We start from the raw sequence: 57,671 nt of genomic DNA, 5'->3' as shown, positions 1-57,671 counted from the left end.
CTTTTCTGCAATTTCCGCAGCACATTCCAGACATAAAATCTCTTCCGGATGTTTAATTTTTCTCGCCTCACTAAAAATGAATGCAGCGGGTATGAATTCATACTGTGGGAATTCCTGCCGCAGATAATTCCACAGCTGAATGGTGGCAATACTTTCATCCAGACCGATTCGTCCTCCTGACAGGCCGCAGTCCCGGATGGCCTGAACCAGCGCCGCCCCCGCATCTTCAAAGCACGCCTGTTCCAAATCCCGCACAGCCTCTGCCAATCCCTCCGGATTATTAACACAATCATAGCGAAATGGCCCATAGCAGTAGTAACGATAATCCCCCAGCCTCTCATAAGCTGCCACTGCCTCCCCATAACCAATTATAAGAGACGCGTTTTCATTTCTCATATCCATCACAGAATAAGTCTGCGTACGATGAAGCATGGTTCCGCCCACGCATGTAAAATCCGTCATATATGTAATGTTCTCATGCAGACTCGCAATTAAAATATCCACACCATACTGTTCAGCATAACGCTTAAGACGCGCCAATTTATAACCTTTTAATGTAACCGTCGACATTATATGCTCCTCCTATCCGGCATTTAAAATGTATGCTTTAAGAAAATAAAACTATCAGACTGTCCACAAAAGTTGATATGTTTCGCACTGCAATTGCCAATGTGATACATATAATTATTGCACCAAATACATTAAACGCTTTCTTGTTTGTAAACCCACCCATAAACGTTTTATTATTACAGATACTAACAAGCAAAATTGCATTTAATGGAATTACAAATGCATTAGCCACCTGTGCAAAAAGTATGATTTCTGTAGGTGACGCCCCCATAAAGCATCCTGCAAAAACACCAAAACCAAGAACAATTGCCATGATGATGCGGAACTTCGTTCCTTTAACATTTTCCCCCCAACCAAGAATTCCGCAAATTGGAAATGCTGCAGATAGCGGTGCAGTTAGGGCGGAACTGAACCCGGCTGCCCATAATCCAAGTCCAAATACAACAGTAGCCCAATTCCCCAAAATGGGAGTCAATGATTCTGCCATGACTTTACCATTTGTAATTTCTATTCCCGTACCATAAAAAGCCGCGGCTGCACAAATCACAATGGACGATGATATGATGAAAACCATCCCCAGCGATATAATAGAGTCCACCCAGGAAGTGGCAATCGCATCCTGTTTGTCTTCTCTGTCCCCCCACTTTTTCGCTGCCGAAGATGACTGCAGAAATACCGTAAAAGGGCTGATTGTCGTTCCGATAAGTCCTGTCAATACATACCATGCCCTATCCACTTTAGGAATTCTCGGTATAAACAGGCTCTTTATCACTTCCCCCCAGTCCGGGCGGATTGCAACAGCTGTTATAAAGAATAATACTCCCATCAATCCAACCAAGGCAGTTAAAAACTTTTCAACATAGGAAAAATTGCCAATAAACAGAAGAATTGCCCCACCAATGCCTAATATGAGAATCCAAACATTTCTGCCCACGTTGGGAAAGATTGCCTCCATCCCTAATGTAGCGCCCGTCAGATTACTTGTTTCAAAGGCTGTATTGCCTACAATTGCGGCTGTCACAAAGATAAATGCCAAAAAAATATGTACTTTCTTATCCTTATAAATACTGCGTTCTGCTTCCCCCAGACCTTTCTTGCTTACTATCCCCACACGCGTCGCCATATTCTGCAAAACCAAAACAGAAAGGGTTGAAAACAGCATAGTCCAAAGTAATGTATAGCCGTAACTTGCTCCTGTGATTGTACATGTTGTTACAGTACCCGGACCAACAATTGAGGCTGCAACCATGGCACCAGGTCCCACTTCCTTAACGCGCCTAAAAAAATCCTTCATTGTCTTCCTCCTTTGTGTTAATCTCTGTCACGAAACAGCCTTTCTTCAATCTCATTATTCAAAATATCTGAGACAAACATATGACAAGCCTTATGTGAAATAGCGATAGGAAGTTTTGCCTCCTGTACAATAATTTGAGGGGTTATTCCACATCCCCAGAATACAGGCACTTCATCGGCTGCTACTGGATTGGGGTCGCCATATTCCGGATGGTTAAAATCCTTGATTCCAATTGCCTTCGGATTGCCATGATGTACCGGCCCTCCATGGACATGCGGAAACTTTCTTGTTACCTCATACGCCTTCTCAACCATTTCATTTTTCACTGCCCTCATACTCACTACCATAGGACCGGAAAAAACTCCTGCTGGTTCACACATAATATTGGTTACATAACAGCTATTTCTATTTCCTGTCTCCCAGTATGTGATTGGAATTCCATTCTCCACCAGAGCCTGTTCAAAGGAGTAACTGCACCCAATAAGGAAACCTACCATGTCCTCGCTCCAATAGGGTGTAGCGTCTGTACATTCTTCAACCATAACTCCATTCTTAAAAATATTATATTTAGGTATATCTGTGTAAATATTAGCATGGTCAGCAAGCCGGTTTACAAATTTATCTCCTGGCTTGGTGTAATCGAGAATTGGGCAGGGCGCCGGATTTTTTCGTGCAAACTCCTTGAAATCCGCCGCATACTCCTGAGGCATTATAATCAAATTTGCCTGAACATAACCCGGACATAATCCGACTGTACTGCCGGTCACCTTACCTTCTCTTATAAGCTGACGAAGCTGTGCTGGTGTAACACCATTTAATTCCCCCATAAGACTCCCTTCTGCTACTTGCTTAAAATATTGTTCCTTATTTACTTTAAATCATGTTGAATTCAACTTAACTACATTATATCCCCGGATTTTAAATTTGTACAACGGATATTTCTGTTCATTTTAATTCGTTTTTCGAATAGTAAGACAAAAAAACATTTCACCAGTATTCTCATGGACTGGTGAAATGCTGCTTAATTATTTTATATTTATATAATTAAATCGGTTTGAAATCCGGGAAAATGTGAAACCAACATTTTAATGCCGCTGAGTCCAGCCTATATTTATTATATACCATATAAACTTGAAAATGTTTTATCTGCAAATCCTCTATCGGTATTTGTATCAGCAAACCTGATTCTATCTCCTTCCTGACAGCTATCTCCGGAAAAAAGCAGCAGCCTATCCCTTCTATACAAAATTCCTTTGCCACATCCAGCATATTGCAGTGTACCTTGAAAATTTTTTTATCGGATAATATATTTTCGGATATCTCAGATAAATAATTTTCCCAAATATCGGAATAAATAAGAGGTAAATCCACCAATCCTCTTTTTTTAATTCCCTTATGTAAATGTCCGTAGTATTCAGCTGCACCAACGAATATAATATCTGAAACCAAAAAAGGGCAATTCACCAGATTTGCAGCTTTCACCTTATAGCCCATAACGGCAACATCATAGATTTGGTCCTGCAGCAGCAGAATAATCTCCTCACTATGAGCAATCGTAATATTGATTGCAATTTTATCATATGTCTTACTGAAAATCTTTATATAATCTCCCGCACAATAGTCAAATATCCATTGTGCACATCCTACATTTAGCCGGTCATTATAATTTTTCAGCATATGTATCTCATGGAGGGCTGAATTATCCAGTTCTTTTATCCTTTTGGCATATTCCAGAAACACACTTCCCTCTGTCGTCAAAACAATACCAGCCTTATCTCGAATCACTAATTGTGCACCTGTATATTCTTCCAGTGAATGGATTCGGTTTGACACGGTAGACTGGACAATATGCTGTATCTCGGCTGTCTTTGTAAAACTTTTGCATTCGGCCAGCACTATAAATGTCCGAAGTTCTTCTAAATCCATAAAAGGTCCTCCATTCAATTTCCATATAATATAAGAATACAATCTAGCATAAAGAAAATCAAATCTTTTCTACTATTCATTTTTTACCTGCACTCCGTTTATATACAGCTGCCCTCCTATTACTTCTCCAGCAATACCGCAATCGTATCCCCCGTCCCATCATAAATCCTTCCCGCAGCATCCCCGTAAATTCCGCTCACACGAAATCCGCACAGAGCCGCCTCTCTCACCAATGACTCAACTGTAAAGTATTGATTCCAGATATAATAGACCGCCGCGTCATGTTCTGAAATCACTGCAGACTGTTCTAAGGTAACGTTCTCCGTAAATTTGCAAAATCTGTTTAACACCATATACCCCTGTTCCCGCCAGAAGCCTCCGCCAGGATTCATCTCCCAGGTATCACCTTCCTGAAATGCCCTGTACTTTTCCATGGAGAAAACATCCAGCAGCACCTTGCCTCCCGGCTTCAGATGCCGATACATGGTCTGCATGACAGTATGCCGGTTGCGTTCCGATAAAGCTCCATAATCACAATAAATCATGGTAATAAAATCAAAACAGCAATTCAACTCCAAACTCAGGTAATCATGATATAAATAACAGATATCAAGCCCCTTTCTCTTTGCCGAATCCCTTGCATAAACAATGGAACGTTCTGAAAAATCCACTCCAGTCACCTGAAATCCGGCCCGGGCAAACCGTTCCCCGTACAATCCCGGACCGCATCCAAGGTCTAACAGTGCAGGATAGTCCGCAGGCGGTACTGCCTCTGTTATCCAGGCCGCAGATGATTCAATAAAATGAAGTTTTCTGCTGGCCCCGTTAAAATCAGGGTCCAAATGAGCCTCAAGCATTTGTTTTGAAATGTATTCGTCATTCCAAAAGGGAACCTTTGTCTCATAGAAAAGCGAAGGACATTCTAACATTTTTCTGATACGTTTATACATTCTCATTTCCTCCTTTAATTCTGAAAAAGCCAAAAACAAGAGCCGCAGATTTTACTCCGCGGCTCAGCCTTGTGGGATGAAAAGCCTCAGGAGTAAAATAAAATCAAAAATCAGGTACACAAACCAAGCCGATGTCTCGGCCATTTGCCACTTGATACAATTGATTTTATCTACTCCTTTCCAGTCATATCCATGCCACTGATTATGTGGCATCTGATATGCCGGACTATCATCACCTTTTTCGTTTTATATTTTATGGTATCATCTTATAATAAGTCATAATGTTTGTCAATATTGCATTTACATTCCAAAAGCAGCTGCGGTGAAATGAATTCCGTCCTTTTCCCGCTGTACGTAAGGGTCAGCCTGTGCATGGCCCGCGTACAGGCAATATAGAGCAGACTGCGGTCAAAATCAGAGGCATACGTGCTGCAATCCGCTTGTGGAATCAGGACCTCATCAAACTCCAGCCCCTTGGACATGCGGATTGATGTGATAGAAATTCCATTTTGAAAGCTGGCGCTCTCCTGCGTAATCAGGTTCATATCATATTGGGACCCTCTGCCTTCTCCTGCTTCATCTCCCCCTGCTTCGTCTCCTCCCCACTGACTCCCACCGCAGCATCCTGCCAGCGCTTCATACATCCCTTTAGCCGCCTCATCTGTTTTTAAGATAATTCCCAGCGAAACATTTTCCCCTTCCCTGAAACCTTGGATTACTTCCATTATTCTCCTTATTTCATCTGCTGTGTCCAGGCATGGAATCAGCACCGGAGGATTCCCATGGCGTTTTACGGGCTCCAGGGCGGATACATAACGGATATTTTTTGCAAATGACATGATTTCATAAGTGGAACGGTAGCTCTTATTCAGTTCCACAAACCAGGCATTCGCATAGATGGAACGCAAATCCTCCAGGCTGTGCATGTGGTTGGGGTTGACGAGCTGTCCGTAATCCCCCAGAATCGTTTTCTGGCATGGAAACATTCGGTTTAAGGCAGTAAACTGGATGGGCGTATAATCCTGCATCTCGTCAATCACCAGATGCCTGGTGATATGGCTTTCCTTTAAGCCCTGGAATGCAGCATGAAGATATAAAAAGGGATACACATCCGCCCACTCCAACGTCTTCTTAGCAGCCATGACAAAAAGCTCCGGAATTCCCATCCGTTTATAGAAATCCTTGTAGACAGCCAGCGTGTCCTTCATGACAAGCATGGAGTTCAGCTGTTTCAGAATCATCCCCGGGCGAGGCACCTCCTGTTCCATGATATTATCTGTCTCAAAGCGGTCATGGATATCATCTGCAACCATAATCAGCCGTTTCTTGACCGGATAAGTTCCGTAGGCCCGAAACCGCGCCCTAATCCACTCTCCCTTTGCCGTAAAACTGCCGTATGTATAATCCGCAGGCACAAAAACAAACTCCGGCATCTGTTCTATGTACCGGTCCATTAAGGCAACAAAATCCAGGGTTGACTTAAACCGCACCCTCTCATTCCAGGCCTTATCCCGGGGCTGAAGCGGGTCCCTGTCCGGCTCAAAACCAATGACTCCCTGCAGCTGGATTTCAGCAAGGTCCCCAAAGCTCATCTCATAGATAGGTTCCTCTCCCAGTTCAGGAATTACGCCTGAGATATAGTCCCCGAATACCTTATTGGGCGAGAGAATCGTAACATTCCTGGCTTTCAGCCTGTCTTTAAACCGGTACAGCAAAAATGCAATCCGGTGAAGGGCAATGGAAGTCTTACCGGACCCGGCCACTCCCTGGATAATCAATGTCCCTTCCTTCTCATTTCTGATAATCCGGTTCTGCTCCTTCTGGATTGTGGAAATAATGGATTTCATCCTTTCATCGGAAGTATGGCTCAGTTCCCTTTGCAGGACATCGTCCTGCACATTGGATGAGCTTTCAAGTGCATATTCCATGACCCCGTTCCTGATTTTAAACTGGCGTTTTCTGGTAAGCTCTCCCGCTGTCCAGCCTGACGGCGCCAAAAATCCGGCCTCTCCAACCTCGCAGTCATAAAACATACTGGATATGGGGGCGCGCCAGTCAAAAATCATCGGTTCATTTTCGTATTGGAATGCAAACCTGCCGATATAATAGGACTCCCCTTCCTCCTCCTGCTCCTCCCGAAAATCAATTCTGGCAAAATACGGGGATTCCTTTAATTTTGCAATCCTGTCCCGCATCTCCACGGCAAATGCGCCTGTCCTGTCTGTCTGTTTTAACAGAAGTTCATTCTGAAACATCTCATGGGGGTCGATTTCTCCCCTGTGGTCCGCCATGTATTTCTTGGTATCCGTGTATTCCCTGTCCGCCTTTCTGACAGATTCCTCTGCCTGCTGCAGGGCTTTCAAAAGCTTTGCATTCACCTGTTCCAGATGTACTATTTCATCAGGGAATGGGATGGCCGGATAATCACTCATGTTCCCTCTCCTCCTGCTGTAAAATAAAACGCTGGGTGGGATAGCCGTATTCCACCAGCAGTTCTGCCTCTGCAAATCCCAGCCCTTTTATTTCATTCCGGTGCCCGGTGTCCGCCTTATCGCCCTCCCTGTAGGTTGTAATGCTGATTTCCTTACCCTTAAGCAGTTCCTTCATTACCTTATCCAGCATGGCCTTGGGAACTCCCTTTTTCCTGTAAAGCGGATGGCTTCCCATAAAATCAATGCTGCCGTTTTCATAAGAAAACAGCATGATGCCGATGGCTGTTCCCCTGTCCTTCAGGATAAGGGCCTGTGCTGTGCTGATTTTCTGTCTTAATACCTGGACATATTCCTCCTCATGCAGATGAGGAAAGCCGTCAATCACAAGCCTCACCAGTTCCATCCATCCAGGAATATCCTCTTCCGATGCAAAAGAAATCTCCCATGACGCCTTTTCATTTCTGTCAAGCATTTCATAACTCCCTTCAAAATTAAATCTGAGCTGTAAGGGATAAAACCTTTCATTCTCCCTGTACATGTTGGGAGGTATTTTATACATGGCTGTAAAAGCATTGGTAAATGCCTGCTGGCTCTGATAACCGGATAAAAATGCAATCTGGACAATGGGTTTACCGGAAAAAACCAGCAGCTTTGCGGCCTCGGTCAGCTGCCTGCGCTGGATGTAATCATGAATGGTAAGGCCCACTGTATCGGAAAACACACGGTGAAGATGATATTTGGAATAATGGACTGCTCCGGAAATCATGGCCAAATCCAATTTTTTCGTCAGATTGGCTTCAATAAAATCAATTGCCAGGATTACCTCTTCCATACTGCTCATCATAAAAATTGCCTCCTTGCTGCCGGCCGCTATGGGAACCTTGTTACGTTTTCCCAGGCAACCTGTATTCCAGAATAGTATAATCAAAACCAAACCGGTTGTCTTAAGAAATCTTGCGCATTTTCCGGTGAATCATATAGCGTTTAAAGGACAGTCAAGTCCGTTTCGGTCTATCTATCATATTCAATAAGGTGAAAGTATGAAATACGAACGTATCAGAGATTTAAAGGAAGATAATGATGCAAAAAACAAACCAGTGTCTGGTATATAAAAAAACTAAGGGCCGGGAATCAAAAATACAAACATCCCCAGCCCTACCGGTATTGAACCAAAATGTGAAATCCGCATACCAAAGGAATTACAACTGAATTTCGGCCGCAAAAACAATCACAGCCTGTCCCATAATCTGCACACGCACCGGCAATCCCTTCTCAATCTTAACCTTCACCTGCATGCCACCGTCACGCTTAATGGCCTCACCCTGCAAGATAGAAAAAGAGAGTTCATCGTCAGTTTCCAATGACCTGCAAATGCCGTAATGGACCAGATAAATGCCCAACGGCCCATTGGCATTTCCTGTTACCGGGTCTTCCGGAATGCCGATTGCCGGTGCAAACATGCGGCCATGTACCAGTACATCATCTTTTGGATTTAATGTAAATACATAATATCCGTTACAGCCCACTTTTGCACTGATTGCAGCAAGGGCATCCATATTGGGAGCAAGTCCGTGAAGCAGTGTATTTGATTTGATTCCCACCATTATTTTGGAATGACCGGCAGAGGCAGTGCAAACAGGACAATCCCTGCGAATGTCTGTTTCACATATACCTAAGGCTCCTGCAATCTCCGCTACAATGTCAGGCGAAAATGGTTCTCCAATTTCCGGGTTTCCCTGTGTCATAATAATGGAAAAATCGTCATCCTCTTTTACAATATCCACAGGCAGAATCCCGGCCTTTGTCTTTTGTAAAACCCGTCCTGAAACAGCTGTGCCTTCTATGGCTCTTACATAATGGGCTGCAATCGTCGCATGCCCGCACAGAGGCACCTCGGTTGTCGGTGTGAAAAATCTGACCACCGCATCATGCTCTGCGGATTGGGGTGAAAAGATAAACGCTGTCTCGGAATTGTTTAATTCTCTGGCTATTCTCTGCATCTGCTCATCGGTCAGCCCGTCTGCATCCGGCACAACACCGGCAGGATTGCCATGAAACCGGCTGCGTGTGAATGCATCCACCTGATATATCCTGTATTTTTTCAAAGTAATTTCCTCCCTGTGAGCAATGAAATACTCAGCTGCCGGCTGTACCTACTCCTCCACATCCAGCAGATAAGGCGTAACCTGATACACGTAGTAATTCAGCCAGTTGGTATACAGCGTATTGGAAGTATTCCGCCAGGTCAGAGGCGGCGCTGAAAACGGGTCATTATCCTCGTAATAGTTATAGGGAACCTCGGGATTCAAGCCTTTATTCAAATCCCTGTGGTACTCATTATTCAGCGTCATCCTGTCATACTCAGGATGTCCCTGGACAAATACCTGCCGCCCGTCCCTGCTCATGACCAGGAACACGCCAGCCTCATCGGATTCAGCCAGAATGGCCAGCTCCGGATGCTTCCGGATATCTGCCTTCCTCACCTCGGTATAGCGTGAGTGGGGGGCCAGGAAATAGTCATTGAGGCTTCTCACCAGGGGAACCTTCCGGTCCAGAACCCTGTGATTATAGATACCTGACAGTTTCCTCTTCATAGGGTATTTGGGGACGCCGTAGTGATAATAAAGCCCTGCCTGGGCTCCCCAGCATATATGTATGGTGGATGTCACATGGGTTTTGCTCCACTCCATCATCATGGACAGCTCCGGCCAGTAATTCACCTCTTCAAACTCCAGATTTTCCACCGGCGCTCCGGTTATAATCATGCCGTCAAACTTTTTCTTCTTAATCTCTTCAAAGGTGACATAGAATTTGTTGAGATGGCTGGCCGACGTGTTCTTTGACACATGGGTGGACAGCATCAGGAAGGTACAGTCCACCTGAAGGGGCGTATTGGACAGGGCCCGCAAAAGCTGGGTCTCTGTTTCTTCCTTCAGGGGCATCAGATTCAGAATCAGGATTTCCAGCGGACGGATATCCTGGCTCATAGCCCTGTCCTCATCCATTATAAATATATTTTCTTCCTCCAGAATCACTTTTGCCGGAAGGTCTCTCTGTACTTTTATAGGCATGTTTGCTCTCTCCTTTCAAATGTCGGCCGCATCCCGCACATGAATCCTGTTCACACACATTGGCAGCATTTCACACGGAAACCGCACAGCGTCTGCCGGGACTGCAGTATGCATCCCCCGGCAGATACTGTGCTACAACATTCGCAGGAACTCCTCTTCTGAGATAATGGGAACTCCCAGTTCCTTCGCCTTTTTATTCTTTGACGAGTTAGAGGCCGTGTCATTGTTAATCAGATACGCTGTTTTGGCAGTAACGGAACCAGTTACTTTGCCGCCCTTGCTCTCAATCAGCTCCTGGAGTTCCTTCCTGTTTGCAAAATGCTCCACAGACCCGGTCACCACGAAATTCATACCTGCAAAGACTGCCTCCCCTGTCTCCTCCGGCTGTTCCTTTTCAATATCCAGCTCTGCCAGCAGATGGTCCACCACCAGATTATTCCTCTCAGAAGCAAAGTAGTCCATCCAGGCCTGGGCCAGGACGCCGCCGATACCATCCACTGCCACCAGCTCCTCTTCACCGGCATGGCGCATATTCTCAAAATCAAACTTAAACTCACGGCACAGCATCTTTGCGTTCGCCAGTCCGATACCGGCGATTCCCAGTCCGTACACCATTCTCGGAAGGGTTGTTTTGGATGCTGTCTTTATGGATGCAATGAGGTTGTCATAAGACTTCTGTCCCAGACCCTCCATTTCCACGATAGCTTCCCTGTGTTCTTCCAGATGGAATATATCCGCGTATTCATGAATAAACCCTGCCTGGATAAACTTCTCCAGGGTAGCCTCAGATAACCCGTCAATGTTAAGCGCATCGCGGCTGACAAACAGGGTAAAGCTCTTTATCTTTTTTGCCTGGCAGTCAGGATTGGTGCAGTACAGGCTCTTTACGTCATTTACCTTTCGGATTTCCGTCTTTCCCCCGCATACAGGACACTCTTCCGGTATGTCCTTCACCCCGCTCCTGGTCAGGTTTTCCTCTATCTGCGGGATTATCATATTGGCCTTATACACGGTTATGGTGTCGCCCTCTCCCAGCTCCAGTGCCTCCATGATGCTCAGATTGTGGACGCTGGCCCTGCTGACCGTGGTTCCCTCCAGCTCCACCGGCTCGAACACAGCCACCGGGTTGATTAACCCTGTCCTGGAGGCGCTCCATTCAATGTAGGAAAGGGTTGTTTCCCTGATTTCATCCTTCCATTTAAAAGCAATGGAATTGCGCGGGAACTTAGCCGTACGTCCAAGGGATTCTCCATATGCAATGTCATCATAGGTAAGAACCAGACCGTCAGAGGGAATGTCATTTCCTTCCACTGCCTTTGCAAACATTTCCACTGCCCCGGGCAGGCTGGCTGCATCCACCTCCTCATAGCGGACCACCTCAAACCCCTGGCCCTTTAGCCACTCAAACTGGGCTTTTCTGGAATTATGAAAATCCACCCCATCTGCCTTCACCAGGGCAAATGCCTCAAAATGCACATTCCGTTCCGCTGTAATCTGACTGTTCAGCTGGCGTACGGAACCGCTGCAAAGGTTCCTGGGATTCTTATATTTGGCGTCCACATCCTCGATTCCGCTGTTAATCCGCTCAAAATCCGAATAGGTAATAACTGCTTCTCCCCTGAGAATCAGCTGTCCCTGGTAGGAAATATTAAGAGGGATATTGGCAAATACCCTGGCATTGGGCGTAATAACCTCGCCAATTTCCCCGTTTCCCCTGGTAACTGCCTTGGCAAGGGTTCCGCCCTCATAGGTCAGCACAATGGTAAGTCCGTCCATCTTCCAGGACAGCAGCCCCTTCTGGTCCCCCAGCCATTCCTGCAAATCCTCCACGCTCTTTGTCTTATCCAAAGAGAGCATGGGTGAACCATGATTTTCCTTTGGCAGCTCGCTTAATATCTCATACCCTACCTGCTGTGTCGGACTGCCCGACAAGGTGACTCCAGTCTCCTTTTCCAGGGAAACCAGCTCGTCATACAGCTTATCATATTCAAAATTGCTCATGATTTCCCGGCTTTCCTGATAATAAGCCTTTCCTGCTTCCCGCAGGACGGAAACCAGTTCCTTCATTCTCTGAATCCTGTCTTCCATTCCGCTCTCCTGATTATCGATTCTTTCTCTCCTTTACGGACAGACTGGAGGAGTCCTTAAGAAGCCCTGTCAGCTCCCCGTACTCCTCCTTCGTTATCTGGCGGTATGCGCCAGTCTTTAAATTGCCCAGGCGTATGTTCATGATGCGCACCCGCACCAGACGCTTTACCTGGCAGCCGCAGGCTTCACACATCCGCCGTATCTGCCGGTTCAGGCCCTGGGTAAGGATGATGGAAAATGTATTCCGCTCCACCTTCTTCACCTGACAGGGCCTGGTCACCTGGTCCAGCTCAGGCAGTCTGACGCCTTCTGCCATCTGTTCCAGAAAGCGTTCCGTCACCGGCTTATCTATGGTAACAATATACTCTTTCTCATGAGCATTTCCGCTTCTCATGATTTTATTCACCAGGTCGCCCTGATTCGTCATGAGCAGGAGTCCCTCTGAATCCTTATCCAGCCTCCCCACAGGGTAAATACGCTCCGGATACTTCAAAAAGTCCACGATGTTCTCCGCCCTGTCCTTGTCGGTCGTGGTGCACACAATGCCCTTTGGCTTATTCACTGCCAGAAGTACTGGTTTGGGCCTGTGGTTCCGGTCGCCCCGGACCACCTTTCCATTGCAGACCACCTTCTGGCCCGGTGTCACTTTCTGCCCCATGGAGGCGGGACGGTTGTCCACCAGCACCTTGCCGGCCTCAATCAGACGGTCCGCCTCCCGTCTGGAACAGACTCCCATCTGACTCAGCCATTTATTTAAACGTTCTTCCATATTTTCCCGCTTTCTTCTGATAATCCTGCAATCCCTGTGCTGTCCTTACTGCTACTTAGCAGCCGGATGGGCTGCAATGAACATGGCATCGCCAAAGGAGAAGAAACGGTAACGCTCCTTCACAGCCTCCCTGTAGGCATCCAGTATATGCTCCCGGCCAGCCAGCGCACTGACCAGCATCACCAGGGTGGACTGAGGCAGGTGAAAATTAGTAATCAGGCCATCCAGTACCTTAAAGCGGTATCCCGGGTAAATGAATATCTCCGTCCAGCCTGTTCCTGCCTTAAGCACCCCATCCTCTGTGGAGGCAGATTCAACGGTTCTGCAGCTGGTAGTCCCCACACAGATAATCCTGCCTCCGGCAGCCTTTGTGTCGTTCACCTTTTTTGCCTCAGACTCCTCCACAACATAAAATTCAGAATGCATATGGTGGTCCTGGACATTCTCCACCTTGACAGGGCGGAATGTCCCCAATCCCACATGGAGCGTCACATGGGCAATCTTTACTCCCATACCTTCAATCTCAGCCAGAAGCTCCTGGGTAAAATGCAGACCTGCCGTGGGCGCTGCCGCAGACCCTTCGTGCCTGGCATACACGGTCTGGTAACGGTTCTTATCCTTCAGCTGGTGCGTAATATACGGCGGCAAAGGCATCTGGCCCAGCTGGTCCAGTATTTCCTCAAAAATGCCCTTGTAATGGAACTGAATCAGACGATTCCCGTCATCCACGGTATCCACCACGGTTCCCGTCAGCAGACCCTCTCCAAATTCAATGACAGTCCCGGGTTTGGCCTTCTTGCCCGGACGCACCAGTGTCTCCCATATATCATTCTCCCTGCGTTTCAGCAGAAGTATCTCTATCTTGGCCCCTGTGTCCTTCTTCACTCCGAACAGCCGTGCCGGTATAACCTTTGTATCGTTAATCACCAGGCAGTCTCCCGGCCGTAAGTATTCCGTGATATCCTTAAATATCCTGTGCTGTATCTCCCCGGTTTCCCGGTCCAGCACCATCAGCCTTGAAGCGGAACGGTCCTCCAGCGGGTCCTGGGCTATCAGCTCCTCCGGCAGTTCATAATCAAAATCCTTTACATCCATGGTCAATCTTATCCTCCAAGACTATTCTATCTTTACACTGGAACCGCCTGACGTACCGGGCTCAGTTCCCTGGCTTCCCTGGGTCTCTGTTCCTTCCTGTCCGGCCGGGACATTCTGTATTCCTTCTCCCTGGGAATTCTGGTCCGGGTCAGCGGCCGGCTCCTGGGAATTCTGGCCCGGGTCAGCGGCCGGCTCCTGGGATGGCTGTCCCCCCTCAGGGCTCTGTCCCCCTGCGCCTTCTTCCTCCAGAATGACCGTACTGTCCCCTGTCTCTTCCTCGGATGAATGGACCACTGCTCCGTTTCTCAAATCCTTATAAATTCCGGCAAGGACCGTGTCGCCCTCTATGGCCTGTCTCAGCCTCTCATTCACCTGGTTGGACAGCAGCTTCACATCCTCAGACTGGTTCTGCTTTGCCACATAATCCGCCTCATCACCCACTACATTTTCACGGATAATGTAGTTTCCATTATCTTCCTTGACCACATAGCACCACATGAGCCCGGGCGCCAATGTCTCCACACGTCTGAACTTCACTTCGTAGGTGACATAGGCCACATAGGAATCCTCTGTAAGCCCTGGCTTGGTATAGCAGACAATATCCACATAATCCTCAATGTATACCGCCTCATTCTTCAGTTCTTCCTTCCGTTCATCCAGCCCGGTATCACTGCTCTTGCCGAATATCCGGTACAGCGTCTCAGCATCCTGGTCCACCTTTGCCTGAAAATACTCACTAATCAGCTGGTTTACCTGGGGAATCTCGTCCTTTTTCAGCTCATACTGGGAAAAATCCGTAGTATACTGGTTATTGTCCGGCTCCACTCCCCCATCGTCCGGTGCAGCGGTGCTGTCGCTGTTTATATTGATATCCTCATCCGAGGAAAGCGACACGCCGGTTGACGCGGATGCCTCCTTATCCGACGGTTTCCTGTCCATCACCAGTATGATTGCCACCAGCACCAGCACAATAACCAGCGGAATGGCCGCCATGCGCATATATTTTATCTTATCGTCCGCAGAACGTCTGCTGCCTGTCCTTCTTCTGTTTTGTCTCATGATTCAGTCCTCCTGTCCCGACTGCGAAGCCCGGAGTATGTTAGTATACAAGTATCTCCGCTCTATTCTAGCAAAAAGCGGTTCAAATTGCAATCTGTACCAAAAAAATACCGCAGATAATCCAAAGCTGAAACAGATTATCTGCGATATCCTTACAAGGGCATCCCGCCCCATCTTTTGACCCATCCAGGAGAAACCGAGGAAAATAACCGCTGTATGCGCATCGTCAAACGTATAAGCCTCTCTTCAGTCTTTACGCAGTCATCGGCGAACGTCCTTTCATTCTCAAGCATATGTACCATATTTTATTTGTCGCGGTTCTTAAGAATCCCTGTAACCACCCCCGTCAATGCGAACAGTGCAATGGCATTGGGAATAACCATCAGCTGGTTGAACATATCAGATAATGACCATACCAAATCACTTTCCCCAATTGTTCCAAGGAAGATAAATACCAAAGCAACAAGCATGAATGGTTTCTGCGCTTTTTTTCCAAATAAGTAGGTTACATTAATCTTTGCAAATAAATTCCAGCCGAGAATGGTGGAAAATGCGAAGAAGAACAAACAAATCGCCACAAAAACAGCGCCGGCCTTATTACCGTATACAACGCCGAAAGCCACCTGGGCAAGGTTTGTATTTTTTAATGTCTCCGCGGCTTCTCCTGCATAACCATTTGCCAGAGGACCATTTCCTGCGTAAAGTGTAGAAATAATAACCAATGCATTCAGTGTGAGAACGATAAAGGTGTCAATGAAAACACCGACCATTGCGACGCAGCCTTGTTCATGCGGATTTTTCACCAGCGCAAGGGCATGGGCGTGGGGGGTGGAGCCCATACCGGCTTCATTTGAAAACAGGCCTCTCTTTGCGCCCTGGCTGACAGCCGTCTTAATTGCTATACCGAATCCGCCGCCGATAATTGCCTGGGGCTGGAATGCATATTTGAAAATCAGGCCAAATGTTTCCGGAATATACTGTAACCGCATAGCGAGTACTCCCAAGCCGCCTAGCAGGAAAAATGCTGCCATAACCGGAACTAATTTTTCAGTAACGGAAGCAAGACGGTCCACGCCTCCCATGAAGATAAATCCGCAAATAACAACGAGGAAGATACCTACAACCCAGGACGGAATCCCGAATGCCAGCTGGATTGTCGAGCCGATTGAGTTGGACTGCACCATGCATCCAAAGAATCCAAGAGCAAGAATAATTGCGATTGAAAAAAAGCCTGCCAGGAATTTTCCAAAGCTGCCATGAAAGGCTGTCTGGATATAGTACACCGGTCCGCCCTGGATATTGCCTTCCGCATCTGTAATACGTGTCTTCTGCGCTAATGTTGCTTCTGCATAAATGGTTGCCATGCCCAGAAATGCAATAATCCACATCCAGAAAATGGCTCCGGGTCCGCCCACAAGAATCGCACCGGCTGAACCAACAATATTTCCGGTGCCAACCTGTGCAGCGATTGCTGTTGCAACCGCCTGAAATGAGCTCATTCCGCCTCCCTGAGAACCGCCGTGCAGTGAAAAACCGCCAAACAGCTGTTTCAGTCCTTTCCAGAGATACCTCTGGACACATTTGGTTTTGATGGTATACCAAAGGCCCACAGCAACTAAAAGAAATACAAGAATGTAATCAGAAAGGTATGAATTAATTGTATCAACTATCCGTAGCATATAATGTTTCCTCCTTAATATATAAGTGTAGGGTTTTGGTCCCCGTCAGCCTATTATTTACAGCCCTTCGCTTTATATAGGTTGAACGTTCTTGCCGTACGTTTGCTTGATACCTCGTTGGATTAAGCGGCCGCGGGGAATGCTGGAATTGAAAGCTTATGCCACCTTTTCTGGTTTCCCATCCTCCTTCTGCTGAGACGTCATATAATTGATGGCTCTGTATAACCACTTTCTGTTATACCAGGATACTATATATTCAAAGACTTCTCTTCGGGCTTTCTTGAAGTTCTGGTACTCATACAGTTAGATACACTCTTTTTTCAGGAAACAATCCGAAGCCCCATCTTATTACTTTTTATTAACCGACTTTCGTATATATGCTATCCGAGTTAAATATACAATTTTAAAAAACTTACCTTGTATTTCGCTTTAGTAACAGTATACTCCTTAAAATTTCCAAAATCAATTCCAAATCCCCGATTTGGCGTTAAGATTGTGTGAAAATTTTAAAAAATAAACGTTTTTTTAACACTCTTTTCAGGACATCCATCTGCATTTTCATTGCTTGCCGTATCAAGGTTTACGACCGGCTCAGGAAAAACGGACATAACGGACCGGTTTGTTCCGGCGGATAAACAGGAAATGCCGCAGAATCAAGCTTGGACCTGACTCTGCGGCATCCGCAAAAATAAAAAATATGCAATTTAAAATGCGTCTGATAGGAATCGAACCTACGCACGCGGCTCCGGAGGCCACTGCTCTATCCACTGAGCTACAGACGCATCCCCATTATGATACACTATTTTCATTAAAACTTCAAGTCCTAATTTTACACTTTTATCCTTTTCTTCTTTCCCACCAGTTTAAACACGGAATCCATCAGGAACACCGCCAGGGCAATGGAGCCAGCAATCTGAAGGGTTTCCACAAGATAATACATGGATTCCTCCCTGCTGTTGCGGATAACATAGTACACGCTGTTATAGATGGATGTACCGGGGACCAGGGGAAGGATTCCCGGCACCAGAAACACACTGACCGGAGCCCTGAAAATCCTGGCAAACAGATGTCCCATAAGGGCCACGGACAGACTGGAGAGAAATGCTCCCAGAATCATGGAGCCGGTTCCTGCCTTTACCAGCAGATACACCAGCCAGCACACTCCGCCGGTCAGCCCTGACCAGCCCAGGTATTTCCTGGGCATCTCCAGCACCAGCCCGAAGCTGAGCACCGCCATAAACGAACCTGCCACCTGAATCGCAGCTACCATATTCCGCCTCCCCCTGTGAGCTGATGGAACAGTGCCATGCCTGCACCCACTCCGGCCGCCACTGCAAGAGCAGTCACCACTGCCTCCAGCATCCTGGCTGCCCCTGAGGAATAATCCCCGTTCAGCGTATCCCTTACCGCTGTGGTAAAGATAACACCTGGCAGCAAGGGCATGATGGCGCTGATGATAACCACGTCATTACTGGCCCCGGTCAGAATCCACCGGTTCATGGCCAGGGCAGCAATCCCGATGGTAAATGCCCCCAGACCGTTAACGCAGAAATCATTGAATCCCAAGCCTGATATGGCATATACCACCAGTCCCAGAATCCCGCCGATTGCAGCAGCCCCCAGACAATCCGCAGGACTCCCGCCAAGGACCACGCCGAAGAATACGGCGATAAACGCATAACTAAGGGCCTTCAACTCCCTTTTATACTGGCAGCTATCCTTTATTTCCTCCAGCTCCCGGTATGCCTCCTTAGGACTCATGAGGCCGCCGCACAGCTTCCTGGACACCTCATTCACACGGTATATCCGGTTCAGGTTGGTAGAACGCGCCTCCACCCTTCGCACCAGGGTCAGCGCCTCCCTGTCAGGGCTGTCCAGGCTCACAAATATGCCTGTGCTGAATACCATGGTCTGTGCATTCCTGCCATGGCAGCACCCCAGTATATAATGTATGGTTCCCTCTATCCTGGCAATCTCGGCTCCGCTTATCAGCATGATTTCCCCGGCCAGGACAGCGGTACTGGCTATCAGATGGTCCTCACTCCAATGATGTTCGTCCACTCGTCCCCATTCCTTTCTGAAACTATAATCGAGTATATCAGTCCCATGACCATCCGTCAATTTCATTTCTTGCCATTTTCCCGTCATTTCCCCACCATTCCCTCCCCCTGTAGTCAATAAAACGACAATACCTACTTAAAAACCCCGATAACATATAGTATTTTCCGCCTTGAACCGCTTTCCGGCAGCTTGGCAGCCCAAAAATCCCATTTTCATCTATTGACAAACATGTCCTTATGGATTAAGCTGGTATCAATTCATTTTATTTCTGATATTCACTTATATTTTTATATTCAGTTTATCCATCTTGTCATTATCCAAGGCGATTTCACCGGAAGTTTACCTTATTATCCAGTTCAGTAAGATATGGAACTGTTATTCAGTTTACATAAATAACATCAAAGGAGGTATACATTTGGTATACGAACAATTTTTAACTGCTGTAAAAGAACGCATGGAAGCAGCCCTGGGAGACAGCTATAAGCTGGAGCTGCGCAAGGTCCCCAAAAACAATGGGCTCATTCTGGATGGACTGTGCATCACCAGGGGAAATACCCATATCGCTCCTGCCATATACCTGAATCCCTGCTATGAACAGTACCGTGAGGGAAGGCCTTTAGACCATATTGCAGCAGAGCTTCTGGCTCTGTACCGTCAGAACGATACACCGCCTCCCCTGGATTATCAGATGCTGTCCGATTATGAGGGCATACGCTCTGATATTGCCTGCAAACTAATACATGCTGCCTCCAACGAATCCATTCTGGCGGACGTCCCCCATATACTCTGGATGGACCTGGCGATTGTATTCTACCTCTGCATCCATGAGGATGACACCGGCCTCATGACCGCCATGATTCACAACAGTCATCTGCGTATCTGGAACATTTCCCTGGAAGATTTAAAAAACTCAGCCCTTGCCAATTCTCCCAGGCTGTTTCCTCCTGTCATCTCCAGCATGTCATGTATCATCGAGGAGCTGAACCGCGAACTGAATCCCCATGTTCAGGAAACCGGGCCAAGGCCGGAAACTCCTGCCCCGTTTTACATACTCAGCAACCGTTCCGGCATCAACGGCGCTGCCTGCATCCTGTATAAGGATGTATTAAAAAACTTCGCAGATGGGGTGGAAAAGGATTTAATTATCCTTCCATCCAGCATCCACGAAGTTCTGCTGCTGCCTGACGACGGCGATATTTCCTATGGGGAGATGAGCCGGCTGGTGACCCACATCAACCGGTCCGAGGTCCCCAGGGAAGACCGCCTGTCCAATCAGGTATATCTCTATTCAAGGGAAACCGGAGCCATTACCCTTGCATCCTCCGGCCCTGTTTCCATCTGCTGAGTTCCAATCCTGTCCCCTCCGCTACATCTGCCATTCTTCTGCATGTTCCAGTATTGATTATCCGAATATCAGACTTCCCAACTGGAATACCAGCATAGCTCCCGCCCAGGCCACAGCCAGCTGGAACAGCACCATTCCTATGGTCCATCTCCAGGAGCCGGTCTCACGCTTAATCGTTGCCACTGCCGCGATACAGGGTGAATACAGCAGGCAGAATATCATCAGGGCATAGGCGTTTACGCCGCCAAATCCGGCCATGGCCAGCTGAGTGGATAACTCTGTCATACCGGCAGCGGAGTTCACATTATTGATTCCGTAGAGGACACTGAAACTGGATACAACCACTTCCTTTGCCGAGAGGCCGGAAATAAGGGCCACAGCCACCTGCCACTGTCCCAGGCCCGCGGGTCTTAATACCGGTACCAGGACATGACCGATGATTGCGGCAAAGCTGTCGGACACCTCCGACACAAATCCGTCCGGTCCCAGGTTTAATACAAACCAGAGCACAATGGACGCAATGAAAATCGTGGTTCCCGCCTTGCTGAGATAGTCCTTTACTTTATCCCACACATAGATGGCTACCGTGCGGCCGTTGGGCGTCTTGTACTCAGGCAGTTCTATCAGCAGCGCGTTCTGGGAGCTGTCATTTTTTCCATGGATATGTACAATAAAGGCCACCAGGATTGCCATGCAAAGACCGATGATATAGAGGGAGTATGCCACAATCAGAGCCCTGTCCGGAAAAAACATCTCAGCGAAAAGCACATAAATCGGCAGCCTGGCGGAGCAGGACATAAATGGCGTGATTAAAATAGTCCTCCGCCTGTCCTTCACGCTTTCCAGGGCTCTGGTTGCCATAACCGCGGGTACCGTACAGCCAAAACCCAAAAGCATGGGCAGGAACGCCTTTCCTGACAAACCCACCATGCCCATGGTCTCATTCATCACATAAGCCACCCTTGCCATGTATCCGCTGTCTTCCAGAAAAGCCAGGGCAAGGAACAGGATAAAAATGTTGGGCAGGAATGTAAGAATACCGCCCACCCCCGCAATGATACCATCCACAATCAGCGAGGTGAGCCACTGGGCTGCGTGGACACTGGTGAGAAACGACAGGACGGCACCGGAAAACATATCCAGACCCATCTGGAAATACTCCTTTAAAAAATCACCCACTGTAAATGTAAGGAAAAACACCAAGGCCATAATGCCCAGGAACACGGGAATTCCCCACACCGGATGGGTCATGAGCCGGTCCACCTTGTCCGTGGTGGCGGCCTTCTCATCCTTATTAAACAGGCATTCCTTTATGACCTCTTCAATATAGTCATATTTCTCATTGATGATTTGTTTTTCATAATTACGCGGAAGAATCTGCCCCGCATTATCCAGGGGATGGTCATCAATCACCACCTGGTCAAACTCCAGGAACTTAATGGCATGCCAGCGCATGTTGTCCATCTCGCCGTATTTTTTATACAGTGCCTCCTCAATCAGCCGGATTTTCTCCTCCACCTCCTGGCTGTAGCGGATAACCACGCCCTGGGGGCCCTCCTCATAATGGTGGACCACTGCATGCATCAGCACATCCAGCCCGGTCCGTTTTCTGGCCGATACCGGGACAACGGGAATCTCCCCCAGCATCTCCGGAAGGCGGTGCATATCGATTTCCATGCCACGTTCTTCCACAATATCCATCATATTCAGGGCCAGGATAACCGGTTTTTTCAGCTCAATGAGCTGCATGGTCAGGTACAGGTTCCTTTCCAGGGAAGAAGCGTCCACCACATTGATGATGACATCCACGCCGCCGTCCTCAATGCATTTACGGGTGACCTTTTCCTCTATGGTATAGGAAGTAAGGCTGTAGATGCCCGGAAGGTCTATAACCTTGATAGGGCGCCCTTTATAGCTGGTCTCTCCCTCCACGCGCTCCACCGTAACTCCGGGCCAGTTGGCAACCTTAAGTTTAGCACCGGTGAAGGCGTTGAATAATGTGGTCTTGCCGCAGTTGGGATTGCCCACAAATCCGACTGTGATGGGCGCCGTATCATCCCCATGCTGTTTTGGAGAATCCATCTTCTTTTCCCTGCTGTCTCCCAGTATCACACTGCCGTACGTATCTGTCCCATTTGCCCTTGCATGTCCGCTCATGATGCATGTTCCTCCCTGACCGTGATACCTTCGGACAGACGCTTTCCCAGCGCCAGACGCGTACCGCGCACTTTGATGATAACGCTGCCGCTGCCCTTCTTATTTAGTATATTCACAGGCGTCCCCTCGTTGACCCCCAGGGCCTCCAGACGTCTGGTAATGCTCTCATCCACCTGCACGCCCGATACAACGTATTGGCCGCCGATTTCACACTCATTCAGCTTTTTCTGCATTGCTGCCTGTCTCCTTTTGTAGTTGCATTTAAATCATATTCATTGTATGCTTATTGCGAAAAAATGTCAACAAAAAGAGTTTGTTATGACAAACTCAGATTCAAAAAAGATGCAGCGAATCTCTCCGCTGCATCTCTCCTGCATATTTAACTTATATTTTACTGCACCCAGGCTCCGGAACCATCCACATATTTTCCATCCGGTGTCCACGTATTGTAATACATGGCGCCGTTGGTACCCAGATAATAGTACTTGCCGTTGATGGCCTGCCAGCCGGTAAGCATGGCGCCGCTTGCATCTAAGTAATACCACTGGCCTCCCAGCCTCTGCCAGCCAATCTGCATGGCGCCGCTGCTGTCCAGATAATACCACCTGCCGTTAATGGCCTGCCAGCCGGTCTGCATCTCACCGCTGCCGTTCATGTAATACCACTTGCCGTTAATGGCCTGCCAGCCGGTCATCATGGTGCCGTTCGACGGATTCAGGTAATACCAGGTTCCGTCCAGCTTCTGCCATCCTGTGACAATATAGCCCTTGTTGTTGAAATAGTACCATGCCCCGTTAATCTGCTTCCAGCAGGATGCCGGATAACCGCCGGTATCATAGGCATACCACACGCCTGTGCCGTCCTGTTCCCAGTGCCCGCTGCCGCCATAGCGGCCAATCTCATCCTCGTCAATAGACAGGGAACCGGAATCCTCGGACCATTCGCCAGTCTTATTATTGTAGCGGGAAATCGCCCTTACACGGAAGGTATAGTCTCCTTCCCGGTTAAAATAGCCTGCAAAGTTATAGGAGGTTCCTGTGGTGCTCACTGTGGTGACTGTCTTGTCGTTGCGGAGCAGTTTTACATCATAGCTCTTGGCGCCCTCAATCTCCTCCCATTCAGCCGTGGTATCGTTCCACTCCAGGTCCGAAGCACCCTGAAGCTTACCGCCGATGCGTTTCAGCTCAGCGTACACCTCAATGTACTGGCCGTCATCGTAAATCTTTGCCTTCTTAAAATCCGCATTACATCCTGAAAGAGAGAAATGGCTCTTGGATGTGTAAGAGAACTTGTATCCGTCCTTGGCAGACAGCTCCACCTTTACCTCAGGTATGTCGCCTACGGTCCAGGTATCCTGGTCCTCAATATTGGTATACTCGGCAGAATCCACTTCAAATCCGCTGCTGCCCGCCTTAACTGTAATGTCTCCTATCTCATCTCCGCTCTCAGGCGCCTTTGAATAGGAAAAACTCAGCTTGACCGTGTCAATTTTCTTATCTGCCGCCAATGCCGGGAAACTGCCGCCCAATGCCATGGATGCTGCAAGCAGCAGACAGAGATAACTTTTTCTCCTCATAAAACATAACCTCCTCATCTATATTCGCAATTATTTGCTATTATTGCCTATCTTTATTATAAAGTAGAGGTTTCTTTTGTACAATTTAATAATCCTTAAAAGAATATTACATTTTTAGGTATATTGTTCCATGAGTTACAGAAAATTACAAGTCCTGCAGCATTTTCTTGATTTCTATCATTCTGTCACGCAGCCTTGCCGCTTCCTCGAAATTCAGTTCTGCTGCAGCCTGATGCATTTTCTTCTCCAGCTCCTTTGACAGCTTCTTTAACTCCTTCTCGTCCATGGACTCCGGGTCCTTCTTAAAGTGCTTATCATCTGCATCCACTGCCTTGGATATAGCGATTAAATCCCTGACAGCCTTCTTTATGGTGGTAGGAGTGATTCCGTGTTCCTCGTTGTATTTCTGCTGTATCTGGCGCCTTCGGTTCGTTTCCTCGATTGCCACGCGCATGGAATCCGTCACCTTGTCCGCATACATGATTACGTGGCCTTCGCTGTTGCGCGCCGCGCGGCCAACGGTCTGAATCAGTGATGTCTCCGAACGCAGGAATCCCTCCTTATCAGCATCCAGAATAGCCACCAGGGTTATTTCTGGTATATCCAGTCCTTCCCGCAGCAGGTTGATTCCCACCAGGACATCGAACACATCCATTCGCATGTCCCGGATAATTTCAGCCCGCTCCAGGGTATCAATATCCGAGTGGAGATATTTCACCCGGATGCCCACCTCCCTCATATAGTCGGTCAGGTCCTCTGCCATCCGCTTGGTCAGAGTGGTGATAAGCACCTTGTGGCGTGCTTCCACTTCCCTGTTTACCTCAGAAACCAGGTCATCAATCTGGCCCTCCACAGGCCGCACCGAAATTTCCGGGTCTAAAAGCCCTGTGGGACGTATGATTTGTTCCACCCTCATTAACTCATGCTCCGCCTCATAGACAGACGGCGTGGCGGAAACAAACATCATCTGGTTAATTTTAGACTCAAACTCAGAAAACGCCAACGGTCTGTTATCCAGAGCCGACGGTAGCCGGAAGCCGTAATCCACCAGCGTGGTTTTCCTGGACCGGTCCCCTGCATACATTCCCCGTACCTGGGGCAGTGTTATATGTGACTCGTCCACAATAATCAGGAAATCTTCCGGGAAATAATCTATCAGAGTACAGGGCGGTTCCCCTGGCAGGCCGCCGGTCAGATGTCTGGAATAGTTCTCAATGCCTGAACAGAATCCTGTCTCCCGCATCATCTCCACATCAAAGTTGGTCCGTTCCGATATACGCTGGGCCTCCAAAAGCTTATCCTCGCTTTTAAAGAATGCGACCCGTTCCTCCAGCTCCGCCAGAATGTTCTCTGTGGCTTCCATCATCTTCTCCTTTGGCACCACATAATGGGATGCCGGGAAAATAGCCACATGGCCCAGCTGCGCCCTGGTCTCATCGGTCAGCGTATCAATCTCCGATATACGGTCCACCTCGTCCCCAAAGAATTCCACCCGGTAGGCCACACCATCTGAGTACGCAGGATAAATGTCCAGCACATCGCCCCTTACCCGGAACGTTCCCCGCTTAAAGTCCATGTCATTGCGGTCATACTGGATGTCAATGAGCTTGTGGATGACCTCGTCCCTGTCCTTAATCATGCCTGGCCTCAGGGAAATAACCATCTCCTTGTAATCAATGGGGCTGCCCAGACCGTAGATACAGGATACGGAAGCCACGATAATCACATCCTCCCGCTCGGACAGGGCAGCGGTGGCGGAATGGCGCAGCTTGTCTATCTCATCATTAATAGAAGAATCCTTTTCAATGTAGGTGTCCGAGGATGGGACGTAGGCTTCGGGTTGGTAGTAGTCGTAGTAAGACACAAAATACTCCACCGCATTGTTGGGGAAATATTCCTTGAACTCGCTGTAGAGCTGGGCTGCCAATGTTTTGTTGTGGGCAATAATCAGGGTAGGCTTGTTTAGGGCCTGGATGACATTGGCCATCGTGAAAGTCTTGCCGGAACCAGTGACACCAAGCAGGGTCTGGAATTGGTTGCCTTCTTTAAAGCCTTCTACAAGGGCTTCAATTGCCTGCGGCTGGTCGCCGGTGGGCTGGTATTCGGATACTAGTTCAAAATGGTCCATATGGGATTCCTTTCTCACTTTTATTTTGAAAAACATTTCATCTTTTATCGTTACCGAAATGTTTTATATATGTTTCACATGTTAGATACCTCTGTCTATGACACTGTCTTTTGCCATTATACCAAAGTATAAAATAAAAGTACAGAGCAAAACCGAATGTTTGTTCTGTACCCTTATATTACCATCTGAAACCCTGCCTTTTCTCCTGCCTGCCCCCATAGGTTACATCATACTCAGGTCATATCATCCCTAAGCGCATCCATAATATTCTCCTTCCTAATCTTTCCCGCAGCATACACAATCGTAATGAAAACAACAAGAAATACCCCCAGTACGCTGACTGCCATGGTACCCCATGGAAATGCAAAGGCAAAATCATCCAGCCGTTCCACGGTTGTCATTCCCTTGTAAATCAGCCATGAAATCAGTCCCGATATGGGAATCCCCCACATAAGCGTCCTCATACCGTAAAAAGCACATTCAAAATACATCATTTTGTTGAAATCACGGTCAGACATTCCCACGGAGCGAAGCATGGCAAGCTCACGCCGCCGGAGCCGGATATTGGTTGATATAGTATTGAACACATTGGCAACTGCAATCAGGGATATCATAGTAACAAAAACATAGGTAAATACATCCACCACAAAGGTGGCGCTGCGAAACAGGTCAACAGCGGAGGACAGATTGAGAAGCACATAGCCGGAGGAAATTCCCTGCTCATCAATCATTGACTGCATCTGCTCCATGGACTGTGACGGTCTTTCCGACCAAAAGGTCATACCATACGTCTGCGGCTGACCCGGCAGTTCAAACTGCGGTTTCATCTGCCACGGTATCACCGCCATAAAATGATAAGCAGGCATTGGCGCAGATGAATCCCTGGGCAGCGGGTCCAGCGGGTAGGAATCCACAAAGGTGGCCTCCATCATTTTCTCCTGTTCCCCTGAATCAGAGATAAGAGTGAAGTTCATGGTACTGTTTGTAAAACAGGTGGTATGGTCGGTTGTGTCTGCCCCCACTATCAGAACCTTGGCCTCCAATCCGCTGTACTGTGACTCATCCAGTCCAAGGCTTTTAATAAAATCATAATATACAGAATCCTCAATAAACTGTATATCCAGAGGGAATTCCAGCCGTTCCCCCAAGCTCTGCTCTCCTGAAGTCCCTTCCCCCATAGCTCTCCGGTAATCCTCCGAAAAATCCTCCGGAAAATCCCCGGTCGCGCAGCGGCAGGCCTGATTGGACTGATAGGTACTCCTGTAAACACGGCCGGCGTTTTTCAGTCTTCCGTACAGTGAGAACATTTCCTCTTCCCCCATTTCATGTGTATAAAAGGAAATATCGCCGTCCATTTCAACTGTGTATTCTTTTGCAAGACGTTTCAAAGTGGTTCCAAAAGCACTGCCCGATACAAGCAGCACAACACTCAGTGTAAGGGACAGGACAACACTGCGGTAGCGCCTTTTATTTCTCTTAAAATTCCTCAGGGCCAGGGTCCCCTCCACTCCCCAGATTCGCTGTACCAGCCCTGAGGTGTTCACTGCCCCGGATTGTATTTTTATCTCGCCTGTCTGTCGGATGCAGTCCATCACCGGAGTTGCGGCAGCCTTCCTGGCCGGAATATAAGCTGAAATCAGCACTGTAACCAGACTGACAGCCGCTGCTGCAATAAGTGCAGGAACAGACACCGCCAGGGACAGCGGTACCGTACTGTTGATAATCGTACTGAAATTGTCTGCAACAACAGGGAGTATCAGCCCGATACTGCCTATGCCTGCCAAAATACCAGCGGGTACGCCTGCCATACCCACACATAATCCCTCAAACAGCACCGAATTCCTCAGCTGCCTGGCCGTGGCACCCACCGACATGAGAATGCCAAACTGGTGTGTACGTTCATTGAGGGAAATGTTAAAAGAATTATAAATCAGGAAAATAGAACCCAGCATAACAATAGCAGTCAGAATACTGCTGACAGTGTACAAAAGCGTATTAAACAGCTTATTATCCGAAGCCCCCATAAAGCGCAGCACATCATCATTGAGGGCATATTCCTTTGTTTTGTCCATACCTGACGTGTAATTCCTGACATTTCGGGGATTCTTAAGGGTAACAAAAAGGCTGAAGCTGTCCTCCCGTCCCTCTGTATCTGACTTTGTAATCAGGGTATATCCCGGCGCAGCGTGTTCCTCAAATCCCGGCCGTTCACAGATACCCACAACCGTGTATGTTTCCTCAGCCGTGTTTACCAGATGTTCTCTCCCGGCTTGATAGACATCATGCTGACTGAGTATTTCCCCCTGCGACATCCGCTCTCCCACTTCCAGGGTAAGGACATCGCCAGTTGATATGCCGACTCCGGCCTTGACAGCAATGTGGGATGGAACAAGAACTTCACCGCTGTTTTCCGGCAGTCTGCCGGATATCAGGGTGACTGGCAGGGTTTCAAAGGTTTTATCATTGAATCCGGAAATGAACAGATACGGTTTTTCAGGGCTTTTCCCACCCTCCAGCATGGCATAGCCAAGGTTTGCAGACACAGCTGTGTCTTTTACTTCTCTGTCGCTTGTCCGCGCCTTCACAAAGGAGGAATCTGCATTTGCAAATTCCACATGCCAGCCGCCGTATTTCGCAATGGAAGCATTTGTCATATAGCTTAACAGGGAAGTGCCAAAGGTGGCGACGGCCGTAATCATGGCGGATGACAGAATCACTCCCGCAATTGTAACAAGGGTCCGTGTGCGGTTCTTTTTCATTCCCTCCAGGGCAGCTTTATTGAAGATGTTCATGCCTTGCCACCTGCCTCTCGTCCCGTACCACCCTTCCATCGGCAATGGTAATGATACGGTCAGCCTGTAAAGCAATGTTTTCATCGTGTGTGACAAGAATCAGAGTCTGACCGTACTTTTTATTGCTCTCTCTCAGCAGTCTGATGATTTCCTGTCCATTGCGGCTGTCCAGGCTGCCTGTGGGCTCATCTGCCAGCATGACCTGCGGGGCGTTCATAAGGGCGCGGCCAATGGCCACACGCTGCTGCTGTCCGCCTGAGAGCTGGTTCGGCAGATGGTCCCTCCGCTCCTTAAGCCCCAGCAATTCCAGCAAATCATTTAACCGTTCTTCATTGACCTTCCGTCTGTCCATTAAAATGGGAAGTGTAATGTTTTCCACCACATTCAGGGTGGGGATGAGATTGTGAAACTGGTAAATCAGCCCCACCTGCCGTCTGCGGAATATGGCTAATGTCTCACTGTTTCCCGCATATACATCCTGACCGTCCAGATACACCTTTCCCTCTGTGGGCACGTCCACTCCCCCAATGGCGTGGAGCAGGGTGGATTTCCCTGAACCGGAGGAGCCGATGATTGCAGTAAAATCACCCTTCTCAATGGTAAGGGAAACATGGTCCAGCGCAGTTACCTGGTTTTCTCCCCTGCCATAGACCTTGCATAAATTTTCAACCTTCAAGAACTCCATTATGTGAGCCTCCTTTTCCTGTGGTCTACCCATATAATAGAACATTCCCCTTACATTCCAGTGACTTTTCAGTGACGGATTCGTCACTTTCCAATGAGAGACTTGTCATTTCTAATGAAAAATCACTTAGGAAAACGAATGGAAAACACAGCACCTCCCAGCGGATGGTTTCCCGCGGCAACGGTTCCCCCCTGCCCGGTTATAATCATCTTACAAAGAGCCAGTCCAATCCCATACCCGGACCCGCTGTCCTTTTTCCCGCGGTAAAACCGTTCAAACAACCGGGATAAATCTTCCTTCTGAAAGCCCGGGCCGCTGTCATGAATGGTGATTTCCGTATACAAAAGCGTGTCCTTGCATTCAATTTCAATTATCCCGTTGTCCCCCACGCTCTCCATGCAGTTTTTAAGTATATTCCGGATTGCCTCTGAGAGCCAGCCCTGGTCCCCTCTCATCACGGCGCCTTCCGGCACATTGATTTGTACCCGGACATTGTGCAGCTCCATTGGTATCAGAAACGGGTGAAGGGCAGATGCAATGAGGCGGTCCACCTTTACCTGTTCTCTATGGAAAACCACAATTCCTGCGTCCAAACGTGATATTTTTAATAACGAAGCAACCAGCCATTCCATCTGTATAAACAGTTCCTCTGTTTCCCGCAGCAGCGTTTTCCGCTCTTTTTCATCGGTACAGTCCTTTAGCAGCGTGAGAATCAGGTTTGCTGAAGTGAGAGGCGTCCGAAGCTGGTGGGCAATGTCGGCCATGGAATCTGCAAGGCGGCTTTTCTCCTTTTTCAGCGACTCATTTTGCTCCCGGATGCGGAGCGTCATCTTGGTAATCTCGCTATGCAGGATGGAAAGCTCACCTTCCTCTGCTTCCCCTGTAAACAGACGCTCTTCATTGTGAAGCACAAGGTCGATTTGGTCAGCCAGTTGTGCTAGTCTCCTGTAACGGTTCCGGGTAAATACAAAAAACACCGTTCCCAAGGCAGCTGCAAAAATAAGAATCACGGTTCCCGCCGCAGGATGAATGGCAAATCCCGCCGCTGCTCCTGCAGCGGTTGCCAGTGCAAACAGAACAGCAAACAGCCGAACCTCTCTATTCCGGAACATAGCCGCCTCCCAGCCGGTACCCGGTTCCGTGTACCGTCAGTATGATTTGCGGATTTCCGGGATTGCTCTCGATTTTTTCCCGCAGCCGTTTGATATAGACGGTCAGGGTATTGTCATTGACATATTCGCCGGCAGCGCTCCACAGCTCGTCCAACAGCCGGTTCCTGGTGAGAATGGCTCTGGGATTGTTGATAAACACCAACAGCAGGCGGTATTCCAATGCCGACAGAAACACCTCCCCGCCGTCTTTTTTCACAATGCCGCTGGCCGTATCCACCTTAAGCCCGCACACTTCAAAAACAGATGGGGAATGGCCGGATTTGCGCAGGGCTGTTCCAATCCGCGCAATCAGCTCCCTCGGGCGGAAGGGCTTGGTGATATAGTCGGAGGCTCCCATGTTAAGCCCAGTAACGACGCTGGCCTCATCGCCGGAGGCCGTGAGAAAAATAACGGGAATATCCTGGGTATCCCTGATTTCCGTGCAGACTGCAAATCCGTTTCCGTCAGGAAGGGATATATCCACCAGCGCCAGGTCATACCTGTTTCCCCCAAGCATGGCAGCAGCCTCCCCGCGGGTAGACGCATGTGCAACCAAAAAACCCTCTGCGCCCAGAAGGCGCATAAGATTCTTTGCAATTTCCTTATCATCTTCCACCAGAAATATGTGTTTCATTTATCTTCACCATCCTTTGGTCTTTTGTGTACATACCTGAAAAAACAGCGCCCCTGGCCATGACCTGTCATGCCCGGAGCGCCCTTTTATTCTGCCTATCTGCCTTCCTTCAATATCTCGGCTGCCTTCTGAAGCTGGTTATCTTCCTCCGGCTTCACCACGGCCTGGGTCTTCAGTTTCTCATCCAGCTCCACTTCCACATCCGGCTCAATTCCCTTTCCGTGAAGGTCAAAACCGCTGGGCGTATAATAGTGGGCCGTGGTAATCTTAATGGCGGAACCGTCTCCCAGAGGAATCAGGTTCTGCACGATTCCCTTTCCGTAGCTGGTGGTTCCCACCACAGTGGCCCAGCCATAATCCTTTAATGCCCCTGTAAATACCTCGGAAGCACTGGCTGAATCCCCATTGACCAGGATGACAATGGGCATCTTCAGCTCATGGCCGTCTGAAGCTGTGTATACATCGCCCTTTTCGTTCTTATCCGCCGTGTACACAATCAGGGTCTTGCCCTTTCCCTTTTCATACTGGTCCAGGTCGTCCGGGAGAATATAATCCACCATCTTCACAGCGCTGTCCAGGACACCGCCCGGATTGCTCCTCAGGTCGATAATCAGGCCCTTCATCCCCTGCTTCTCCAGCTCATCCACTGCCTGCTCAAACTGCTCCACCGTAATCACGTCAAACTCAGACACTGCAATCCGGCCGATTCCGTCATCCAGCATACTGTATTCCACTGTGGGCACTTCGATTTTGCGCCTTGTGACGGACATATCCACATATTCGTCCTTATCCGCCCTGTATACCGTGATGGCCACATCCGTGCCTTCCTCGCCCTTGATATAGTTGTTTACCAGCACATCCAGGCTCTCGGAAGCCACCAGGGTTTCACCCACCTTATAGATGATATCCCCGGGCTGCATCCCTGCCTCCAAAGCAGGGGACCCCTCAAACACCTTCACTATGGTACATAAGCCTGTGGTCCTGTTCTGGCTTATCATGGCTCCGATACCGGAATAGGTTCCCTTGGTGCTGTCATTGATGGAACGGAAATCCTCTTCCGTATAATAGGTGGAATAAGGGTCGTCCAGTCCGGCCAGCATTCCCCTGTAAATAAAATCCTCTACCTTATCGGCATCCTCATCGTACAGGAAATGCAGGTCTATGATTTGCTGAATCATGGACATCTTGGAAGTCACCCGGTTAAAGTCCACGCCGCTTTTATGTTCGCTTCCGTCTGTGATTCCAGGTCCCCTGCCCTCCATGGTCACGCTGGGCTGCCGGCTCATGACGCGCTTGCCGAAAATATAGATGCCGGCTGACATGCCCACCACCATCAATCCTATGAATGCAGTTACAAGGGCGCCCACCAGTGCCCCGGCCCAGAACCGGTTCTTTCCCGAACCATTCCGGTTTCCATCCTGGGGCCCCGGCCCATAGTCCCTGTACGGACCTTCCGGCTGCCCGTCCATATTATGTTCCTGTCTGTCAAAATCACGATTTTCCAATTTACGTCTCCTATCTGTCCGTTCCTTCTATCCTATGATGGGTTACGGGCTTACATAACTTCGGGGATTCACATAGGTCCCCCCTGAGCGGATTCCAAAGTGCAGGTGGGAACCCGTGGAATAACCGGTAGAACCCACTTTTGCAATCACCTGGCCTTTTTTCACCTTTTCCCCCACACCCACCAGCAGTTTGGAGCAGTGCATGTAAACCGTGCTCACCCCGCCGCCGTGGTCAATCATAATATAATTGCCCGCTGAATAGCTGTATGTAGATATCACAACCTCACCATCAGCCGCAGCTATGATATTCGCCCCTGTGCTGGCGCCGATATCAATTCCTTTATGGTTGCTGGATGCCCCCTCTGTGGGAGACTCCCTGTCTCCGAAGTTAGAGGTTATCCTGCTGCTGGACGGACAGGGCCACTTAAAACTAATATTCCCCAAATTCGATACGGTATACGTCTTACCGGCTTCTTCCGCCTTTTTCCTGGCCTCCTCTTCCCTCCGCTTCATCTCGGCCTCAATACGTTTCATCTGTTCTTCCTGGGCCTTTATATCCGCATTGTACTGGTCCAGCTCATCCTGGGCCATGGCAATCTTGGAATTATAGGAATCCAGCTCCTTCTGTTTGGAATCCATCAGCTTCTGCATGGATGCCTGCTTGGCCTGGGTGGATTCCTGAAGAACCAGAAGCTCTCCGTGCTCCTTTTCAAGATTCTGCTCCCTGGCAGCTACCTCCTCCTTTGCAGAAGCATAGGCTGTCAGCATCTTCCTGTCATATTCTGCAATCTGGCTCACGTACTCCGCGCGGTTCAGAAGTTCCGATATGCTGCCGGACTCCATCACCATATCAATCAGATTGTTCTGACCGTTCTCATACATGTACTTAATACGGAGCTTCATACTGTCATACTGGTGTTCTTCCTCCCGTTTGGCCTCCTCCAGCTGTATCTGCGCCTGTTCTATCTCATCTTCCTTAAGAGTAATCCTGCTTCCCAGGTCTTCCAGCTCATCCGCCAGAGAGGACAGACTGGTGTCCAGCTTCTTCACATAAGCTGCCGTGTCCGCCTTCAGTCCCTCCAGCTGGTTCAGGGTGCTCTCCACCTTTTTCTTTTCCTCTTCCAGGGCAGATACCTGCTTCTTGGCGTCCTCTATCTCCACACTGGTGGCATAGGCTGAAAATGCCGTCATACCGCCTAGCAAAAGGCCGCCTGACAGCGCTGCCGCCTGAATCCAATGTCTCCAATGTCTCATCCTCATTCACATCCTCCTTCCCTATACCTTTAAGTGACGGTGGATGGTAAAGTAGCTGACAAAAAAACCAATGCCTATGCCCAGACACCCGGCTGTTGCCGCCATGCAGGGGAAGATATCCCCCAGCGGTATGGGCTCAAACATGCCTGTCAGCATCTGGTAGTGCTCACCTATATATATGACCGCCCTCTGGTACAGGACATACATGCCGGCCAGAGGCACCGCTGCCCCCAGTGCGCCAAGAAGCACGCCTTCCACCACAAAGGGCGCCCGAATCATATAATTGGTGGCGCCGATAAACCGCATGATTTCATTCTCCCGCCTGCGGAATGCCGCTGCCACGGAGATGGTATTGCTAATCAGGAAAACAGCCACTGCCAGCAGCACGCAGATGATGACGGCCGACATGGCCCCTACCATCTTTCCCGCGCTGGAAAGTCCTGCAACAGCCGTACTGGAATAGCGCACCTTTCTCACGCCTTCCATGCCTTCCAGGCGTTCCACGATTTTATCCTGTTCCTCGATATCATTCAGAAATATCTCATAGGAAGCAGAGCCTGACAAGGGATTGTCGTCTGCAAATCCTTCCGCCAGCTCCTCCATGCCCTCAAAATACTCTGTCTTGAAATTCTCCCATGCCTGGGCAGCGGATATATATCCCGCCTCCCTCACCTCTGCCCAGCCGCGGATAACATCACCGGCCGCCAGAATCTGGTCCTCAGGCATGTCCTCATCAAAAAATACAGTGATTCCCACTGTTGTCTCTGCTGTCTTTGCCACATTCTGCACATTGGCTATCAGGGCAAAAAAAAGACAGAATAAAAAAATACATGCAGAAATAGTCGCTATGGATGCCAGCGAAAACAAAATATTCCTGCATATATTAATGACGCCCTGTTTCAGGCAATACCAAAATGTACTGATTCTCATTGTTGTTCATTTGCCTTTCCGGCGGCAGCAGCGTGTCCGGAAGTTCTCATGCCTGTTTGAACATTCCTTCCGGGAAACACCCTAATAATATCCGCCCACATCACTGATAACCGACCCCCGTTCCATGGTAATGACCCGTTTGTTCATCTCATCTACCATCTCCTGACTGTGCGTAACCACAATCACAGTAGTCCCCCTCTGGTTGATTTCCTCCAGAAGCCTCATGATTTCATGGGTATTAAAGCTGTCCAGGTTTCCGGTGGGCTCGTCTGCAAGGAGTACTTCAGGGTCGTTAATCAGGGCCCTGGCTATGGCCACCCTCTGCTGCTCACCTCCGGACAGCTGTCTGGGATAGGCTTTGTACTTGGACGACAGTCCTACCAGCCTGAGCATCTCCGGCACCGTCTCTCTGATTACCCTGGGCGGCACCCCGATTACCCTCTGGGCAAATGCAACATTCTCAAACACAGTGCGGTCTTTCAGGAGTCTGAAATCCTGAAAGACCACGCCTAATCTTCTGCGGTATTTGGGAATATACCTTCTCGGCATCTTTCCCAGGTCCATATCGTTTACAACAATACGTCCCCTTGTGGGCTCCAGCTCTTTCAGGAGCAGCTTCATCAGCGTGCTCTTACCGGAACCGCTTCTCCCTACGACAAACACGAACTCGCCGTCATCAATGGTAAGGGATACATCCTTGATGGCCTTATTTCCTGTCTCGTAGGTCTTGCTTACATTGCTTATCTCTATCATCCACTGACTCCGGTCTAATAATCCAGGCTTTCCATATACTTCATATACTTGGCAACCATCAGGGCAATCTTAAAGGTGATGGCGTCCTCAAAGATGCGCAGGTCCAGTCCGGTGCTCTTCTGAAGCTTATCCAGACGGTATACAAGGGTGTTCCTGTGGATATAAAGCTGTCTGGAAGTCTCGGATACATTCAGGCTGTTCTCAAAGAACTTGTTGATGGTAGCCAGTGTTTCCTCGTCAAACTCATCCGGGGACTTGCCGTCAAACACCTCGCGGATGAACATCTTGCACAGCGGAATGGGCAGCTGGTAAATCAGACGTCCGATACCCAGGTTGTTGTAGGCAATGACGTTCTTATTGGCATAGAAAATCTTGCCTACGTCCAGCGCCATCTTGGCTTCCTTGTAGGAACGTGAAACTTCCTTGATGTCATTGATAATGGTGCCGTATGCCACGCGCACCTTTGTCATGGCCTCGGTGTTAAGCATATCCAATACGGTGTTGGCTGTCTTGTCCAGTTCCCCGTAGGTCTCTCCCTGACGGACTTCCTTTACCAGGATGATGTTCTTTTCATCCACGGCCGTGATAAAGTCCTTTGTCTTGGATGCGAAAAGGCTTCTCACTGTCTCCAGTGCATTGACATCCTTCTCGTTGTGGGTCTCGATGATGTAGACCACGCGCTTTACATCCGTGTCAATGTGAAGCTTCTTAGCCCTGTTGTAAATGTCCACCAGCAAAAGGTTGTCCAGAAGCAGGTTCTTGATGAAGTTGTCCTTGTCAAAACGCTCCTTGTAAGCTACCAGCAGGTTCTGAATCTGGAATGCAGCCAGCTTGCCAACCATGTAAACATCATCGCTGGCTCCCTTTGCTAAGAGGATGTATTCCAGCTGGTGCTCATCAAACACCTTGAAGAACTGGTATCCCTGGATAACCTGGCTGTCAGCCGGTGAATCCACAAAAACCAGAACCGAACTCTCGGAGTCTTCCGCATCGGTAAATGTAGAAGCCAGCACTTTTCCCTCTGTATCACATATACCCAAATCAATTCTTGTAATTGCCTTTAATCCATCCAGTGTGGTTTGAAGTATCTGATTTGAAATCATTCTATACTCTCCTTTTCAAACGTATTCGGAGTAACTAATATCCCTATTTTCATATTTTAATGCAAAATTACAAAAAAAGCAAGAGAGTTGTATACTCTCCTGCTTCTTTTTACCTTAATTTTCGCTTACGGTTCTTTTGTATTAGTTAAGAACGACCAGTTCCGTATCCTTGTCAAAAATGTGGATTTTCTCTAAATCCATGGCCAGCTTGATGGTATCGCCAGGCCTTGCGGTGGTGCGCGGATTTACTTTTGCCACAAAATTTGCATCCTCGATATCAAAGTATAACAGAACCTCGGAGCCTAACATCTCGTATACACGGACAGTAGCCTCAAACACGCTCTTTGGTGACATAGCCAGGTAAGACTCCTCGTCGTGAAGGTCCTCCGGACGGATACCCAGGGTAACTACCTTGCCTATGTATCCTGCTTCCTCTAACTTCTTGGACTTGGCTTCTGACAGGGCTACGGTATGTCCGCCGAAGCTTAAGGTGGTCAGCGCGCCGTCCTTGCCCACGGTTGCGTCAATCATATTCATCTGGGGTGCCCCGATGAATCCGGCCACGAACTTGTTGCATGGCTTATCGTACAGATTCTGTGGGTTATCCACCTGCTGGATGATGCCGTCCTTCATAACAACGATTCTGGTACCCAGTGTCATGGCCTCTGTCTGGTCATGGGTAACGTAAATGATGGTGGTCTCCAGTCTCTGGTGAAGCTTGGAAATCTCAACACGCATCTGGCCTCTCAGCTTTGCATCCAGGTTGGACAGCGGCTCGTCCATCAGGAATACCTTGGGGCTGCGGACAATGGCGCGGCCCATGGCAACACGCTGTCTCTGGCCGCCGGAAAGGGCCTTCGGCTTACGGTCCAGCAGATGCTCCAGGTCAAGAATCTTAGCTGCGTCATGGACTTTCTTGTCAATCTCATCCTTTGGGGTCTTTCTCAATTTCAGTCCGAATGCCATATTGTCATATACAGACATATGTGGATACAGAGCATAGTTCTGGAATACCATGGCGATGTCTCTGTCTTTTGGTTCAACGTCATTTACCAGCTTGCCGTCGATGTACAGCTCACCGGAAGAGATGTCTTCCAGACCAGCAATCATACGAAGGGTTGTGGACTTACCGCATCCTGAGGGGCCTACGAATATGATGAATTCCTTATCGGCGATTTCAAGATTAAATTCTTTAACTGCTACAAATCCGTTTGGATATTTCTTTGTTACGTTCTTCAGTGATAAACTAGCCATTCTGTTTTTTCCTCCTAATAATACACTTGACACATATGTGTTTTACCCTCTTTTGTAACTGCTCTTATAATACATGAATCCCCCCGGGGAATCCATATCGCAAATCCACAAAATCAAAATTAGGGATTTAGCTAATTTGTATACGAGGAAAAAAAAATGTCCTAAATCACAAAGTATTCCAATATTTGCCGCCAACTTTTTGTTAATTATGTTAATCAACTATGTTTTTCCCAAAAATATCGGCAAAAGCCACAAAATTCAGGGGCTAATATTCGATAAATCCTTCACCAAATACCTCTCTGGCGTCACTTACAATGACAAATGCACTGCTGTCAAACTCCGACACAATCTCCTTCAGCCGCACGATTTCCTTCTTGGAAACAACACAGAACAGCATCTTTTTCTCCTGGTCCGAGTACATGCCCCTGGCCGCCAGGCTGGTCACGCCCCTTCCCATCTGCTCCATAATGGCCTCTGCAATCTCCTGGTAATGCTCGGAAATAATATAAGCCTGCTTGGAAAATTTAAGTCCCTCTATCAGGCCGTCCGTGACCTTTGCCACACAGAATATGGCGATGAGGGCATACAGGGCGGTTCTGATGCCGAACACGGAAGCGCCGGCCACCACTATCACTCCGTCCAGAACCTGCATGATTTGGGCCAGCGTATAGTGCTTAAGGCGTTTCTGAATCAGGGCGGCCAGCAAATCCGTACCTCCGGTGGTGCAGCTGGTCAGGAACACCAGGCCGGTTCCAACGCCGCTTATGATTCCCCCGAACAGGGCCGACAGAAACAGGTCGTTTCCCAGATAGGAAGCCTCCGGCAGCACATACAGGGAAACCGAGAGCATAACCGTTGCAAAAAGGGTGCGCTTGATGAACCTCCAGCCGCAGAAAAAGAATCCGGCTGCAAACAGCGGAATATTGAGCACGGTATTGGTCAGCCACAGCGGAACCGACCAAAGTTCCTTGGCAATGATAGCCACGCCCGACACACCGCCTGTAACCATGCTCACAGGGTCGTAAATATTCTTGATGGCAAAGCCAATCAGGAAGGTCCCTGCCACAATCATGGCATAATCCACAGCCGGATTCCTCTTCTTCATGTTTCTTCTTCCTTTCCCCAGCCCATGCCCCGGCACTTTTTATAATGTACTAAAAGTATGTGCCTTACAGCTCCATTCCATACGCCTATACGCGTTCAATGGTCTTGTCCGTAATACGAATCTTTCCTTCCTTTAAAAGCCTGCCCACAGCACGCTTAAAAGCATTTTTGCTCATGCTGAACTCACGCATGATGACCTCCGGCTTTGCCTTATCATTAAAGGGAAGCACCCCGTCGAAATCATCTATGATTTTTAGCACCTGCTCCGCATCTGTCCCCATCTGTACATAGGACTTCTCCCTGACGCACAAGTCCAGCTTTCCGTCCTCCCGCACCCTGGTAACCCTGGCCTGGACCGTATCGCCTTCCCTGAACCGGCCGTAGAGCTCCTTCTTGGGAATAAGCCCGTAATATTTGTGGTCCACCGCCACAAAAGCCCCGATATTTTCATTGATTTCATAAATAGTTCCCGTAACCCAGTCCTCTGCCTTATAGGGAGACTGGTTGCTCATATGGGAATAGACCCGCATGGTTGCCGCCAGACGCCTGCTCTTGTCCACATACAGGGTTACAAGGCACTGCTCCCCCTTTCTCACCGGATGGGTCTGCTCCTTAAAGGGAAGCAGCAGGTCCTTTTCCAGTCCCATGTCCAGGAATGCCCCGATTTTGGCTACGTCCTTAACCTCCAGCTTGGCAGTCTCTCCCACCTGCAGTTTGGGCTTGCCTGTGGTGGCTATCAGACGGTCTGATGAATCCTTATAGATGAACACCTCCACCTTGTCCCCTATCCCGGCTCCTTCAGGCACCTGTTTTTTGGGGAGCAGAACTGCCGCCTCGTCCCCCGCCTTCTCAGCCAGATATACTCCGAATTCCTTTGTTCTTATTATTTCAAGCTCCTGCACTTTTCCTAATTCAATCATCTCAATTTTCCTCCTGTCCTTTTGTCCTCAGCCATACCACAGCGCAGATTTCTCCTGTGCCGCCCTCAAGGACCACGGTCCACTCCCGGCAGTCCCGGCCCTGGGCCATGCTTACACGGGGAATCAGGACGTCTCCCAATACAGCTGCCTTTTTATAATCAGCGCGTATCTCCTCTATCACAAGCCCTTCCGGTATGGCCTCCCTGGCCATCTCCACATACTGGGCATTATTCACATGATGGTTGGTGTCAATGTGGTGCCTGGCAACCACAATCGGCTCACCTGCAGCGCAGTCCTCCGGCACAGGTATCTTTCTGGGGCAGGGACTTAATACCAGCCTTGGCTCCGGCTCGCCGTAGGGAGCCGTGTCCTCCGGCCGCACCCGGATGGGTATGTTCTTATCTATATCGTAGAGGAACCACAAGGACTCCGCCCTGACCACATCTATCCCCTCCGCATCCCGCAGAACAAAGTTGCGGTAGCCGTATATGCCCTTTGACGCGCAATGCCATGTTCCCACCACCAGCTTCTCACCCAGCCCCGGATACCGGTCTATCATAATCTGCCAGGATGACAAAAGCCATGCTTTACGGCTGGCCTCCAGATAACCCACTCCCACCCCGCAGTCCTCTGACTGGAATGTGCTGCAGTCCTGCATGTAGTTAATAATGCCTGAAACCGATAGGCATCCTTCTTCGTCCGTCTCACTGTAACGGACCCTGCTGTTAAATGTATACATATCTACCTCATTCTCCCGGGGCCCGGGCAGCTGCCTCTGTGTCCGGTACTGCCATGCCCAGCCCCGGTATTACGCCCTTCATTGTATCATAAACTCCCTAGGGTATACAAGCAAAATCCCACAGACTTTCATCTGTGGGATTTGTAACTGGGCTACAAGGATTCGAACCTTGAAATGACGGAGTCAGAGTCCGTTGCCTTACCATTTGGCGATAGCCCATTATTCAATTAATCCGCAGCGCCCTGCCCTGACTGTTTGTCCTGATTGGCGGCTGCGGAGTTTATTATACCCATATTGTGGCATTTAGTCAAGAACTTTTTTAATTTTTTAAATAAATTTTTCAAATATCCCCTATGCCGGCTCTAGGGACAGGCATCCCCTGCATCGGAGTAATCCGGAATCCAGCCTTCCAGCAGGTTGGAAACCTTCTCTATAAAGAAATGGGAAATGCTCCCCACAATAAGGGCGGCCAGCACGGTCCCCTCTCTGATTCCCAGCACATGGCCTGTAAAAAACAGGGAAACCGCAACAGCGCTTGCCACAATGGTCATGTCAAAACCAGTCTTCACCAGGCCGAACCTCCAGCCTGTCAGTCCGGCAATGACGCGCACCAGCCCTTCCCCGGGAAGGATAAGCACATTGGGAATCACCTCAAAGGCAATACCCAGGCCCAGAAACACACAGCCCAGCAGAAGCATAAGCACCTGCCCCACATAACCGCCGGTCTTCCAGAATCCCAGGATATACATCCATCCGTCTATACATGCGGAAAACAGCAGAGCGGCCGGAAGCTGGAGCAGCTGCACTTTTCCAAAGGCTTTTCCTAAAAGGGCCGCCTGTATCAGGAACATAACCGTATTCACCAGCATGGTAAACTCCCCCAGGCTGTGGGGAAAAATAAACGTCAGTACAAAGGCCAGGCTGGTAATGGGCGATGTGCCCAGACCTGCTTTTGTAATCAGGCTGATTCCCAAAGCGCTGAATATAACGCCTGCAATGAACATGCTGTAACGCTTCAACTTATCTGAATTTTTCACGTGCTTACACCTCTAAAAATTTTTGTATGACCTAAATATTTTTATATATCTAATGATAGCACGTAAAACCACAGCCCACAATGGGCATTCTAACTTAAGTTGGCTTCATATTTTCGTCACAATGCATAATGTTTTTTAGATTACCTAAATTTTTTTTAGATTTTTCTGTGTTTTCTCACCAAGGTAACATGTGCGTACATGGTCACTGCAGCACTGAACCCCAGCTGCACATAATAGGCTATGCCCCTGGACAATACCATGGCCGGCAATAGCAGGTCCCCGTAAAAAATCGGGTCGAATATGGTCAGGAACAGATGTTCGCTGATTCCCATGCCTCCCGGAAGAGGAAGCATGTCAGCGGATACGGAAATGGTTGACTGGAGCAGAACCAGGGTAATCATGGTGGTTCCCTTAAGCCCAAAGGCCCTGTACACGAAATATGTAACCGAAAACAAGGCCAGCCGCTGGAGAATGGTAAGTAACAGCACCTTAAAAAGTACATGCTTGTGCTGGCGCAGGAAGGCAGCCGTATCATTATAATGCTCCATGGTAAGGAGCAGACGCTCTGTCCTGGATGTCTTTTTCTTGAGAAAACGGAAGCGCTCCATAAGCCCCAGAAGGCGCATTACCATGTCTTTTGCAAGGGATGTATGGAAAGCCAGAATCAGCATGGCTGCGCAGAACACCACATTCAGCCCCAGCCCCAGATAGTACACAGGCATAACCTCGTACAGGTAGCGGTTTAAAAAGCCCTGGCCAAATATGGCCAGCAGGCAGCCAATGACCACCAGCACCGACTTATAGGTAATGGTTACCACCATGAGCACCACTGTGGCCACAGGAACCGGTATCATGTTCTTCCTCATATAGTATACCTGGGCCGGCTGGCCTCCCCCTGCCGAGGGAGTGATGCAGCTGAAGAAAAAACCAACGGAGGAATACAGGAAGCAGGTTCTTCGCTTTGTCTTAATACTCAGGGTACCGAACAGGTAGTGCAGGATGGCCGACTCCGACCATATGAAAAAAATAACGCAGGCAACCCCCAGAAGCAGGAAACCGGGAGACGCCTCGGATATGGTGTCCGCTATGTCGCTCAGGTCCTCACCTGCAAATACACTGTAAATGGTCAGAATAAACACAACCAGCAGGAATATTCCATTGAGCAGATTTTTCTTTTTATCAGACATATCTTACCCCCTCTCCCTGTCATGCCCCCGGGTTTCCCTTCCCGCAGATTCCTGTCCCGCTAAAGGGAAATATAACAAAAAATCCCGTCAGGCAGGATGCCTACGGGACCAAGATTTATCAAACTGGGCTACAAGGATTCGAACCTTGAAATGACGGAGTCAGAGTCCGTTGCCTTACCGTTTGGCGATAGCCCATCAACACAACGAAATGTATTATATAATATAGTCAGCGTTTCGTCAAGTACTTTTTTCAATTTTTATCCATTTTTTGCTTGGATTTTTCTTTTGTTTATGGACCCCTGTGTCACTGTGTACATCTGAGCAGTTCCTGAAGCTTTTTCATGGAACGGTTATACTTTGACAATACCGTGGCTAAGGGCATCTGCAGAGCCTCTGCCACCTCCCTGTGCTTCATGCCTGCTGCCGCATGGAGAAGTACAATCTGGCGCTCCTCCCGGCTGATTCGGCCCAGCGCGTCAAGCAGAACCTTGCGGTCCGCAGCCTGTTCCAGAGGCGCGCAGTACGCTCCCTCCTCCTTTTCAGCCAGGTCCTCAAGCGCCACATCCGACTTCATTTTCTGCTCTCTGAACCGCATATAGCAAAGATTCCTGGCTATGGTAAACACCCAGGCCAGAGGCTTCCCCTGGGGGACATAGGAGCCTGCTTTGGTCCATACCGTCAGATAGGTTTCCTGCATCACATCCTCTGCTTCATCCGGGTTCCTGGTCAGGGAAAGGATAAAGCTGTACACGGGTCTGGCTGTATCCTGGTAAAAGAGATGGAACGCCTCCATATCCCCCTCTCCCATGGCCCCTATCATCTCTTCCTGCGACATCCGGCATCCCCCTTCCAGAACCAGCCCGCTCCCATATCACCCCTTACTCCCGGCTCTCCGACATAAAGCTGTTTTCCATGGTGATGACGCAGCAGCAGCGTCTGTCCTTTTTCGCCACGTCCCCGCTGATTCTTGCTTTCAGTTTACCCAGAACCGATGGCTTATATTCCCTGGGAACCACCAAATCAAAAATCAGGTTGATGCGTTCCACGCCGTCCACCATCCTGAAATCGTGAAACGTAAGCCTGCTGTCAATGCCCTCCAGAACAGACGTCACCAGCTCCTTGAACTCCACCACCCTCTCATCATGGGTCTCCACCGGGTCCATGTGGATAACCAGCAGGATTCCCAGACGCCTCATGGCTTCCCGCTCAATGCGGTCAATGATTTCATGGGTACGCTCCACGTTGCAGTCATTGGGCACCTCTGCATGGATGGATGCAATGCTTCTGGAGGGTCCGTAATTATGTACAATCAAATCATGACTGCCCACAATGCCGTCAAAGCTCTCCACGAAGTTTGTTATTTTGTCGTAAATCTCAGGGTCAATGGCTTCTCCAATCAGAGGCGCCAGGGTATCCTTTGCTATGTTCACCCCTGCAATCATGACCACCACAGACACAATAAGACCTACAATACCATCCACATTCAACCCCAATGCCCCATAGATTCCAATGGAGCATATGGTTGCGGAGGTAGTGGCCACATCGCCCAGGGCATCCGCCGAGGTGGCCAGCATCACCTTGGAATTAATACGCTTCCCCAGCTTTTTATTGAAACGGGAAAGCCACAGCTTAATGCCCACGGACATGACAAGTATCAGTATGGATATCCACCGGAAGCTCATGTCCTCGGGATGCAGCACCTTGCCAAAGGAGGTCTTGAACAGGGAGAAACCCACCTGTATAACCAGGAACGCCACGATGAATGCCGCAATATATTCAATTCTTCCATGGCCAAAGGGATGGTCGTCATCCGCTGGTTTTTCCGCCATTTTGACTCCCACGAACCCAATGATGGAGGACGCTGCATCCGACAGGTTATTGAATGCATCCGCCATGACAGATATACTGTGCACCAGGATTCCAATAAAAAGCTTGGATGCAAAAAGCAGCAGGTTGCAGCCGATTCCCACCATGCTGGTCAGCGTCCCATAAGCCGTCCTTACCTGCACATCCTCCACATTATCATGGTCTTTCACAAATTTTCTTACTAAAAATTCAGTCATATCAAATCACCATACTCCACACATTCCAGGAACAGCCCTTCAGGCGGGGCAGTAAAACCAGCTGCAGAACGGTCCCCTGACTCCAGGACAGCGGCCATTTCCTCCGGCTTTCGCCTGCCCATTCCCACCTCCATAAGGGTGCCTGATAAAATCCGTACCATCTGCTGCAAAAATCCATTGCCTGTATAGGATATATGGATTCTGCTGTCCATCCGGCGAAAGCAGATGGATTCAATGGTGCGGATTGTTGATTTCTTCATTTTCTTGTTGCCGCAGAAGCTTTTAAAATCATGGGTCCCTGTAAGAGCCTTTGCCGCCTGTTCCATCCTGGCCAAATCCAGCTCCTGCCCTAAGCCATAATAATAGTGGCGCTCAAACACATTTTTCTTAGAAGCAGTCTCTATCTGGTAACGGTACGTCTTCCTCACTGCATTCAAACGGCTGTGAAACCGGTCCGGCATCACACATGCCTTTGTAACAGCAATGTCTCCGGGCAGGTACCGGTTCATATATCCCAGAATTTCATCCGGCTCCATCTGTTTTACCAGATGGAAATTAGCCACCTGGCCTTCTGCATGGACACCTGCATCGGTCCGCCCGGAACCGTGGACCTCCACCGGATTTCCCTCCAGCTTTTCCAGAACCGCCTCCAGCCTGCCCTGGATGGTCCTGTCCGTATTTCCCTGCTTCTGCCAGCCATCATATCTGGTGCCGTCGTAGGACAGCCACACTCCAATATTCATCCTCTGCCTCCCTGCCTTACCGGCCTCGTTTTTTTCTCCGGGCAGCATATGAAAGTACCCCTGCGGTAATCATCATCCCCACAGCCGCACCGCTCATATCCAGCCATACATCACTTATCTGCCCGGACCGGCCTGCCACAAAAAGCTGGATAGTCTCATCCACAAAAGGTACTATGAAAATCAGCATCAATGCATCTTTTAGTCTTTCTGTTCCAGGTATTCCGGCTGCCCTGGCTGTCAAACCGCCCAGCACTGCATACTCCGCAAAATGGGCGGTTTTTCTGATGATGTGTTCCGTCAGCCACAGGAACTCCCAGCCCAGGGATTCCATAACTCCCTGGACTTTGGCCAGAAGAAAGCCGCTTTCCCGGGAAGAAACAGCGGCCGGTGTCAGGGAATTGCCGTATATAAAGCATATATAGAGCAGTATCACCACATGCCATCTGTTCCATGCGAATCTGTTTCTGTTTCCCGGCATTTATTGTTTCCCCTCTGCCAAAAGGACGCCGCTTTCACTGACAGCCCTAATAGCTTGATTGAGCATTTCCTCATCCTGGACCAGAGCAAGACGCACATAGCCCTCACCGGAGGGTCCAAACGCGCTGCCGGGCGTGACCATTACACCGGCCCGTTCTACCAGGTCCATGACGAATGCCTCAGAATTATGGTAATGTTCCGGAATAGCTGCCCACACAAACATGGTGGCCTCCGGCCGGTCCATTTTCCATCCAATGGATGAAAAACCGTCGCACATAATATTCCTGCGCGTCTCATAAGCCCTCCTTGTGGCCTGCACACAGGACTGGTCCCCTGTAACCGCTGCAATGGCTGCGGCCTGGATAGGAAGGAACATGCCGTAATCCATATTGGATTTAAGCAGCTTCAGACGTGACACCACCTGGGCATTACCAAGGCAGAACCCGATTCTGGCGCCGGCAAGCCCGTATGTCTTTGACAGGGAATTAAATTCTATGCCGACTTCCTTTGCCCCCGGAAACCGCAGGAAACTGCCGCATTCCCTTCCGTCAAAAACCAGGTCGCTGTAAGCATTATCATGAAGCACAATGATGTCATATTTCCTGGCAAAGGCTATGAGCTCCTCATAAAAAGAATCAGGAGCCATGGCTGTGGTGGGATTGTTGGGATAAGACACCACCATAAGCCTGGCCTTTTCAGCCACTTTCTCAGGTATCTCGTCCAGGCGGATGATATACCCGTTTTCCTTTTTCTGGGGCATATAGTGAAGCCTGGCTCCGGCTATCCGTGGACCGTCGCCAAATACAGGATAACATGGGTCGGGCACAAGAACCACATCCCCATCATCCACAATGGACAACGCAATATGGGCCAGCCCTTCCTGGGAACCCAGCAGGGAGCATATCTCTGTCTCAGGATTCAGCTCCACCCCATACCGGGTCTGATACCATGCGCTGACCGCCTCCAGCAGCTCCCTCCTGTCACTGATGGCATACACATAGTTGGACGGCTCTTTGGCAGCCCTGCACAACGCCTCCATAATATGAGGCGCAGGCGGTATGTTGGGCGCCCCGATGCTCAGGTCAATGACTTCCTCTCCCCTTGCCGCTTTTTCCTTCCTAATCTCAGCCAGCTTTGAAAAGATACCCTCTCCAAATTGGTCCATCCTCTTTGCAAATTCCATATTTCTTATCCTTCCTCTCCGTATATCTGTAACGCTGATTCCTCCGGCTCATATCCCGCCCTGAACTGCCGGTTGCCGTAATCCTAAAAACCCAGCACGCAGGCAATGATTGGCAAAAAGACAGCCGGCAGCAGATTTCCAATCTTTATCTTGCTTCCAAGGACCAGATTCAGTCCCAGACCGAATATCAGAATAGAACCAATGCATGATACCCTGGTAATCATCATATCTGTAAGAAACGGCCTTACCAGCCCTGCCAGCAGCGTAATACTCCCCTGGTAAACGGCCACGGGAAAAATGGAAAATGCCGTCCCTATGCCAAGGGCTGCTGTAAACACCACGGACAGCACTCCATCCATTACTGCCTTGGTAAACAATGTATTGTAATTATGGCTTAAGCCGTCCTCCAGGGAACCCACAATGGCCATGGCCCCCACACAAAACAGCAGAGAGCTGCTGACAAACGCCTCCACAAAGGTTCCGGATACCTGACCTGCCGGAATCCTGGATTTGCACCATTCTCCCAGCTGCTGCAGCTTGTACTCGATATTAATCCATTCACCCAGGGCAGCGCCCACCACCATGCAGACCACGCTCACCAGCGTGTCCCTAGTCTCAAAGCTGCCGCCATGTATGGTCATCAAGCCCTTCAGGGCGCCTGTAATGCCTACAAATACCACACACAGTCCCACTGCGCTGGATATCGTATCCTGCAGCCGTTTGGGAAGTCCGCCTTTCAATAAAAGCCCAACGCCGCATCCGGCCAGTATGCCCGCCACATTCACAATCGTACCTAATCCTGCCATTTTACTTATCCCTGCCTGTTCCTTACTCATTTTCCCAAAACACTTTTACCCATTAACAGGCTAAATCAGCCCATTTCGCCTATTATAGTATAATTTTCCAAATATGACAAGGGTCCGGCGCCATGTATGGCTTCATTTTCGATTGCACATTACAAAAGGCGGAAGTCCCTGCCAGGGGCTTTCCGCCTTAACCAATGCTTCTACATGAGGATGGCTTTCACCGGCTCCCTTTCCTTTAATCCGCTGCTTCCGGCCGGGATATCTACCAGACAGTTGCATCCGGCCATGCTGGAAATCATGCCTGAAGAGTGGCGTCCCTCAGGCAGCCATACCTTTCCGTCCTCTATCTTTCCTCTCACCAAACGTCTTAAAGGCGATGATTTGGGAAAAGGAGTTTCAAGTACCCCCAGCAGAATCTGCGGTTTCCACTGTGTTCTTCCCCTCATCCGTTCCAGGGCCGGCCTCACCAGGACCTCAAAGGTAGCTGCCGCCGCAAATGGATTTCCGGACAGGCAGAATACAGGCTTGCCCTCCACTATCATTGCCAGCATGGGTGAGCCTGGCTTTACATTGATTCCATGAAACAGCACCTCTGCTCCAAGGGATTTAGCAACATACGGCATGCAGTCCCGTACGCCCACGGAAACACCGCCGCTGGTAACCAATGCATCACATTCCCTTAACCGTTCCCTGATATCCCCTGCCAGCTCCTGTGTATCATCTCCGGCCCGGCAGTAAAGTAACGGCTTCATTCCCAGCTCCCTCACCCTGGCGGAAAGAAGGGGTCCATTGCTGTCGTAAATTTTTCCCGGCTCCAGAGGGGTTCCCATTGGAACCAGTTCATCCCCTGTGGCCATGATGCCTATAACAGGTACAGAAAACACAGACAGGGACTCTATTCCCTGACTCGACAGGATTCCTATATGGGAAGCGCGTATCTCCACTCCCTTTTCGATAAGCAGGGTTCCCCTGGATGTATCCTCGCCTTTTTTACAGTAGTTCTTATAAGCTGCGGCGGATTGATATATCTCAACCAGCCGGCTTCCCTCGTCGGTTTGTTCCTGCATGATAACGCCGTCTGCTCCCTCCGGTATGGGGGCACCTGTCATGATTCTGGCTGCCTCACCCGGTCCTATCTTTAATTTAGGAAACATCCCCGCACATATATGCTCAACTACATTCAGTTTAACCGGATTCTCCTCTGACGCACCTGCCGTGTCCTGGCTTCTGACCGCATAACCATCCAATGGGGAACGCGGAAAGGGGGGCTGGTCCATGACTGCGTATATTGATTCAGCGCATACTCTTCCCAATGCATCCATTGTGTGGATGGTCTCAGTTTCTGCTATTATATTAATATGCCTGAGGCGCTCCTGGGCCTCCTCCAGCATGATTGGGTTCCTCTTTCTCATCTGCGTTCTCCCCATCTGTTTTGATGTATTCTTCCTACGAGTATAATGTGCCTGCCTGTTCTTGTCAACTACCACAGACTATCTGAATAACATCAAAAAAGCGGAAGTTCCTCCTACACTCCAAGGCACTTCAGATTATCTGAAGCAATCTGCTTCAGTCTCATGCGGCTCTCCCTGGACGCCTATGATATATGGGGAGTAATAATGCAATTTTTTGCCTGAAGCAGCGGATTCTCCCCCGTTTAGGCTCTTCAGAAACAACATCCAGACCAGCTTATATCACCAGGATTTAAGATATAACCATCTAAGACCACTATTCTCACTTTATATTCAAGCACTTTTCCGTCCTTTCATTTACAAAGCATCTTCTGTATAGCAGCTATTGTACCTACAGAACCACCTTTGGCCGCAAACTCACATCCGGCATATATACCATCCAGAAATATCCCTGAGGCGATTCCTGTCTCCGGTTTTTCTTTTACCAGCATTTGGGAGACATTGCATTTATGAAATATGGCATTGGCAGTCTCTCCACCTATAATAACAATGCGGTCCATCGTTACATTCTCTAAGACCTTCTCAGCACAAAGAGCCAGTAAATACAAGATACGTTCTGACAGGCCCGTTTTCTGTAAAGAATCCGACACCTCCGGAACTACGATAAAATCTCCCCGCTGATTTATAAGTTTACATTGACGGACAACCCGGCTTACTTCCGAATCCACATCCTCATCCTTCAGACAAACCGCTATATTTAAATATACCACTTCCAGTCCATGCTGTTGTGAGTATGCGATTTGTTTCTTGGTAACATCGTATGTAGTTCCGCTAAAACATGCACATCGAATCTGGCGCGAACTACACTCATGTTCCAGAGCTTCTCCATACAAAGCTCTGGTAACCCCCGAAAGAAGCCCTAATGTCCCTGCCCACAAGGCAAGCGGATACCGTTTACTCAAATGTTTAAATATACAGTAACAATCCTCATCCGACACTGCATCAAAGACAATAATCCGGGTATGATTACTCACCATATCTTCTACAGATTCCAGCAGATGACAGCTCTTAACTGTATCAATATCCAAATGACCCACCTTAACATCCACATTCTTTCTCAGTATGTCAGGAACATATGACTCTTCCACACGATGGATTGGGTCATCTGCATAGAGAGATTCTTCCAGAATTCTTCCTTTCACATACTGGTTTCCATACAAAGTGAATGTCTTAAACTGCGGCAAAGCCGCTACAACAAAACAAACAGTCCGATTCAGATACTGCATTAGAGCACTTATCTCCACCGCCGGATTGCCGCGAAATCCCATATCAAGTTTTTTAATCAGGATTCCCTCATATAATTTATTCTTTTCTGCAAACTCTTTATGTACAGTAAATGCCTGTTTTTCAGAGCAGCCTCTGGTGGCCATGTTTATGCACACCAATTCCCTTTGCATTCCCCCGTCATAGGCAGCCGGGTCTGTATAGACCACAACTTCCCTGCCGCAGGCCACAGGAAATGCGCCTGTATCAACAGCCCCTGTTAAATCGTCCGCCAGAATCATCAATCGCGTCATAAACCCTTACCTCTTCAGAGTTACTCAGCGATAATAATCCTACCCTTGTCTGACATTAATTTCTGATAAGCCTCAGGAACCTTATCGCTGATTAACATGTCCACATCCTTTAAATATCCATTCGAGAAGAATCCGCTTGTTCCAAACTTAGAGCTGTCCACGGCAATGACAACATTATCTGCCAATGACATACCCTGAATCCGCATATTTGAAAGCTGGATATTATGATAAATCAACCGGCCGTCTGGCATAATAGCTCCGGGAGAGGAAATATAATAATTAAAATGCATATTCTTCATATTCATATCTACCATATCGCCCACAAGAAAGTAAGTTCCGGCCCAGATACAGCCGCCAAGAACAATGGTTGTTACAGAGGTACTCTCTGCTAATACCATTGCTATATTCAGGGCTGCTGTAATCACTGTGATATTTTTATTCCGGATACTTTTAGCTATCTCCAGCTGTGTTGTGCCGCCTTCCAGAAAAACCACATCATTATCCTGGAGTATGTCTGCCACGCATCTGCCTATTGCCTGCTTTTCCTCCAGATTTTCCTCTTTTCTCTGGTCAAAAAATTCAAATCCCTGACCCTTAAAATTGCTGCTTGTTATGCTTCCATGGCGCTGTGTAACCAGCTCCTTGGACACCATTACCTCAATATCCCTCCGAACCGTAGATTCAGAAATATTCAGATGCTCTGCTATCTCAGAAACTGTAACAATCTTATTTTTTACCACAAACTTCTCTATCTCACAAATCCTCTTGTTCCGATCCATAGTCCGCTTCCACTCCCTTTATAGGCACCCTTTTACCGCTTTATTCTACCATAATCTTTATTGCCAATCAAGCAGGAACTCCCCCCACAAGGGGCGTCTTTTTATGCCCATATGAACAAATGGCCGCGATTCAGAAGCCGGAGGATTCCCATGGCTCCTTTTCATTCGGAAAGGTTCTGGTATACCATGGTGCATATACCTCTATCAACTCATAGTGAAATACCAGAACCATAATTTTTTCTTTCTTCTGTTATGCCAACAGATTTGGAATTAGCATCACCAGCGCCGGACAATACGATATCAGTAACAGTACAGCTAACATTGCCAGAATATATGGTACCATAGGTTTAGACAGCTGTGTGATAGACTTTTTAGATATACCACATCCTACATAGAGTACGGTTCCCACTGGCGGTGTCAGCAGACCAATACAAAGATTGACTGTTATAACCACGCCAAACCAGACCGGGTCCAAATGGAAACTCTGTATGATAGGCAATAAAATTGGTGTCATAATCAATAACGCGGGCGTCAAATCCATTACACATCCAATTACCAGCAGTATAATATTAATCAGAAGAATAATAACATACACATTATCAGTAATACTAAGTAATCCGCTGGCAATCATACCAGGAATCCTGGCTGTGGAAATAAAGTAAGCTACTGAAGTAGCAGAACCAATAACCAGAAATACAGTTGCAGTACTTTTTGCAGCAGCAAGCAGAATCCTAGGAAAAGCACAGAACTTTAATTCTCTGTATATAACCAACGACACCAGAATTGCATATACGCATGCAACCACCGCTGACTCTGTAGGGGTTGCAACCCCTGTCAATATTCCTCCCATGATAATGATGGGAAGAAGAAGCGCCCAAATCGCATCCTTTGTGGCATCTTTCACTTCCAGCCACCGGAATACACGGTCTGTATTATAGACATCCTTTCCTCTTGTATAAAACCACCAAACCAGTCCAAGTCCTCCGCCTATTAAAATCCCCGGAATAAACCCTGCTTCAAATAATTTGATGATGGAAACCTGTCCCATTACCCCATATAATATGAATGGAATGCTGGGCGGAATAATAGGGCCAATGGTACCTGCCGCGCATATCAGGTCTACACTTCTCTCCTCATTATAACCCTCACTTTTCATCAGGGGATAGAGTACAGAGCCCACTGCGGCTGTATCAGCCAGAGCTGAACCTGAAACACCTGCAAAGAGCATACCGGTCAATATGCTTACATACCCCAGGCTTCCTTTAATATGTCCCAATAACGAACTGGCAAAACGCACAATCCGTTTAGATATGCCCCCCTCATTCATAATTTCTCCGGCGAGCATAAAGAAGGGAACAGCCATGATGGTAAAACTGTTGACACCCCGAATCATATTCTGCACAATAACGGATGGTTCCGTGATACCACTCATATACATCATAATGGTAGCTGTTATCAGAAGGGCAAAACCTATTGGAACGTTGATAGCAATAAATCCAAATAGACTTATCAAAAATATTGTTAGCATATTCACCACCCTTTAAAATTCATCTTTTACGAATGCCAAAATGGTAGCAACAAACTTAAGCGCTGCCTGAGCCGCCATGATTGCAAAAGAAACCGGTGCAATAGCATATACAAATCCATAACTGGTATGTGTAGCCGGTGAGACCCACCCCCACTGGTTCTTTGCCAGAGCAAATCCCCCTCTGACTAAAATAATTAGAATCCCAAAGGCGAGGATGTATCCTGCTAATGTAATAATAAACCTGGGAATTCTGGGAAGGGCATTAACCAATGAATCAAATCCCACATGTTTATTCTCTTCATAAGCTGCCACAGAGCCAACCAGTGTCAGCCAAATCATCAGGAATCTGGATATTTCTTCTGCCCAGGCAATGGAACTGTTAAATATAAACCGGCTTAAAACACTCCAAAATACAATGCAGACCATGCCAAACAGGGTAATGATAGCAAGAAGTTCTATTGTTTTCAGCATTATCTGATATATCTTTTTTAAGACTCCCATAACCCTATACCTCTTCCATGGATACGACCTTAATTGTAGGCAGCCATTATATCCTGTATCTGTGTGATTAAATCTCCATATTTGCCTGAATACTCCTCATAAATCGGAGATACTGCCTCCACCCAGACAGCTTTTTCCTCAGGAGTCAGAGTGGTGACTGTCATACCAGCCTCCTCAAGACTCTTGACATACCCCTCATCCAGTTCCCTTGACAGCTTTCTGTTTGCATCTACTGCTGCCTTTGCAGCTTCATCAACAGCAGCTTTATCCTCATCTGAGAGCCCGTCATAAAATGATTTGTTCATACAAAACATATGTGGACTATAGATATGCCCGGTTCTTGTTACATAATCCTGCACTTCATACAGATTATTCAGATAAATAGTATTTAATGGATTTTCCTGTCCATCAATTGTCTTTTGCTGAAGAGCTGTGAACACTTCGGAAAATGCCATAGGCGTAGGATTGGTTCCCAAAAGTTCAAAGGTTTTTAAAAACACTTCACTTTCCGGGGTACGAATCTTCAAGCCCTTTAAATCTTCCGGGGTATGAACCTCCCGCACACTATTGGTAATATTGCGGAATCCATTTTCAAAATAACCCAAAATATGGACGCCTCCATTTTTCTCTACTGTCTGTCCAATTGCTGTCCCGATTTCCCCGTCAAAAACCTCATCTGCCCCTTCTGTGTTTGTAAACAGGAAAGGCATATCAAAAACCCCTACATCCGGACACACTCCGGTAAATACGCTGGGAGTTGTACAGCACATTTCAAGCGTACCCAAGGAAACTGCTTCCGTCACTACCGTATCATCTCCCAACTCTGCATTGGCATACACCTGTACATCATATCTTCCATTGGTAAGCCTCTCCAAAGTCTCCTCAAATACCTGGGAACCAACTACCATAGGGGTTCCTTCTGCCAAACCACAGGCAATCTTAATCACAATGGCATCCTGGGATGGAGCACTTGTTTTGTCATCTACTGCTTTCTCTGTCTGTGTTGTTTCCGCCTTCTCAGGTGTGGATTCCACTTTGCCAGAACCCTGGCACCCGCTAAGTCCCATAACCATTGCCCCGCTCATAATCAATGCTAATATTTTTGTCTGCTTCATAAAAATCCCCCTTTTAATTACAAACTGTTTTTGCTGCAACCTGTTTACTACCCCTTAACTGTTTTCCCTCCTCTTTTAATTATTTTTTGATAACATCTCTGCCACATAAGCAATATGTGCTGTATCTTCTACCAGCTCTGCTGTGTCAAAGCATTGTGACATTCCTTTTTCATATGCAATTATGCCGTGGGCTTTCAAAACCATAGCATGAATATCTTCCGGAGCCTCCTTCACAATCTGCTCCACATAGGAGGCAAGTTCTTCTGTCCCGGGATTGGCGTAGTCCACAACCGGTACATCAATCACTTTCATCTTAGCGGATGCAGTCAATACTGGGATTTTTCTGTCATTAATCGAGTACCCCACAGAGTATGCAGGATGAACATGTATCACGCTGTCCACGTCCTGACGAATCTGATATATCTTTAAGTGAAATATTGTTTCCTTCGATGGTTTTAAACCGTCCGGACAAACTATCAGTTTGCCATTCTGGTCACACAGGATAAGGTTATCTTCCCGGGTATCCCGCAGGGATACTCCGCTTGCAGTTACTATCACTGTATCTCCACATCTCATGCTCACATTTCCGCCTGCAGCCGTAACTAATCCCCGCTCATAAAGCAAATGTGAATATTTTACAACTTCCCTCTTACACTCTTCTAAATGTCCCATTTTATCCTCCATTATGAAATATGTTGTGCTGCCAGCTCTGCTGCCTCCAGCACTGCTCTATAAAGATTCTCTTCATTCGCAATATTCTGCCCGGCTATATTAAATGCAGTTCCATGACCAGTAGAAGTACGAATGATAGGTACCCCTACCAATAAAGTGACTACATTTCCAAACCCCAGCAATTTCATAGCCATATTGGCCTGGTCGTGGTACATAGCGATTACTGCATCAAATTTCCCCTCCTTTGCATCCACGAAAACAGTATCTGCCGGAACTGGTCCCACTACCTGTATCCCATCTTCTTTCGCCAGTTCTATTCCTGGAATAATTTCGTCCAGCTCTTCTCTGCCAAACATACCATTCTCTCCGCAATGGGGATTCAAGGCAGAGACTGCAATTACCGGATGCTCCATTGAAGTAATTTTTTTCAGACCTTCATGAATCAAAGTAATCTTAGAGCGGACTGTCTCCTTATCAACCTTATGGCATGCTTCTTCCAGGGAACAGTGATTGCTATACATCAGCACACGTATATTCCCTAATAAAAGCAGCATTCCATAATTTTCAGAATGGGTCATTTCCCCCACAATCTGAGTCTGTCCCTCATAGTTGTATCCGGCCATACGCATAGCAGCCTTATTCAAAGGTGCTGAAACCATGGCGTCTATTTCTCCCTCCATACACATTCGGCAGGCCTCTTTTGTGTAATGCACCGCTGCTTCTCCGCAACTTTTACTCAATTCTCCGAATTTCCATTGGGACATATCAATATCGTTATAGTCCACTACATCAACATATCCGTATTCACGCCCTCCTTCTTCTGTATGCGAAATCTTACGTGCTTTTAAATCCAGACTGCACCGCACAATAATATCCTCAATAATTCTTATATCTCCAAGGACAATGGGTCTGCATGTATCATAAACGTCTTTTCTTGATAAGGCTTTACAGGTAATTTCCGGCCCAATTCCCGCTGCGTCTCCCATTGTAATAGCAATTAATGGTTTCTTCATTTTATCTCCTTTATAATTTTCTTTCATAAATTGAAAATATATTTTCTTTTTATATATCAAATCTTACTATTTTGAAAACATTTTGTCAATATACAGAATGTACAATCCTGGCATTCCCATTTTGTGAAACTTTATTTTCAAATTATTTTTCATTCTGCGCTAGGTACCATTCATTTTGGCCCGATTCCGGCCTCACATTTACATACAACCTGAAGGACCTCCCTTCAGATTCCGCCCCGCATATCCGGGACCTCCGTCCGTTAAAGTTTGCCCAGCATGGGCAAACAAAAATAGGAAGTCCTGATATAACAGGACTTCCTAAAAATAAAAGCGCGAGACGGGATTCGAACCCGCGGCCCCCACCTTGGCAAGGTGGTGCTCCACCCCTGAGCCACTCGCGCATTTAGTACATATACATTTATAAAAATAATACGTACCCTCAAAACCACATATTGAATTCCGATTGTTCCACAAACCACTTTCCCTTAACCTTTTTGGATAAGCCCTCGACCGATTAGTATTAGTCAGCTCCGTACATTACTGCACTTCCACCTCTA

The 57,671-nt window shown here is 48.2% G+C and carries 50 protein-coding genes, 4 tRNA genes and 1 pseudogene (1 of these 55 running past the window's edge); 1 reads left to right on the top strand and 54 read right to left on the bottom strand.

Annotated elements, in window-relative coordinates; translation table 11 throughout:
* The 17 genes from I2H39_RS25835 to I2H39_RS25755 all read right to left on the bottom strand — a co-directional run.
* Positions 1 to 570: the 5' portion of a Xaa-Pro peptidase family protein gene (locus I2H39_RS25835; protein ID WP_195627891.1), read on the bottom strand. It extends 624 nt beyond the left edge of the window; the window shows 570 of its 1,194 coding nt (coding positions 1–570); its start codon is at positions 568 to 570; its stop codon lies beyond the left edge, outside the window.
* A 37-nt stretch (positions 571 to 607) separates the two neighbouring features.
* Positions 608 to 1,864, bottom strand: coding sequence for an Nramp family divalent metal transporter (locus I2H39_RS25830; RefSeq protein WP_195627890.1), 1,257 nt, complete (start codon positions 1,862 to 1,864; stop codon positions 608 to 610).
* A gap of 17 nt (positions 1,865 to 1,881) precedes the next feature.
* Positions 1,882 to 2,691, bottom strand: coding sequence for a putative hydro-lyase (locus I2H39_RS25825; RefSeq protein WP_195627889.1), 810 nt, complete (start codon positions 2,689 to 2,691; stop codon positions 1,882 to 1,884).
* Positions 2,692 to 2,908: 217 nt separating this feature from the next.
* On the bottom strand, positions 2,909 to 3,790 hold the full coding sequence (locus tag I2H39_RS25820) for a LysR family transcriptional regulator (RefSeq protein ID WP_195627888.1): 882 nt from the start codon (positions 3,788 to 3,790) through the stop codon (positions 2,909 to 2,911).
* A gap of 119 nt (positions 3,791 to 3,909) precedes the next feature.
* Positions 3,910 to 4,740: a class I SAM-dependent methyltransferase gene (locus I2H39_RS25815; protein WP_195627887.1), complete on the bottom strand. Its 831-nt coding sequence runs from the start codon at positions 4,738 to 4,740 to the stop codon at positions 3,910 to 3,912.
* Positions 4,741 to 5,006: 266 nt separating this feature from the next.
* Entirely contained in the window at positions 5,007 to 7,172 is a 2,166-nt protein-coding gene (locus tag I2H39_RS25810; protein WP_195627886.1) for a 3'-5' exonuclease, read from the bottom strand.
* Complete coding sequence (locus tag I2H39_RS25805) at positions 7,165 to 8,016, bottom strand: helix-turn-helix domain-containing protein (RefSeq protein WP_330640851.1); 852 nt, start codon at positions 8,014 to 8,016, stop codon at positions 7,165 to 7,167. The genes I2H39_RS25810 and I2H39_RS25805 overlap by 8 nt, the downstream gene beginning before the upstream one ends.
* A gap of 355 nt (positions 8,017 to 8,371) precedes the next feature.
* Positions 8,372 to 9,277 (bottom strand): PhzF family isomerase, encoded by a 906-nt coding sequence (locus I2H39_RS25800; protein ID WP_195627885.1) that lies wholly within the window; start codon positions 9,275 to 9,277, stop codon positions 8,372 to 8,374.
* Positions 9,278 to 9,325: 48 nt separating this feature from the next.
* Complete coding sequence (gene metA / locus I2H39_RS25795) at positions 9,326 to 10,243, bottom strand: homoserine O-succinyltransferase (RefSeq protein ID WP_138308929.1); 918 nt, start codon at positions 10,241 to 10,243, stop codon at positions 9,326 to 9,328.
* Between the two features lie 132 nt (positions 10,244 to 10,375).
* Positions 10,376 to 12,331 carry an NAD-dependent DNA ligase LigA gene (ligA, locus tag I2H39_RS25790; protein WP_138308931.1) on the bottom strand — a complete coding sequence of 652 codons (1,956 nt, stop codon included), beginning with the start codon at positions 12,329 to 12,331 and terminating at the stop codon, positions 10,376 to 10,378.
* 13 nt (positions 12,332 to 12,344) lie between these two features.
* Positions 12,345 to 13,100 carry a pseudouridine synthase gene (locus I2H39_RS25785; RefSeq protein WP_195627884.1) on the bottom strand — a complete coding sequence of 252 codons (756 nt, stop codon included), beginning with the start codon at positions 13,098 to 13,100 and terminating at the stop codon, positions 12,345 to 12,347.
* Positions 13,101 to 13,151: 51 nt separating this feature from the next.
* Positions 13,152 to 14,195, bottom strand: a complete 1,044-nt coding sequence (gene queA / locus I2H39_RS25780) for a tRNA preQ1(34) S-adenosylmethionine ribosyltransferase-isomerase QueA (protein WP_195627918.1) — start codon at positions 14,193 to 14,195, stop codon at positions 13,152 to 13,154.
* A gap of 21 nt (positions 14,196 to 14,216) precedes the next feature.
* A complete protein-coding gene (locus tag I2H39_RS25775) occupies positions 14,217 to 15,254 on the bottom strand; it encodes a hypothetical protein (RefSeq protein WP_138308935.1) in 1,038 nt (345 codons plus the stop codon).
* A gap of 305 nt (positions 15,255 to 15,559) precedes the next feature.
* Positions 15,560 to 16,933 (bottom strand): amino acid carrier protein, encoded by a 1,374-nt coding sequence (locus I2H39_RS25770; RefSeq protein ID WP_138309042.1) that lies wholly within the window; start codon positions 16,931 to 16,933, stop codon positions 15,560 to 15,562.
* Between the two features lie 710 nt (positions 16,934 to 17,643).
* Positions 17,644 to 17,715, bottom strand: a tRNA-Arg gene (locus tag I2H39_RS25765).
* 47 nt (positions 17,716 to 17,762) lie between these two features.
* A complete protein-coding gene (locus I2H39_RS25760; protein ID WP_138308937.1) occupies positions 17,763 to 18,203 on the bottom strand; it encodes a threonine/serine exporter family protein in 441 nt (146 codons plus the stop codon).
* Entirely contained in the window at positions 18,197 to 19,060 is an 864-nt protein-coding gene (locus tag I2H39_RS25755; protein WP_227147486.1) for a threonine/serine exporter family protein, read from the bottom strand. The genes I2H39_RS25760 and I2H39_RS25755 overlap by 7 nt, the downstream gene beginning before the upstream one ends.
* Positions 19,061 to 19,409: 349 nt before the next feature.
* On the opposite strand from I2H39_RS25755, the gene I2H39_RS25750 reads away from it, so the two are divergent.
* Positions 19,410 to 20,339: a DUF5688 family protein gene (locus I2H39_RS25750; protein ID WP_195627883.1), complete on the top strand. Its 930-nt coding sequence runs from the start codon at positions 19,410 to 19,412 to the stop codon at positions 20,337 to 20,339.
* A 57-nt stretch (positions 20,340 to 20,396) separates the two neighbouring features.
* Here I2H39_RS25750 and feoB read toward each other — a convergent pair whose 3' ends face one another.
* The 37 genes and pseudogenes from feoB to I2H39_RS25570 all read right to left on the bottom strand — a co-directional run bounded on the left by feoB (position 20,397) and on the right by I2H39_RS25570 (position 57,515).
* A complete protein-coding gene (feoB, locus tag I2H39_RS25745; protein WP_347708609.1) occupies positions 20,397 to 22,421 on the bottom strand; it encodes a ferrous iron transport protein B in 2,025 nt (674 codons plus the stop codon).
* Between the two features lie 71 nt (positions 22,422 to 22,492).
* Positions 22,493 to 22,729 (bottom strand): FeoA family protein, encoded by a 237-nt coding sequence (locus I2H39_RS25740; RefSeq protein ID WP_138308943.1) that lies wholly within the window; start codon positions 22,727 to 22,729, stop codon positions 22,493 to 22,495.
* A gap of 158 nt (positions 22,730 to 22,887) precedes the next feature.
* Entirely contained in the window at positions 22,888 to 24,072 is a 1,185-nt protein-coding gene (locus I2H39_RS25735; RefSeq protein ID WP_195627881.1) for an N-acetylmuramoyl-L-alanine amidase family protein, read from the bottom strand.
* A gap of 145 nt (positions 24,073 to 24,217) precedes the next feature.
* Positions 24,218 to 26,200: an excinuclease ABC subunit UvrB gene (gene uvrB / locus I2H39_RS25730; RefSeq protein ID WP_195627880.1), complete on the bottom strand. Its 1,983-nt coding sequence runs from the start codon at positions 26,198 to 26,200 to the stop codon at positions 24,218 to 24,220.
* Between the two features lie 233 nt (positions 26,201 to 26,433).
* Positions 26,434 to 28,992 (bottom strand): ABC transporter permease, encoded by a 2,559-nt coding sequence (locus I2H39_RS25725; protein ID WP_195627879.1) that lies wholly within the window; start codon positions 28,990 to 28,992, stop codon positions 26,434 to 26,436.
* Positions 28,976 to 29,677 carry an ABC transporter ATP-binding protein gene (locus I2H39_RS25720; RefSeq protein ID WP_138308957.1) on the bottom strand — a complete coding sequence of 234 codons (702 nt, stop codon included), beginning with the start codon at positions 29,675 to 29,677 and terminating at the stop codon, positions 28,976 to 28,978. Before I2H39_RS25720 ends, I2H39_RS25725 begins: the two co-directional genes overlap by 17 nt.
* A 122-nt stretch (positions 29,678 to 29,799) precedes the next feature.
* Positions 29,800 to 30,789 (bottom strand): HAMP domain-containing sensor histidine kinase, encoded by a 990-nt coding sequence (locus tag I2H39_RS25715; protein WP_138308959.1) that lies wholly within the window; start codon positions 30,787 to 30,789, stop codon positions 29,800 to 29,802.
* On the bottom strand, positions 30,776 to 31,462 hold the full coding sequence (locus tag I2H39_RS25710) for a response regulator transcription factor (protein ID WP_138308962.1): 687 nt from the start codon (positions 31,460 to 31,462) through the stop codon (positions 30,776 to 30,778). Before I2H39_RS25710 ends, I2H39_RS25715 begins: the two co-directional genes overlap by 14 nt.
* 95 nt (positions 31,463 to 31,557) lie before the next feature.
* Positions 31,558 to 32,967, bottom strand: a complete 1,410-nt coding sequence (locus I2H39_RS25705; RefSeq protein ID WP_195627878.1) for a S41 family peptidase — start codon at positions 32,965 to 32,967, stop codon at positions 31,558 to 31,560.
* A 42-nt stretch (positions 32,968 to 33,009) separates the two neighbouring features.
* Positions 33,010 to 34,227: a M23 family metallopeptidase gene (locus I2H39_RS25700; protein WP_195627877.1), complete on the bottom strand. Its 1,218-nt coding sequence runs from the start codon at positions 34,225 to 34,227 to the stop codon at positions 33,010 to 33,012.
* A gap of 15 nt (positions 34,228 to 34,242) precedes the next feature.
* Positions 34,243 to 35,151, bottom strand: coding sequence for a permease-like cell division protein FtsX (locus I2H39_RS25695; RefSeq protein ID WP_138308970.1), 909 nt, complete (start codon positions 35,149 to 35,151; stop codon positions 34,243 to 34,245).
* Between the two features lie 81 nt (positions 35,152 to 35,232).
* The gene (ftsE, locus tag I2H39_RS25690; protein ID WP_138308972.1) at positions 35,233 to 35,904 is read right to left on the bottom strand and encodes a cell division ATP-binding protein FtsE; all 672 of its coding nucleotides are present in this window, start codon (positions 35,902 to 35,904) and stop codon (positions 35,233 to 35,235) included.
* A gap of 14 nt (positions 35,905 to 35,918) precedes the next feature.
* On the bottom strand, positions 35,919 to 37,007 hold the full coding sequence (locus I2H39_RS25685) for a helix-turn-helix domain-containing protein (RefSeq protein ID WP_002566963.1): 1,089 nt from the start codon (positions 37,005 to 37,007) through the stop codon (positions 35,919 to 35,921).
* Between the two features lie 141 nt (positions 37,008 to 37,148).
* Positions 37,149 to 38,261: a sn-glycerol-3-phosphate ABC transporter ATP-binding protein UgpC gene (gene ugpC / locus I2H39_RS25680; protein WP_138308975.1), complete on the bottom strand. Its 1,113-nt coding sequence runs from the start codon at positions 38,259 to 38,261 to the stop codon at positions 37,149 to 37,151.
* Between the two features lie 265 nt (positions 38,262 to 38,526).
* On the bottom strand, positions 38,527 to 39,366 hold the full coding sequence (locus I2H39_RS25675) for a YitT family protein (protein WP_171042622.1): 840 nt from the start codon (positions 39,364 to 39,366) through the stop codon (positions 38,527 to 38,529).
* An 85-nt stretch (positions 39,367 to 39,451) separates the two neighbouring features.
* A complete protein-coding gene (locus I2H39_RS25670; RefSeq protein WP_138308979.1) occupies positions 39,452 to 40,285 on the bottom strand; it encodes a S1-like domain-containing RNA-binding protein in 834 nt (277 codons plus the stop codon).
* A gap of 1 nt (position 40,286) precedes the next feature.
* Complete coding sequence (locus I2H39_RS25665; RefSeq protein WP_138308981.1) at positions 40,287 to 41,024, bottom strand: acyl-ACP thioesterase domain-containing protein; 738 nt, start codon at positions 41,022 to 41,024, stop codon at positions 40,287 to 40,289.
* Between the two features lie 147 nt (positions 41,025 to 41,171).
* Positions 41,172 to 41,243 (bottom strand) — tRNA-Gln (locus I2H39_RS25660).
* 143 nt (positions 41,244 to 41,386) lie between these two features.
* Positions 41,387 to 42,061, bottom strand: a complete 675-nt coding sequence (locus I2H39_RS25655) for a DUF6198 family protein (protein WP_138308983.1) — start codon at positions 42,059 to 42,061, stop codon at positions 41,387 to 41,389.
* Positions 42,062 to 42,216: 155 nt separating this feature from the next.
* A complete protein-coding gene (locus I2H39_RS25650) occupies positions 42,217 to 43,248 on the bottom strand; it encodes a lysylphosphatidylglycerol synthase transmembrane domain-containing protein (RefSeq protein WP_195627876.1) in 1,032 nt (343 codons plus the stop codon).
* A gap of 123 nt (positions 43,249 to 43,371) precedes the next feature.
* A tRNA-Gln gene (locus I2H39_RS25645) sits at positions 43,372 to 43,443 on the bottom strand.
* A 109-nt stretch (positions 43,444 to 43,552) separates the two neighbouring features.
* Positions 43,553 to 44,083 (bottom strand): RNA polymerase sigma factor, encoded by a 531-nt coding sequence (locus I2H39_RS25640; RefSeq protein WP_138308994.1) that lies wholly within the window; start codon positions 44,081 to 44,083, stop codon positions 43,553 to 43,555.
* A 43-nt stretch (positions 44,084 to 44,126) separates the two neighbouring features.
* Positions 44,127 to 45,311, bottom strand: a complete 1,185-nt coding sequence (locus tag I2H39_RS25635; protein ID WP_138308996.1) for a cation diffusion facilitator family transporter — start codon at positions 45,309 to 45,311, stop codon at positions 44,127 to 44,129.
* Complete coding sequence (gene truA, locus I2H39_RS25630) at positions 45,308 to 46,054, bottom strand: tRNA pseudouridine(38-40) synthase TruA (protein WP_195627875.1); 747 nt, start codon at positions 46,052 to 46,054, stop codon at positions 45,308 to 45,310. The genes I2H39_RS25635 and truA overlap by 4 nt, the downstream gene beginning before the upstream one ends.
* Positions 46,055 to 46,070: 16 nt before the next feature.
* Entirely contained in the window at positions 46,071 to 46,532 is a 462-nt protein-coding gene (locus I2H39_RS25625) for a VanZ family protein (RefSeq protein WP_195627874.1), read from the bottom strand.
* Positions 46,533 to 47,714, bottom strand: coding sequence for an aminotransferase class I/II-fold pyridoxal phosphate-dependent enzyme (locus I2H39_RS25620; RefSeq protein WP_195627873.1), 1,182 nt, complete (start codon positions 47,712 to 47,714; stop codon positions 46,533 to 46,535). It lies immediately after the preceding gene.
* Positions 47,715 to 47,797: 83 nt separating this feature from the next.
* Positions 47,798 to 48,520 carry a DUF554 domain-containing protein gene (locus tag I2H39_RS25615; RefSeq protein ID WP_138309006.1) on the bottom strand — a complete coding sequence of 241 codons (723 nt, stop codon included), beginning with the start codon at positions 48,518 to 48,520 and terminating at the stop codon, positions 47,798 to 47,800.
* A 200-nt stretch (positions 48,521 to 48,720) separates the two neighbouring features.
* On the bottom strand, positions 48,721 to 49,932 hold the full coding sequence (glp, locus tag I2H39_RS25610; RefSeq protein WP_227147482.1) for a gephyrin-like molybdotransferase Glp: 1,212 nt from the start codon (positions 49,930 to 49,932) through the stop codon (positions 48,721 to 48,723).
* A 113-nt stretch (positions 49,933 to 50,045) separates the two neighbouring features.
* Positions 50,046 to 50,203: pseudogene (locus tag I2H39_RS29710) on the bottom strand (NAD(P)-dependent oxidoreductase); the annotation flags it as partial.
* 79 nt (positions 50,204 to 50,282) lie between these two features.
* Positions 50,283 to 51,494, bottom strand: a complete 1,212-nt coding sequence (locus I2H39_RS25605; RefSeq protein WP_243281846.1) for a four-carbon acid sugar kinase family protein — start codon at positions 51,492 to 51,494, stop codon at positions 50,283 to 50,285.
* Between the two features lie 32 nt (positions 51,495 to 51,526).
* A complete protein-coding gene (locus I2H39_RS25600) occupies positions 51,527 to 52,285 on the bottom strand; it encodes a DeoR/GlpR family DNA-binding transcription regulator (protein ID WP_138309010.1) in 759 nt (252 codons plus the stop codon).
* 250 nt (positions 52,286 to 52,535) lie between these two features.
* Entirely contained in the window at positions 52,536 to 53,813 is a 1,278-nt protein-coding gene (locus tag I2H39_RS25595) for a TRAP transporter large permease (RefSeq protein ID WP_138309012.1), read from the bottom strand.
* Positions 53,814 to 53,825: 12 nt separating this feature from the next.
* Positions 53,826 to 54,314 carry a TRAP transporter small permease gene (locus I2H39_RS25590; RefSeq protein ID WP_138309014.1) on the bottom strand — a complete coding sequence of 163 codons (489 nt, stop codon included), beginning with the start codon at positions 54,312 to 54,314 and terminating at the stop codon, positions 53,826 to 53,828.
* A 29-nt stretch (positions 54,315 to 54,343) separates the two neighbouring features.
* Positions 54,344 to 55,429: a TRAP transporter substrate-binding protein gene (locus I2H39_RS25585; RefSeq protein WP_195627871.1), complete on the bottom strand. Its 1,086-nt coding sequence runs from the start codon at positions 55,427 to 55,429 to the stop codon at positions 54,344 to 54,346.
* Positions 55,430 to 55,504: 75 nt separating this feature from the next.
* The gene (locus tag I2H39_RS25580; protein WP_207746993.1) at positions 55,505 to 56,113 is read right to left on the bottom strand and encodes a class II aldolase/adducin family protein; all 609 of its coding nucleotides are present in this window, start codon (positions 56,111 to 56,113) and stop codon (positions 55,505 to 55,507) included.
* A complete protein-coding gene (gene pdxA / locus I2H39_RS25575; protein ID WP_207746986.1) occupies positions 56,113 to 57,174 on the bottom strand; it encodes a 4-hydroxythreonine-4-phosphate dehydrogenase PdxA in 1,062 nt (353 codons plus the stop codon). The genes I2H39_RS25580 and pdxA overlap by 1 nt, the downstream gene beginning before the upstream one ends.
* Positions 57,175 to 57,443: 269 nt before the next feature.
* Positions 57,444 to 57,515: transfer RNA gene (locus tag I2H39_RS25570), tRNA-Gly, on the bottom strand.
* Between the last annotated feature and the right edge of the window lie 156 nt (positions 57,516 to 57,671).

Origin of the sequence: Clostridium sp. 1001283B150225_161107_B6, assembly GCF_015556325.1 — a bacterium.
Taxonomy (GTDB): domain Bacteria; phylum Bacillota; class Clostridia; order Lachnospirales; family Lachnospiraceae; genus Enterocloster.
Note: the sequence above shows the minus strand (reverse complement) of the source record. Positions and strands in the feature narration are given on the sequence as shown.

Bases quoted from the DNA above. Each gene is read 5' to 3' on its own strand.
- truA (WP_195627875.1), bottom strand. From the start codon at position 46,054: ATGAATATTGGAGTGTGGCTGTCCTACGACGGCACCAGATATGATGGC.
- I2H39_RS25650 (WP_195627876.1), bottom strand. From the start codon at position 43,248: ATGTCTGATAAAAAGAAAAATCTGCTCAATGGAATATTCCTGCTGGTT.
- I2H39_RS25585 (WP_195627871.1), bottom strand. From the start codon at position 55,429: ATGAAGCAGACAAAAATATTAGCATTGATTATGAGCGGGGCAATGGTT.
- I2H39_RS25820 (WP_195627888.1), bottom strand. From the start codon at position 3,790: ATGGATTTAGAAGAACTTCGGACATTTATAGTGCTGGCCGAATGCAAA.
- I2H39_RS25695 (WP_138308970.1), bottom strand. From the start codon at position 35,151: ATGAGAATCAGTACATTTTGGTATTGCCTGAAACAGGGCGTCATTAAT.
- I2H39_RS25620 (WP_195627873.1), bottom strand. From the start codon at position 47,714: ATGGAATTTGCAAAGAGGATGGACCAATTTGGAGAGGGTATCTTTTCA.
- I2H39_RS25770 (WP_138309042.1), bottom strand. From the start codon at position 16,933: ATGCTACGGATAGTTGATACAATTAATTCATACCTTTCTGATTACATT.
- I2H39_RS25775 (WP_138308935.1), bottom strand. From the start codon at position 15,254: ATGAGACAAAACAGAAGAAGGACAGGCAGCAGACGTTCTGCGGACGAT.
- I2H39_RS25685 (WP_002566963.1), bottom strand. From the start codon at position 37,007: ATGATTTCAAATCAGATACTTCAAACCACACTGGATGGATTAAAGGCA.
- I2H39_RS25670 (WP_138308979.1), bottom strand. From the start codon at position 40,285: ATGATTGAATTAGGAAAAGTGCAGGAGCTTGAAATAATAAGAACAAAG.
- I2H39_RS25700 (WP_195627877.1), bottom strand. From the start codon at position 34,227: ATGAGGATGAGACATTGGAGACATTGGATTCAGGCGGCAGCGCTGTCA.
- glp (WP_227147482.1), bottom strand. From the start codon at position 49,932: ATGAGAAAGAGGAACCCAATCATGCTGGAGGAGGCCCAGGAGCGCCTC.
- ugpC (WP_138308975.1), bottom strand. From the start codon at position 38,261: ATGGCTAGTTTATCACTGAAGAACGTAACAAAGAAATATCCAAACGGA.
- queA (WP_195627918.1), bottom strand. From the start codon at position 14,195: ATGGATGTAAAGGATTTTGATTATGAACTGCCGGAGGAGCTGATAGCC.
- I2H39_RS25605 (WP_243281846.1), bottom strand. From the start codon at position 51,494: ATGATTCTGGCGGACGATTTAACAGGGGCTGTTGATACAGGCGCATTT.
- I2H39_RS25805 (WP_330640851.1), bottom strand. From the start codon at position 8,016: ATGATGAGCAGTATGGAAGAGGTAATCCTGGCAATTGATTTTATTGAA.
- ligA (WP_138308931.1), bottom strand. From the start codon at position 12,331: ATGGAAGACAGGATTCAGAGAATGAAGGAACTGGTTTCCGTCCTGCGG.
- I2H39_RS25665 (WP_138308981.1), bottom strand. From the start codon at position 41,024: ATGTATACATTTAACAGCAGGGTCCGTTACAGTGAGACGGACGAAGAA.
- I2H39_RS25595 (WP_138309012.1), bottom strand. From the start codon at position 53,813: ATGCTAACAATATTTTTGATAAGTCTATTTGGATTTATTGCTATCAAC.
- I2H39_RS25830 (WP_195627890.1), bottom strand. From the start codon at position 1,864: ATGAAGGATTTTTTTAGGCGCGTTAAGGAAGTGGGACCTGGTGCCATG.
- I2H39_RS25755 (WP_227147486.1), bottom strand. From the start codon at position 19,060: ATGAAATTGACGGATGGTCATGGGACTGATATACTCGATTATAGTTTC.
- I2H39_RS25635 (WP_138308996.1), bottom strand. From the start codon at position 45,311: ATGACTGAATTTTTAGTAAGAAAATTTGTGAAAGACCATGATAATGTG.
- I2H39_RS25725 (WP_195627879.1), bottom strand. From the start codon at position 28,992: ATGAACATCTTCAATAAAGCTGCCCTGGAGGGAATGAAAAAGAACCGC.
- feoB (WP_347708609.1), bottom strand. From the start codon at position 22,421: ATGGATTCTCCAAAACAGCATGGGGATGATACGGCGCCCATCACAGTC.
- ftsE (WP_138308972.1), bottom strand. From the start codon at position 35,904: ATGATAGAGATAAGCAATGTAAGCAAGACCTACGAGACAGGAAATAAG.
- I2H39_RS25815 (WP_195627887.1), bottom strand. From the start codon at position 4,740: ATGTATAAACGTATCAGAAAAATGTTAGAATGTCCTTCGCTTTTCTAT.
- I2H39_RS25580 (WP_207746993.1), bottom strand. From the start codon at position 56,113: ATGGAGGATAAAATGGGACATTTAGAAGAGTGTAAGAGGGAAGTTGTA.
- I2H39_RS25710 (WP_138308962.1), bottom strand. From the start codon at position 31,462: ATGAAACACATATTTCTGGTGGAAGATGATAAGGAAATTGCAAAGAAT.
- I2H39_RS25740 (WP_138308943.1), bottom strand. From the start codon at position 22,729: ATGCAGAAAAAGCTGAATGAGTGTGAAATCGGCGGCCAATACGTTGTA.
- I2H39_RS25715 (WP_138308959.1), bottom strand. From the start codon at position 30,789: ATGTTCCGGAATAGAGAGGTTCGGCTGTTTGCTGTTCTGTTTGCACTG.
- I2H39_RS25675 (WP_171042622.1), bottom strand. From the start codon at position 39,366: ATGAAGAAGAGGAATCCGGCTGTGGATTATGCCATGATTGTGGCAGGG.
- I2H39_RS25640 (WP_138308994.1), bottom strand. From the start codon at position 44,083: ATGTCGCAGGAAGAGATGATAGGGGCCATGGGAGAGGGGGATATGGAG.
- metA (WP_138308929.1), bottom strand. From the start codon at position 10,243: ATGCCTATAAAAGTACAGAGAGACCTTCCGGCAAAAGTGATTCTGGAG.
- I2H39_RS25720 (WP_138308957.1), bottom strand. From the start codon at position 29,677: ATGGAGTTCTTGAAGGTTGAAAATTTATGCAAGGTCTATGGCAGGGGA.
- I2H39_RS25625 (WP_195627874.1), bottom strand. From the start codon at position 46,532: ATGCCGGGAAACAGAAACAGATTCGCATGGAACAGATGGCATGTGGTG.
- I2H39_RS25590 (WP_138309014.1), bottom strand. From the start codon at position 54,314: ATGGGAGTCTTAAAAAAGATATATCAGATAATGCTGAAAACAATAGAA.
- I2H39_RS25615 (WP_138309006.1), bottom strand. From the start codon at position 48,520: ATGGCAGGATTAGGTACGATTGTGAATGTGGCGGGCATACTGGCCGGA.
- uvrB (WP_195627880.1), bottom strand. From the start codon at position 26,200: ATGGACCATTTTGAACTAGTATCCGAATACCAGCCCACCGGCGACCAG.
- I2H39_RS25810 (WP_195627886.1), bottom strand. From the start codon at position 7,172: ATGAGTGATTATCCGGCCATCCCATTCCCTGATGAAATAGTACATCTG.
- I2H39_RS25760 (WP_138308937.1), bottom strand. From the start codon at position 18,203: ATGGTAGCTGCGATTCAGGTGGCAGGTTCGTTTATGGCGGTGCTCAGC.
- I2H39_RS25825 (WP_195627889.1), bottom strand. From the start codon at position 2,691: ATGGGGGAATTAAATGGTGTTACACCAGCACAGCTTCGTCAGCTTATA.
- I2H39_RS25785 (WP_195627884.1), bottom strand. From the start codon at position 13,100: ATGGAAGAACGTTTAAATAAATGGCTGAGTCAGATGGGAGTCTGTTCC.
- I2H39_RS25600 (WP_138309010.1), bottom strand. From the start codon at position 52,285: ATGGATCGGAACAAGAGGATTTGTGAGATAGAGAAGTTTGTGGTAAAA.
- I2H39_RS25735 (WP_195627881.1), bottom strand. From the start codon at position 24,072: ATGAGGAGAAAAAGTTATCTCTGTCTGCTGCTTGCAGCATCCATGGCA.